This is a genomic window from Ruegeria sp. AD11(2025) (genome assembly GCF_056542405.1).
In genome coordinates this window covers 1-56,306 of record NZ_JBQFZU010000002.1, presented here as the reverse complement: position 1 = coordinate 56,306, position 56,306 = coordinate 1, and the positions used below count along the sequence as shown (strand labels likewise).

The window sequence follows — 56,306 nt, the reverse complement described above, 5'->3', positions numbered from 1 at the left end:
AAACGGCGTTTCGACCAGCGCGCATTTATAGGTCATCAGCGCCGCCAGCGCCTCGACCTCGTCCTGGTTCACCGCCAAGGCGTAGCGAATACCGCCCTTGACCGGCTCCATATGTTCGGAATGAACCGAGCGATAGCCTGTGAAGGTGTGAATTTCGCCCCGCAGTCGTACACCGAACCGCACTGTGTAAGTGGCGTTACAGACCCGGATCTTTTCCTCTAGCCCTGGAGGCAAGTCCATCAGGGACGCCGCCCTGTTGAACATGAGGTCCACACTCTCGCGAAAGCTGGGTTCTTTGATGGCCGTCATTTAATCCTCCGTGCCAGCGAACGACTTACGTTCTGACGTTTTGTCGCACCCAATACGTAAACGATCAATATTTAAGCGAAAATAAAACCGACGAAACCCGAAGATATTTTTTCGAAGCCCCTGAGTCGCCCGACCATGAACACCCATTTGAAATTGTCGCCTATACGACAACAGAAGCGCCTAACACCCTCAAATTATCCCGCTTTTTCCAGCAAACCGGTCAAGACAGCGGCTTTTTCGCCTAAATCCCGCCACGATTCGGCGTTAATTTTTGAAAGTTAATATTTCCTTGGCAGTTTGGATGTCTGCTCAGCGAGGTCATCAATATGGTAATGCGCGTTTTCAGAAGCGGCTCTAAGAAAATTAAGAGCTTCACCACTTCGGCTCGTTGTTTCGCCCGGGACGAAGATGGTGGCGTGTTCACAATACTTGTAGTGTCGGGCTTTCTAATAATCATCTGTTTGACCGGCATGGGCGTCGACATGATGCACTTCGAGCGCGACCGGGCAAATCTTCAGGCCACGCTGGACCGCGCGGTTCTCGCTGCCGCTGACCTTGATCAGGAGCTTCCCCCAGCGGATGTTGTTAAAGAATACTTTGAGAAGTCCGGAGTGCGGGGCAAGCTGACGAAAGAACCCGAAGTTGTCGCTGGTATCGGCTCAAGACGTGTGACGGCAGACGCTGAAGTGACCGTCCACACTGCATTTATGTACCTTGCTGGCATTCCCAAGTTGCATTCTGTGGTAAGCAGCACAGCGGAAGAGTCCGTTGGGTCGATCGAGATTTCGCTGGTTCTGGATATGTCGGGCTCTATGCGTGACCCGTCTGCTGAGGCGGGAAAAACCAAAATCCAGGTTCTGCGTGAAGCGGCCAAGAAGTTCGTTGCGGCAATGTACGCAAAGGAAAACCCGGACAAGATATCAATTTCGATTATTCCTTATGCAACACAGGTGAACGCCGGGGAAAACATCCTGGGGAAATTCGTGAATGCAACATCTGAACACAGCTATTCGCATTGCGTGAACTTCACCACAGCCCAGTTTTCGGAAAAAGGGTTGAGCCCCTCGACCAGCTTGATCAGAGCGGCTCATTTCGACCCCTTCACTGGTCGATCAGGAAGCAACCTCATGACGGTTTGTCCAACAAGGGCCGGAAGTGACATCACCCCGGTCACCAATGTTATTTCGGACCTGAATGATCAGATTGACGCTCTTACTGCATCGGGAAACACGTCCATTGAAATCGGTATGAAATGGGGCGCCGCATTGGTTGACCCTGAAATTCGGCCCATCATCCAACAATTAACCCGACAGAAAGTGGACCCCACTTCGACTGAAGTGAATGCAAAAACGGTTGTACCTAAAACGTTCGACAATCGCCCCATGGACTACGATGCTGATGTTCAGAAAATCATCATCGTCATGACCGATGGTCAGAATACTTCCCAAGCAGTACTAAGATCAGACCTGCGTGATGGACTGTCAGATGTCTGGTACAACCCCGCCACTGAGTGGACGGAAAATTACTATGATAGATGGGGGCGGCCGCGCACCAGAACCGTCACTGGTGACGAATACAGCGTCCTCTCGTCGGAGAGCCCGCAAGAATACTACTGGACACGACAGGAACTGGACGGCAACGATCACCGCTATGGTGACTTGGAGGACGAACCAGGTACAGCGACACGGCTGACCTATCCAGAATTGTTCAACCAGGTGTCGCTTTATTGGAATGCTGTAAACAATTATGAGTGGGACCCCAACCACTATAACGACTGGTACGCAAATGCGTACAGCAACATTTACTCAGGCACAAAAAATACTCGCACAGCCTCTATCTGCTCAAAGATAAAAGAAAGCAAAAAAGTCAAAATCTACGGCATTGCCTTCGAAGCACCGCCAACTGGTCTCGCTACGATCCAAAACTGCGCCAGTGGTCCTGCTTTCGTCTACGTGGTCAACTCAAACGGTAACCTTGGGGAAGAAGACCTGACGCTTGAGCAAGCATTCGAGTCCATCGCTTCGTCGATCAAGCGCCTGAGGCTGACGCAATGACACGAAAAGCACTACAAAAAATAGTTCGTTTCAAACAGGCTGAAGACGGGTCATTAACCGTTGAATTCGTTATCCTTTTCCCCCTGTACATGTTCTTTATCCTGGGGGCCATTGAGTACGCGATGGTCTCGATCCAGCAATCGATGTTGGAACGATCGGTAGATCTAGTGGTGCGCGACATTCGCCTTGGAACCGGCTCAGGGCCTACGCATGACTCGATCAAAGATGCGATCTGCAGCAGATCCAGCATTATCAACAACTGCTCTGCCAATTTGCGGTTGGAGATGGTGGTTCAGGACCCCTACGCTGGCATCAATATCGACCCGACAGTGGATTGTGTTGACAGGGCGGAACCGGCCAAACCGGTACGAGAATTCTCAAATGGCGGATCGAACGAGCTGATGGTTCTACGTGCCTGCGCAAAGGTTAATCCGATTCTCGCCACAACCACCTTTGGGCGAGCGCTAACGACCGATGATGGCCTGGTTACGCTGACGGCGACGACAGCCTTTGTTCAGGAGCCTTGATATGACGCTTATATTTGCACGCATACAGCGATTTATCCGCGACTTTGTACGTCGCGAGGATGGCACTCTGTCCTTAGAAGCTATTGTTTTGTTCCCTATGCTTGTTTGGACCGTCACGGTAACCTTTTCGCTATATGACGCTTTCCGCCAGAGCACTGCTAACCTCAAAGCTTCTTACACAGTGGGCGACCTAGTTTCGCGTGAGACCAATACCATCACGGACCCGTATGTGTCGTCGATGTATGTCATGCTGCGCCAAATGGTTGGTAACCAGGCACCGTTGAAAATGCGCATGACTTTCATAATGTTTAAAGAGGAAGACGATCGCCATTATGTCGACTGGTCATCAGATTGCGGTTTTGGATTCGAGTGGCGAAATGACAACATTCACCTAATTCGCGACAGGCTTCCACCGATGTCTGACCTGGACACACTGATCATCGTCGAAACCACGAACGACTATGATCCTGTGTTCAAACCGCCATTGTTGAACGGTTGGCTGAACGGAAAGCGCAAGTTCGAAAACTTTGTCTTCACGCGCCCGCGTTTCACCGATCTGATCCCTGGGAACGTTTCCGTGCAGGGTTGTCAGCAAAATGACCTGGATGTGCCTGTAGCAACAACGAGCTAAGCACATCCGTCATGAATTTGGTTTCGGCGGCGGCGGTCATTCCGCCGACGCCCACCCGGCGCCCGACACGCCACCATAGCCCGGGCGCCCAGCTATTTTCCCCACTAACGCGTGTTTTCAGCAGAAACCCGTTCGAAGGTTTGAATGCGAATACCCCCCGATCCACGGCCTCGATATCCTCTACTTTGGCGATGAGGTGCCCTGCCCCGGTTCGGAGTTCGGAAGACGTCAACTCGATCCAGTCGTTCGTCGCGTGCCACATGCGATACGCCAGCCAGAACGCCGCGCCGCCAACCGCAAGCAGAAAGACCAGCCACAGGGGCTCGGGCGGTTGCACCAGTGCTACAGACAAAACCAAAGCGCCGACGATGCTCAGCATCCCGACGCCGAGCCAACGTCTGGCGGGTGAAGGCCTAATAGTGGCCAGAATGTCTTGCTGCATGTGAACCCCTGTTGTTACCCCGTGGGTTTACCGACTTCTGGTGGAAAAAAACAGGGGGGCTGCTACTGCCGATTTTCGCACATTCCCCGTTCTTTTCTGCCGATTGACGCTGTCCCAGTCGAAAATACATGGTGACCACAACTGAAGGAGGCCATCATGTCCCTAAGACCCGTTCTGGAAACCCGGAAAGCCATCGCCGCATTGGAAGGTGCAGGCGTCAAACTGCACCGCGCGTTCGGTTTTCAGGACCCGTCCGAGCTTGACCCGTTTCTGCTGTTCGATGATTTCCGAAACGAGCGTCCACAGGATTATCAGGCCGGGTTTCCTTGGCATCCCCATCGCGGGATCGAGACGATCACCTATGTTCTGACCGGTTCGGTTGAACACTCGGACTCGCTGGGCAACAGCGGCACACTTGGCGCTGGAGACGTTCAATGGATGACCGCCGGTTCCGGGATTCTGCATCAGGAGATGCCGGCTGGGAATCCGTTAGGCCAGATGCACGGCTTTCAGCTGTGGGGTAATCTGCCCTCGGCGAAAAAAATGTCCGCGCCGCGTTATCAGGACGTCAAAAGCAAAGACATCCCGGAAATCACCGATGATGATGGCACCAAGGTGCGTGTGATCGTGGGTAAGTTCTGGGGTAAGACCGGCCCGGTCGACGGGATCGCCGCCGATCCGCAATACCTGGATGTCCATGTCCCGGCAGGGGTTAAAAAGACGCTCAAAATCGATACCTACCGCCGCGCCTTTGCCTATGTGTTCGAAGGTAGTGCTGCCTTTGCCGACGCCTCGCAACCTACTGGCATCCTGCTGGAAAAAGAAGTCGCCGGACAAGAGGTCAATATCCGCGACATGTCCGGTGACCGGACGCTGGTCCGGTTTGGTACCGGGGATGAAATCACTGTTCAGGCCGGGCCTGAAGGTGTCCGGTTCCTGCTAATCTCGGGCGCGCCGATTGACGAGCCGGTCGCCTGGCACGGCCCAATCGTCATGAATACGCGGACGGAGTTGGAGCAAGCCTTTCGAGACCTGCGCAACGGCACTTTCATTCGCCCTGCGCATTAGGCCGTTCAAGCCGAAACCGACCGGCGGACCATGTCCCAATAGACTTGTTCGACCTCGTCCAGCGACAAGCGCCCGCCGGCTCGGTACCATGTCATGACACCGTTGAGCATGGCAATCACCGCCAAAGTTGCGATTTTGGTATCGGCGATATCAAACACTCCGGCCGCCTGCCCCGCGCGCAGGATCGCCTCAAGCGCGTCTTCATAGTGGCGGCGTAACGCTTCGATCTCTGCAAAATTCTCGGGTGTCAGGTTGCGCAATTCCATATAGGCAATAAACACCTCGTCCGGGCGCTTTAGGTGAAAGCGGATGTGAAACCCGACGAATTGACGCAAGGCTTCGGACGCATCCGCGGATTGATGCTGATCGTCATAGGCGGACAACAAGTCCTGCATATGTTCGTGCATCAGACGAAACAGCAGGCTTTGCTTGTCGGGCGTGTAGTTATACAGCGCCCCCGCCTGCACCCCGACCTCACCCGCAATCTGACGCATGGATACGGCGGCATAACCGTGGCGGGCGAACAAAGCCAGCGCCGCCTTGCGGATACGTGGGCCGGTGATATCGGAATGTGAACCTTGAGTACGTGCCATTCCCGCACCGTATCTGAACGCATGTTCAGATAGAACCCCGCTTGAACCAATGCCATAAAAGGTGCATCACGTTTGCAATCCACCGTGAAAGGGATCTGAATGAAGCCCCTGTCTATGCTGATCCTGATGCTAATCTGTGCCGGATGCGCAGATTTTCCGGAACTGGAAGGGCGTGAGCAGCCAAGCGTCAAATCAGCCCGGTATCCAGAACTCATTCCCATTCAGGAAAGCCTCGGCCCGCCGGTTGATCCCGCAAACGAGGCCGCAGAGGTCGAAGAGGACCTTGTTGCCCGGCGTGAAGCGCTGGAGAAAAAGGCAGAAGAACTTCAGGCTGCGGAAATCAACTGACCCTTTGCGATTCAGGGTCCGCGCCGGGCCGCGACGCATTGCACCCTAGCGCCGAACCCGCTAAGGCAGCGCTGAACGGGCAACAGGCCTGATACGACGAAGTTTTCGAGCGGAAAGGAACCCACGGGATGACACAGGCGCTGCGGCTGGGAATTGCGGGCTTGGGAACGGTTGGCGTGGGTGTCGTGAGGATCATCCGCCGCCACGCGGACCTGCTGCAAGCGCGTACGGGGCGGCCTGTTGAAATAATCGCTGTATCGGCGCGCGATGCCAACAAAGACCGGGGTGTGAACCTTTCCGATTATGCTTGGGAAACAGACCCGGTTGCGCTGGCAAAACGTGATGACATAGACGTTTTCGTCGAACTGATCGGTGGCGAAAATGGCCCCGCCAAAGCCTCGGTCGAGGCGGCACTTGCCACCGGCAAGGATGTGGTCACCGCGAACAAGGCGCTGTTGGCGATCCACGGTCAGGAACTTGCCGAAAAAGCCGAGGCCGCCGGTCGCGTGATCCGGTTTGAAGCTGCCGTGGCCGGCGGCATCCCGGTCATCAAATCTCTGACCGAAGGGTTGGCCGGAAACGAGATTACCCGCGTCATGGGCGTGATGAACGGCACCTGCAACTACATCCTGACCCGGATGCAATCGCAGGAGTTGGGTTATAATGCCCTGTTCGAGGAATGTGCGGAATTGGGATATCTTGAAGCCGACCCGAACCTGGACGTCGGCGGTATCGATGCGGCGCATAAACTGGCGCTGCTATCCTCGATCGCTTTCGGGACCAAGCCGAATTTCGACGGCATCCAGATCGAAGGCATTCAGCATATCAGCCTGGATGACATCCATCAGGCCGACGACATGGGCTATCGCATCAAGCTGCTAGGCGTTGCGCAGCGCTCAGCGCGTGGTCTGGAACAGCGGATGCAGCCGTGCCTGGTGCCCAGCAGCTCGCCCCTTGGGCAACTGGAAGGTGGCACCAACATGGTGGTGATCCAAGGCGACGCGGTCGAGCAGGTTGTCCTGCGCGGCCCCGGCGCTGGAGAAGGCCCCACGGCCAGTGCCGTAATGGGCGATGTCTGCGATCTGGCGCGCGGGCTGCAGATCCCGACCTTTGGCCGCCCCGCGACCTCTCTACAGGACGCGCAGCCTGCCGTGACCGGTCTCCCCGCCCCATACTATCTGCGTCTGGCCCTGTTCGACAAACCGGGTGCGCTGGCAAAAGTCGCCGCGATCCTGGGCGATGCGGGCGTTTCGATCGACCGGATGCGGCAGTACGGGCATTCGGAAAGCACCGCACCGGTCCTGATCGTGACCCACAAGACCACACGCGCCACGCTGGACGTTGCCCTCGGTGGGCTACGCGAGACCGACGTGGTGGCCGGCGAACCCGTTGCATTGCGGATTGAAGAGGTTTGACCCTTGCGGCCTGCATGAAACGCAGGCTATGCCGGACAAAACGCCTTTATTGACCTGAGGATACAGAACATGAGTGCTGCCAAAGTAGATTTTAACGACCGCCTGCTGTCTCTGGGCCTTGCGCGGGTGGCGGAACAGGCTGCTCTGGCCTCTGCCTCGCTGGTCGGTCGCGGCGACGAAAAAGCCGCCGATCAGGCAGCCGTGAACGCCATGCGCGAACAGCTGAACCTGCTGGACATCGCAGGTGTCGTTGTCATCGGTGAAGGCGAGCGCGACGAAGCGCCGATGCTGTATATCGGCGAAGAGGTCGGCACTGGTGAAGGCCCTGGAGTTGACATCGCGCTGGACCCGCTGGAAGGCACCACGCTGACCGCCAAGGATATGCCCAACGCGCTGACAGTGATCGCCATGGGCCCGCGTGGATCGATGCTGCACGCGCCCGACGTCTACATGGACAAGCTGGCCATCGGTCCTGGCTTCCCCGAGGGTGTCGTCAATCTGGACATGAGCCCCCGGGAGCGTGTCGAAGCTCTGGCCAAGGCCAAGGGTTGCGAGCCTGCCGACATCACCGTCTGCATTCTGGAGCGTCCGCGTCACGAGGCGATGATCGCCGAGGTGCGCGAAACCGGCGCCTCGATCCGCCTGATCACCGATGGTGATGTGGCCGGTGTAATGCATTGCGCCGAAAGCGAAGAGACCGGCATCGATATGTATATGGGCCAGGGTGGCGCGCCCGAGGGTGTTCTGGCCGCAGCTGCGCTGAAATGCATGGGTGGCCAAATCTTTGGCCGCCTGTTGTTCCGCAACGACGACGAACGTGGCCGCGCCGCCAAGGCGGGCATCACCGACCTGGACCGCGTTTATGCCCGTGACGAAATGGTGACGGCGGATGTGATCTTTGCCGCAACCGGAGTAACCGGTGGCTCGCTGCTGCCGCGCATCAAGCGTGAGCCCGGTTGGGTTGAGACCACCACCCTGCTTATGCGGTCGAAAACCGGTTCGGTACGGCGCATGAGCTATCGCACACCGATGTGGCCGCACGACAACGCCTAACCGCTTGCGCCTGAACCGCGCGCGAGGCTATCCATAAAGACAGTGAGGCCGGGTCCGAGAGGGTCCGGCCTTGGCACATCAGGGGCAGGCCATGAGTTTTCTAGGGGTTGAACAGTCATTAACCGGGCGGCGTTGGATCGGGCCAACGCCCGAAGTGGAACGCGCAACCGAGATGCTGGTACAACAGGCCGACCTGCCCCGCGCGGTGTGTCAGGTGCTGGCACGACGCGGCGTTCCCGCGATGGAGGCCGACGGGTTTCTGGAACCCAAGCTAAAGGAGCTGTTGCCCGACCCGCGATCCATGAAAGACATGGAAACGGCAGCAACACGGTTTCTGTCGGCGGTTCGAAGTAAGCAACGGATCGCGGTCTTTGCGGATTATGACGTGGACGGGGCCAGCTCAGCCGCCTTGCTGCTGGTCTGGCTGCGTCAGATGGGCCTGCAAGCAACACTTTATGTGCCCGACCGGATTGACGAAGGCTATGGCCCCAATGTCCCCGCCATGCAGGAACTGGCAACTAACCACGACCTGATCATCTGTGTGGATTGCGGAACGCTCAGCCATGAGCCTATCGCGGCTGCCACGGGCGCGGACGTCATCGTTCTGGACCACCACTTGGGCGGTGAAACCCTGCCAGATTGCGTGGCTGTGGTGAACCCGAACCGGCAGGATGAAAGCGGCGATCTGGGGTATCTCTGCGCGGCTGGCGTTGTGTTTCTGATGCTGGTCGAGGCCGGGCGACAACTGCGCGAGGCCGGGGTCAAAGGCCCCGATCTGATATCACTGCTAGATCTGGTGGCGCTGGCGACGGTTGCGGACGTCGCCCCGCTGATCGGCGCGAACCGGGCATTGGTTCGTCAGGGATTGAAGGTTATGGCCCAACGACTGAGGCCGGGTCTGGTGGCCCTGTCCGACGTGGCACGCATGGACACAGCGCCCAACAGCTATCACCTGGGATTTCTGCTTGGTCCGCGCGTAAATGCGGGTGGGCGAATTGGGCAGGCCGATCTAGGGGCACGGCTGCTCAGCACAGATTCGATGCACGAGGCCGAGGCGCTGTCGCAGCGGCTGGACGAATTGAACACCGAGCGCCGCGATATCGAAAACGCCGTACGCGCGGCTGCGTTGGAACAGGCCGAGGAACGTGGGCTGGACGCGCCCCTGGTCTGGGCGGCGGGAGAGGGCTGGCATCCTGGCGTTGTGGGCATCGTAGCCTCGCGCCTGAAAGAAAACGCCAACCGCCCGGCAATTGTCATTGGCTTTGATGGAGATGAGGGCAAAGGCTCGGGACGCTCAGTGTCAGGTGTTGATTTGGGAGCTTCGATCCAGCGCTTGGCCGCCGAGGGGCTGCTGGTCAAGGGCGGCGGTCACAAGATGGCAGCCGGCCTGACCGTGATGCGCGATCAGCTGGAACCCGCGATGGAGCGGCTATCCGCATTGCTGGCCAAACAGGGCGCGGGCGAAGGCGGACCGGCCGATCTGAAACTGGACGGAACCCTGATGCCGGGCGCGGCGACGACCGACCTGATCGAACAGATCGAAAAGGCGGGCCCGTTCGGCGCCAGCGCGCCTGCCCCTCGATACGCCCTGCCGGACCTGCAGGTGCGGTTTGCCAAGCGAGTCGGCGACTCCCATCTGAAACTGTCCTTGGCCGACGGTGTTGGCGGCGGTCTGGACGCCATCGCGTTTGGGGCTTTTGACGGGACAATGGGCGAAAAGCTGTCCAATCATGGTGGGGCGCGGTTCCATTTCGCCGGGCGGCTCGAGGTTAACACATGGGGCGGTCGGCAGAGCGTGCAACTGAGGCTCGAAGACGCTGCTGAGGCAAATTGAGCCCAGTTTCAGACTCGGGAAAAAACTTTCACATCCCTGCGTTTTTCGGCTTGCGGGGGTCACAGTGAAACCGTAAAAGGCCCTCCACAAGCCAGCGTGGCCCGTTCGTCTATCGGTTAGGACGCCAGGTTTTCAACCTGGAAAGAGGGGTTCGATTCCCCTACGGGCTACCACTTGTGCTTGTGCCATTGACAAATGGCCCGTTCGTCTATCGGTTAGGACGCCAGGTTTTCAACCTGGAAAGAGGGGTTCGATTCCCCTACGGGCTACCATTGTCACATCCAGCGATCCCAAAAAGTGTTCATTCATAAGGGAATAACTGCGTGTCTGACATGTCCTTTCAATTCTGAATAGCTCAACCAAAAAGAACTGCATTCAATAAAGCCATAAAAACACTAAACGTTTCTCATGGGTTTGTACGCTATGGAGAACCGACCACTTACGGAGATTCTTTCCAAGGCCAAGTCTGCAACAAACGGTTTTGGAAAGCCGACTGTTTTCGATGTGGGAGCAAACGTTGGTCAGTCTTTTCTGCTGTTTCGGATATTGCTTCCAGAAGCTGAAATCCACTGCTTCGAGCCGTTTCCACAAACGTTTTCTCGGTTGGAAGAAGTCGTGAGTGGCGACAGGTTGGCTTTTGCCCACCAAATGGGTCTGGCCTCGAAAGTTGGACAGGTACGATTCACTTCCGACCTCAACACGGGAAATCACAAGGTTCCCGAAGGAGAGCAGCTTTCAAAAGATGAGATACAAGTCGAAGTCGTAACTGGCGACTACATCTGCGAGAGCATGGGCATTGAAGCAATCGACTATTTAAAGGTCAACGCTGAAGGCTACGACCTAGATGTTCTTCTTGGTTTTTCTGACATGTTGCGAAAAGGCCGGATTACTTATTTGCAGGTGTAGTGTTCGACGAACCTGGACAACCGGTTTCACGCGCATCTGGAGCGGTTTATTCACTTCTTGCACCCATTCAATTACCGGTTGACCGACATTATAGAACCCGTCCGCAGGGTGAATAAAACCAGGCAGGCTCTAAATGGTATGTGGTATTGCAACGCCGTATTTGCTCGAGAAGTCGAATCCCCAAAACTGCGACGGGACGGGGTAAACTAGCTGCAGAAACGAGAGCAAACTCGAAGCTCGCGGATCCCGAAAACTGCTCTACTTTCACGTACCGAACTTATCTCGGCACAGATCCTGAATCTGTCCCCAGATTGATTTAAATTCCGGTGTGTTTTCCGCCACGTAGTGAAAGTTCTTCATCAGACCGGTGAGTCGCGTGAACACCTGCCGCACCTCGGCCTTATCCCCAAACTCTGCCGTCGATTGGGTCACGTCATAGACCAGCTTGAAGGTCATCTTCTGACGCGCAAGCGGAACGGTTGCGTCCACTTTGTCGAAGGCGTCTTGCTGCAGGTAGACCATGTCCACAAACAGCGCCTTTTGCTGGGTGACAAAGTCCTCGATGGTGACCCCCTCTTCGCCCGTCACCTGCATCATCTGGTCGACCTGCTCACCCCTTTCGATCAGGTCCAGAAGTTCGCGCACTTTGCCGGTCCAGCCCGGCTCGGCGTTTTTATCATACCAGTCCGACAGCTGATCGGTATAGCGCGACCAGCTGAGCATCGGGTCGACCGCAGGGTAGAACCGCTTGTAGGCACGCTCGGAGGACAGGCCAAGAAAGCACTTCACCGTGGATAGCGTCGATTGCGTAACCGGCTCATCAAAGTTTCCGCCCGCAGGTGACACCGTGCCGATCAGGGTCAGGCTTCCCAGATCGCCATCGTTGGTCTTCATGGCACCAGCGCGCTCGTAAAGGCCCTTGATCGAGCTTTCCAGATAGGCGGGGAAGCCTTCCTCACCCGGGATTTCCTCCAACTTGCCAGAGGTTTCGCGCATCGCCTGCGCCCAGCGGCTGGTACTGTCTGCGATCAACAGCACGTCATAGCCCATCTGGCGGTAATACTCGCCAAGGGTGATGCCGGTGAAGATCGATGCTTCGCGCGCAGCAACCGGCATGGAGGACGTGTTACAGATGATGATCGTGCGATCCATCAGGCTGCCACCTGTCGTCGGGTCGGTCATCTTGGGGAATTCGTGAATCGTTTCAACGACCTCGCCCGCGCGCTCACCGCAGGCAACAACGATCACAATATCCACCTTGGCATTTCGCGCGATCAGGTTCTGCAGCACCGTTTTGCCTGCCCCGAACGGCCCCGGAATACAGGCCGTACCGCCACGCGCGATGGGGAAGAACGTGTCGATCAGACGTTGAGACGTCAGAACCGGCTCGGTCGGATAGAGCCTTTCAGACAGCGCGCGTTTCAGGATGCTTTCTGGCAGTGGACGCCTCACCGGCCATTTCTGCGAGAGGGTCAGTGTGTGCTCGCCACCCTGCTCATCTTCAAGGCGTGCAACGATGTCGTGGATTGTGGCAGCACCCTTTTGCACCCAAACCACCTTGTAATCGCCCACCCAGTTGAACGGCAACATGATCTTGTGGTTGAAATGGCCCTCGGGCACGGTCCCAATGCTGTCGCCCGCCGTGACTGTGTCGCCAACCTTGACCGACGGCGTGAACGACCACTTGGCCTGCGTGTCCAGCGAAGCTACATCCGCTCCGCGCGGCAGAAAGGTACCGAATTCGGCGGCCACCTTGGGCAGCGGCGATTGCAAGCCGTCAAAGACCTGCCCCAGCAGACCTGGCCCCAGTTCAACCGACAGTAATTGCCCGGACTGTTCAACCGGATCGCCCACAGCCACCCCGTCAGTGCTTTCGTACACCTGCACGTCCGCTCTGTCGCCGCGCACCCGCAGCACCTCGGCCTTCAGGCGTTCCTGGCGCCCACCCGGACCGGGGCGTGTGGGTAGAATGAACACAACCTCGTTCTTGACCAGTTGCCCGGGTTGCCCCGAAGCATCTTGATTGGCCTGTATCTGCACCAGCCCCTCCTGCACCGAGACGACGCGGGCGGTGGCGGTCTGCGTGGTGGTGGTTGGGGCTGTCATGCGCTTGCTCCATCAAAACCAATATCGGCGATACCGGCCATGGCCTGCTGCGCCAAATGTTCAAATCTCTTGGCCGCGTCCTGCGCATTGCTTTGCGCCCAGCGGTCGAAAATATTCCAGATCAGCACATAGATCGCCACGGCCTCGAAATCGAACAGGTGGCGGGCGGCGTGCTTTTTCAGCTGCTTGTGGCTGACCGACAAGAGCAACCGCTCCAGTCCCAGCGGGTCTTCTGCGTCCAGCAACTGTTTGGCCTCCCTGATCCAGCGCATTGGCCCGTCCAGCTTAAAGGTTGGGTCGGTCCAGTTGGCCGGGATGTGCCGCGCCCAACGCCCCATGCCAAACGTCCCGGAAGACGGGCTGCCCCCTTGCTTGCGCAGGCGCAACGCGGCGACTGTCGTGCGCAGATCCATCCGTTCAAGAAACAATGTGCGCAGCGTTGCCTGCGGGATGTCGCGCAACGCCTCTTTACAGCGCTCGATGGCCTGAGCATCGGTGACGTCCATACCGTAGTCACCCCAGTTCAGCGCATACTCCAACAGCTTCAAAACGCGCGCATCCTCGGGCGTCAGCGCCATCAGACGCCGATCCAGCCGCAGCCGCGACAAAGGTGGCTGTTTGGCAACAAACAACCGTTCCGAGCCCGGAAGGCTGCTGACCAGCGCGATATAGGCGTCGGGGTCCGACATGTTACCGGATCACCCCTTCCAGCACCGCGCGGAAGCGGGGTTGTAGGTGCTCCATCAGCAGCGAGGCCACGGCCTTGTCAGTCAGGTCCAGAACTACACCCTGATCTTCGGCACGCACTCTGATGCCATCCTGCGCGTTGTCCGAGGCGTGCAGTTCGACCTGTTCGCGCAACATGTCAGCGGTCAGGCCCAGAACGTATTTGGTCAGCTTGCCCGACTGAATGTCATCGGCGTTCTGCTTGATATCCTCTTGCGTTGCGACTTTGGCGGGCAGGATGACCTGCACCTTGCCGTCCAGCTTCGCCTCGGTGGCGGCACGTCCCACCACCTCAAGGATCATCTGTTTCAGCAGTTCCGGATCGCCCATTTCCTTGGTGACCAGACGTTCGACATCTTCGCGGAACCGGTCCGTCAGCCCTGCTTTCATAGTCAAGACCGCGTCGCGCATGGCAGTGTTCAGCGCTTCTTCACCCGCTGCACGGTAATTGTCGGATTCGCTGCGCGCCTTCTTCTGATACGCATCCGCCTTGCGTTTGGCGTCAGCCAGAATCTTTGCGGCCTCGGCCTTGGCATCCGCGCGCAGCTTATCTGCATCCGCCTGCCCAGCCGCCACCCCATCATTGCGCAGTTTGTCAATCAGAGCGTCGACACCGTGCGAGATCATCCCATCCTGTGCCATCAGCTGATCCCCGCGCTGATGACCAAGGCAAAGACAAAGGCAAAGACACCAAAACCTTCAATAATCGCGGCGGGAGCCAGCGACAGGCCGAAGATTTCCGGTTTTTCCTTGGTCGCGTTGATCGCCGCCGCACAAGCGCGGCCCTGCCAGATACCGCAATACATCAGCGCGATGCCCGACAGGATGCCGATCCCGAACAGCCCGCCCGCGTTTTCCGGTGTCACGTCACGGTTGAGCGTGAACATGATGACGATGCCATAGATCACCATGGTTGATGGAAAGGCCGAGACACCGACGAACCGGCCATAGCCGCCCTCTGTCTCGGTCATGGCGCCGATACTGGCCATACCCGCAATCGAACAACCAATGGCGCTTGCTGCCGCACCCAAAGCCATGGGAGCGTAAATCCCCAGCCAACCCAATGTCAGAACAAACTCATTCATTCCTGAACCTCCTTGCGGGCAAACGGGCGAAAGACGATGCCTTCATCCGGCAGACCCCATTTAAAGAATTCGATGTAATTGAGACGTAACCCGTGAACGACACCGCTCATCAATGCGAGGGCGAAGTTCAGGATGTGGCCGATGATCAGGATCAACAGACCGAACAGAATGCCCGGCCCTTTCAGCGCGTGGATCACCGACATAGCCAGATCGTTGAAGGTGATCGCCAGTGAAGCCGAGGCCAGACCCAGCGCGAACAGGCGCATATAGCTGAGCACGTCCCCAAACGCCCCCATAGCCCCGGCAAGGCCTTGCACCCCGTCGATCAGGCGCCATGCCCAGTCGGTGGGTTTCTTGATCTCCCGCTCGCTGGAGAACAGCAGGATCGCCAGAGCCCCCACGATCAGGATCACCGCCCCCGGCGTCGGGGAGTTCCCTTTCATGTAGCTGAGCCACAGGACGAACCCGCCGATCAGCGCCGCAATCCAACCCAGATTGGCAATGGCTTTCCTTTGTCCCCATGCCGCCCGCGCGGCCAGTGCATTGGCCAGCACAAGGTTCAGGACCCCAACAACGATCGACACCATCATCATGACCCCGAAATTGTTCATATCCAGCAGTTTGAGTTTGGCCCAGATTGACCCATCCGGCGGCGACACTCCGAAATAGCTTCCGACCAGAATGCCGTACACAATCGTCGCACCCGAGATGATCAGCCCGAAAAGCCGCCACGATCTCTGCCCGACGGTCCCTCCCATCCGCTTCCAAAACAGCAGCAGGCCCAGCAAGATGACGGCTCCGTATCCCGCGTCGGCCACGATCATCGCGAAAAAGAACGCAAACGAGGCAGCGACGATGACGCTCGGGTCCCAATCCTTGTAGCCGGGTACTTGATAAAACAGTGCCAAGTCCACGGCAGCACTGCGTTTTTCCGGTTGTTCCAACAGCGTAGGCGGCGTGTCGTCTGGCCCCGGCTCCTCAATCAAGACGGCGGCATCCTTGGCCTGAGCCATTTCAAGCACGGCCTCAATGCGATCTTCGGGCACCCAGCCTTGCAGGGCGAACATCGCCTCTTCGTCGCGCACTTTCTGTGTGGCATGGGCCAGTTCCGCCGCGCTTTCTGCCACGGACAAGTTCCGCCGCATCAGCGTCAGGTAGCGCGTCTGCGCAACCCGTTCGGCCTCAAGCGCTTCGATGGCGATCTCGGCCTCTTCCAGCTGCGCCTCTAACTCGTGAATGGGCAGCGACCCGGTATGAGTGCGCGCAACCGGCAGGATGTCGTCGGCGGGCTCTTCCGGGGCGATCAGGACGGCGTAGATGAACCGATGATCCTGCTCCAGAATGGCCCAGGGCAGCGTCAGGTCCGACAGCGCATCTCGATGCTTCACCGGCAATTGGAAGAACCACAGCCGATTGCCCGCCAACACATCATCGGGTGGAAAGTCCAGGTCTCCCCATGGTCGCACCTGAGCGATCCGATGGGCCAGAAAGTCCCGCCGATCGGTCATGTCACGTGTGCGCTGCATCAGGTCCAAAACGTCCCTGACGAACTGGTCCATCTCAAAATCGGGGTCACGCTGTATCTGGCGGCGCGGCTCTTGCACGTCTGTCAAATACCTCAAAGCCTTATAGGCGTGTCTTGCACCACGTTCGCTGATCTTTTCGGGCTCGGCCGGTGGCGGAGCCAGCGGCAGGACGTGCATACATCCCAGATCCTGCAACGCCTCCAGTGTCTCGGTCTTCTGCCCTGCGCGTCCGACCAGCGACAGTTTCTTTAGACGCGCAACACTCATGACACGGCCTCCTGCGCGTGTTTGCGTTTGGAGATTTTCGAGCGCACGACGGCCTGCATTTGCTCGTCACTCAGATAGATGCGGATCTTCTTGATATTGGCCTTGGCGCGCGGGATCAGAACCTTTTCGAACAGGTTGACGCGTTGGGTGATCGTGGCGACGGCCTTGTCGAAAATCTTCACCCGCTCCTCGGCCACTTTAACCCGCAGGCGCGCTTCGATCATGTCGTGCAACAACTGCGCAGCGGCATCGACCCAATGGGGTTTCGCCAGCAAAGAATAGGGTCGCACGGCAACCTCAGTCCGGTCGAGCGCAGGCATTTTCACACCGACAACATTGACCTCTTTGACCTGATAGTCCTTGAGTTCAACCAGCCCGTCCAGATCGACACCCTGCTGCGCCAGCATCGGCAGCTTCGCCCCGACCTGTTGCGCCAGTTCCTTGACCTCTTCCTCCAGACGTCGCACATCTTCGCGCGCTTTCGCGCGTTCCGCCATCAACTGCTGGCGCTTCAGGTCCAGCGACGGCAGGAACCGCTCATAGCTTTTCAGCTGCGTCTGCTGGCGGGCCAGCGACGATTTATTCAGCTGCAACCGCGCCATCAGCATCCTTCGGGAAGTACTTGTCGACCAAAACCTGTTTCATCAGCAACTGTTCGGGCTGGAAACACTCGGCCAGCGTTTTCCATCCCAGGTCCAGCGCATCTTCCAGCGGGATCGATACGTTGATGTCCATGAACCGCTTGCGGAACAACGCGCCGAATTTCAGCAGCTGGTGATCGTAATCAGACAGATCAAACGCCATCGCCTGTTTCTGCGCGGCATCACGGCTTTCAGAATAGAACCGGATCATCGTGTTCATGATCTGGCCGTGATCTTCGCGGGTGGTTTTGCCGATCACGTTCTGCTTGAGGCGCGAGAGGCTACCGAACGGGTCAATCACACCCGAGTGCAGATAGATCTGCCCTTCAGTGATGTAGCCGGTGTTGTCCGGAACCGGATGTGTCACGTCATTGCCGGGCATCGTGGTCACGGTCAGCACCGTCACCGATCCGCCCTTGGTGTAATCACAGGCTTTCTCGTACCGACGCGCCAACTGAGAGTATAGATCGCCCATATACCCACGCTGCGAAGGGACCCGTTCCTGACTGATGCCAACCTCTTTCATCGCATCAGCAAAGGCGGTCATGTCGGTCAACAGGACCAAAACGCGCTTACCCTCTTCCACCGCAAATTTCTCGGCCACGGCCAGTGCCATGTCGGGCACCAACAGGCGTTCGACCAGAGGATCCATCGCCTGATTGACGAACATCACCGTGCGCGAGAACACGCCCGCATCCTCGAACGACGTCCGGAATGTGTGGTAGTCATCAAAGATCAAACCCAACCCGCCGAACACCACGATATCGGCATCGGCCTGAATACCGATTCGGCTGAGGAACGCATTGAACGGCTCGCCCGACACTGAAAAAATCGGGATTTTCTGGCTTTCAACCAGCGTGTTGAATACGTCGATCATCGGCACATCCGTGCGGATCATCTTATTCGGGACCGCTCTTTCAGCCGGGTTTACAGTCGGCCCTCCGATATCGATTCGAGGCTCAGCCGACAAGTCCGGCCCGCCATCAATCGCCACCCCTGCCCCGTCAAACACACGACCCAGAATATTGGCTGAATACGGCGTCTGCATCGGGTGGCCAAGGAAGGTTGCGGTTGCTTCGGTCGAGATCCCCTTGGTGCCGGAAAACACCTGCAGCGTCACCACATCGTGGTCGATGAAAATCGCCTGCGCCAAGGTTTTATGCCCATCGACCGTCTCGATCACCGCCAGGTCATTGAACCGAACCGCAGCGTCTGTAGACCCGTCCAACGGCACCCTGACCTTGATCGTATCCCCTACAATTTCCAGTACACGCGTGTATTTCAACAGACTCTGGGACATTGCCTATCCTCATGCGTCCTAGTGATTTTGCCAATCAGCGAAACGTTCGTCAGCGGCATTTTTTGTAATCGCGGGTGCAGCTTACAACGAATTCACAAATTGACAACCGAGGATGCCTTGTCGTTGCGCCACCCTCAAATTCATCAATTACTAAAAATTTAGTTTGACACATACGCAAGAAATCGCTGATGCTGTTCGCCATCCGGTTCGCGCCGGAAACCATAATTTTTGGGAGGAGACAGATGCGGAGACATCTACTTTCCGCAGTGGCGGCGGCTGCCGTCATTGCGGGGCACGGGTCCGCTTGGGCCGACGAAGCCGCAGCACAACGTTGGATCGACGACGAATTCCAGCCATCGACCCTGTCGAAAGACGAACAGATGAGCGAGATGAAGTGGTTCATCGAAGCTGCACAACCCTATGCTGGCATGGAAATCAACGTCCTGTCGGAAGGCATCCCCACCCACTCGTATGAATCCGAGGTTCTGACCAAGGCGTTCGAGGAAATCACCGGAATCAAGGTCAATCACCAGATTCTTGGTGAAGGTGAGGTTGTCCAGGCAGTTCAGACCCAACTGCAAACGAGCCGGAACCTGTATGACGGTTATGTCAATGACAGTGACCTGATCGGCACCCACTCGCGTCTGCAACAGGCTTATCCGCTGACCGATATGATGGCAGGCGACTGGGCGGCGACAACTTCGCCGACGCTGGATCTGGATGACTTCATGGGTATTCAGTTCACGACCGGTCCGGATGGCAAACTGTATCAGCTGCCCGATCAGCAGTTTGCGAACCTCTACTGGTTCCGCAAGGACTGGTTCGATGACGAGGCCAACAAAGCCGCGTTCAAAGAAAAGTACGGCTATGATTTGGGCGTTCCGGTCAACTGGTCGGCCTATGAGGACATCGCCGAGTTCTTCACCAACGACGTGAAAGAGGTCGACGGCGTAGCGATCTACGGCCACATGGACTACGGCAAGCGCGCACCTGACCTTGGTTGGCGTATGACCGATGCTTGGCTGTCAATGGCCGGTGCCGGTGACGTCGGCGAGCCGAACGGCATTCCGGTTGACGAATGGGGCATCCGCATGGAAGCGGGCACCTGTAACCCTGTTGGTGCATCCGTGTCCCGCGGTGGTGCTGCAAACGGCCCGGCTGCGGTCTATGCGATCCGCAAGTGGGACGAATGGCTGCGGGCTTATGCCCCTCCGGGTGCAGCATCCTATGACTTTTATCAGTCGCTGCCGGCGCTCAGCCAGGGCAACGTGGCCCAGCAGATCTTCTGGTACACCGCCTTTACCGCCGACATGGTGAAGCCGAAGTCCGAAGGCAACAACACCGTGGATGACGAGGGCACGCCGCTGTGGCGGATGGCGCCCAGCCCGCACGGCCCCTACTGGGAAGAAGGCCAGAAGGTTGGTTATCAGGACGTGGGTTCCTGGACTTTCCTGAAGTCGACCCCAGCGGATCGTGCTCAAGCTGCCTGGCTCTATGCCCAGTTCGTGACCTCCAAAACTGTCGATGTGAAGAAGTCCCACGTGGGTCTGACCTTCATCCGGGACAGCTCGGTCAATCACGAGTCGTTCACCGAACGCGCACCCAAGCTGGGTGGTCTGGTCGAGTTTTACCGCTCGCCTGACCGTGTGGCATGGTCGCCGACCGGCATCAACGTGCCGGACTATCCGAAGCTGGCCCAGATCTGGTGGCAGCAGATCGGTGACGTGAACTCTGGCGCGTTTACCCCGCAAGAGGCAATGGACCGTCTGGCCGAAGAGATGGACATCACCATGGCCCGTATGCAGGCCGCGGATGAAAGCGCCGGTGTCTACGGTGGCTGTGGTCCCCGTCTGAACGAACCGCAGGACCCGGAGTTCTGGCTGGAAAAAGCCGGTTCGCCGAAGGCCAAGCTTGAGAACGAAAAGCCGCAGGGGCAGACCGTCAACTATGACGAACTGGTTCAACGCTGGCAGTCTCAGTGAACCATTGAAACCTGGGGGTGCCGGTTCAGGCATCCCCACCCCGAAGACCAGTGCGCTGCACTGAAGGACCGGAACCCACGGACATGATCGAATTACAAGACGCCACCAAAAGGGTTGGCAATGTTATCCATATCAAGCCCACGACCCTGAAGCTGCAGACCGGCCATTTCAATGTGCTGCTGGGCGCGACCGGCTCGGGCAAGACTTCTCTGATCAAGATGATGGCCGGGCTGGACCCGATCGCCCAAGGCAAGGTCCTGATGGATGGGCAGGACGTGACAAGGCTGAACACGCAGAAGCGGCAGATCAGCCTCGTGCACCAGTTCTTCGTGAACTACCCTCATATGAGTGTTTTCGATAACATCGCCTCGCCCCTGCGCGTGGCTGGTATGGCGCAATCCGAGATCGAGGGCCGCGTCGAAGAAGCAGCCGACCTGCTACAATTGCGCCCGATGCTGCACCGTCGCCCGCATGAGCTGTCGGGGGGGCAACAACAGCGTACCGCTTTAGCCCGTGCGATTGCCAAGGAGAGCCGCGCGGTGTTTCTGGATGAACCGTTGGCAAACCTCGACTACAAACTGCGCGAGGAACTGCGCGAACAGCTACCTGATCTATTTGCCGGACGCGGGGCCGTGGTGGTCTATGCTACCTCAGAACCAGAAGAAGCCCTTCTGTTGGGCGGTTACACAGCGCTGATGGAAGACGGTCGCGTGACCCAATTCGGCCCGACCGCCGACATCTATCGCAACCCCGAGAACATCGCCGCCGCGCGGGTTTTCTCGGATCCACCGATCAACGTGGCCAGCATCACTGTGTCCGGCGCCCAGGCGCAATTGGCTGGTGGCGGCGGCTGGTCGGTCACAGACATGGCCGACGGAGACTACATGGTCGCCGTGCGCCCGCATCGGGTGACGCCCTTCCGCACGTCTGACGCGGATGTGGAACTGACGGGCCGCGTGATCGTGACCGAACTGTCGGGCTCGGACTCCAGCGCGCATTTCCAGCATGGCGATGAAGCGTGGGTTTCTCTCGCTGCAGGTGTGCACCCCTATCAGGTCGGTGAGGATCACAGTTTTTACATGAACCCGGCCCATTGCCGGTATTTCGGCCAAGACGGCAAAAGGGTGGCCTGACATGGCACAGATCAAGCTTTCAAACCTCCGCCATAGCTACATGCCGTCGCCGAAAGGCCCCGAGGACTATGCGCTGAAGGAAATCGACGTGACCTGGCGCGACGGCGGGGCTTATGCGCTGCTTGGCCCGTCGGGCTGTGGCAAGTCCACGTTGCTCAATATCATCTCGGGCCTGCTGATGCCCTCCGAAGGGCAAATTCTGTTCGACGGTCAGGACGTAACCGCTCTGCCTCCCGATCAGCGCAACATTGCGCAGGTGTTCCAGTTCCCGGTGATCTACGACACGATGACCGTAGGCGAAAACCTTGCCTTTCCGCTGAAGAACCGAGGAGTCGACCCCGCAACGATCAAGCGCCGCGTTGACGAGATTGCAGAGATGCTGGATGTCGCGGACATGCTGAACACCCGCGCCTCGGGTCTGAGCCCGGACAACAAGCAGAAGATCTCGATGGGACGCGGTCTGGTGCGTGACGACGTGAACGCGGTGATGTTCGATGAACCGCTGACTGTGATCGACCCGCATCTGAAATGGAAGCTGCGCTCCAAGCTGAAAGAACTGCACCAGCGCGTCAAAGCCACAATGATCTATGTGACTCACGACCAGACCGAGGCTTTGACCTTCGCTGATGAGGTCGTGGTGATGCAGGAGGGCGAAGTGGTTCAGATCGGCACCCCAGTCGAACTGTTCGAACGCCCTCAGCACACGTTTGTTGGACACTTTATCGGCTCGCCCGGCATGAACGTCCTGCCCTGCGAGACGAAAGGCGACCGCGCTGTGTTCGAAGGGCACGAGGTGAGGCTGGAAGGGCCGACCCATGGTGACGGAGGCCGCACCGATCTGGGTATCCGCCCGGAATATGTCGGCTTTGGCGACACAGGTATTCCCGCGCATGTGACCAAAGTGTCCGACATTGGTCGTCACTATGTGGTCAGCGCGATGGTCGGCAACACCGCCCTCAAGGCCGTTACGGAACACAGCGTGCCTGAGCCGGGTTCCCAAGTGTTCCTGCAATTCAAACCTGAACAATCCCGCGTCTATCGCGACGGCTGGATCGCAACCGAGGAGCGCGGCACATGAGAACAGAAAACCAAAAGGCATGGTTCTTCGTGCTGCCGGTGCTGGCACTGGTGGCGTTCAACGCGCTGGTGCCGATGATGACGGTGGTCAACTACTCGGTGCAGGAAACCTTCGGCAACAACCAGTTCTTCTGGGAAGGTCTGGGTTGGTTCGAGCAGATCCTGCGGTCTGACCGGTTTCAGGCCGCATTGGGTCGACAATTCCTGTTCACCTTCCTGATTCTGCTGATCGAGGTGCCCCTGGGCATTATCGTCGCCCTATCAATGCCCCGCAAAGGCTTCTGGGTGCCAGTCTGTCTGGTTCTGATGGCACTGCCGATGCTGATCCCTTGGAACGTAGTCGGCTCGATGTGGAACATCTTCACCCTGCCCAAGATCGGCCTGATGGGGTACTTCCTGAATGACGTTCTGGGCATTAATTATGACATGACCCAACAGCCGATCTCGGCCTGGATCACGGTCATCGTCATGGATGTCTGGCACTGGACCTCGTTGGTGGTTCTGCTGTGCTATGCGGGTCTCGTTTCGATCCCCGACGCCTATTATCAGGCTGCTAAAATCGACGGAGCCAGCCCGTGGTCGGTGTTCCGCTATATCCAACTGCCAAAGATGAAGACCGTCCTGACCATTGCTGTTCTGCTGCGGTTCATGGACAGTTTCAACATCTATACCGAGCCCTTCGTCCTGACCGGCGGCGGCCCCGGCAACTCAACCACCTTGCTTTCGATCGACCTTGTGAAGATTGCGTTGGGACAGTTCGACCTTGGCCCCGCGGCCGCGATGAGCCTGATCTATTTCGCCATCACGCTGCTGGTCAGCTGGGTCTTCTACACTCTGATGACAAAGGATGACGCGCAATGAAGAAGCGGTCCCTCATCCCGATCCTCTATATCGCGTTCCTGATGCTGCCGATCTATTGGCTGGTGGCGATGTCCTTCAAGACCACGAACGAGATCCTGTCGGGCTTTTCCCTGTTTCCCCAGACCTTTACGCTGGAGAATTACATCACCATCTTCACCGATCCCACATGGTATTGGGGCTACATCAACTCGATCATCTATGTGACGATCAACACAGTGCTTTCGGTCTGTGTGGCCCTACCTGCGGCTTATGCGTTCTCGCGCTATCGCTTTCTGGGGGACAAGCAGTTGTTCTTCTGGCTGCTGACCAACCGGATGGCCCCGGCTGCGGTGTTCGCGCTGCCGTTCTTTCAGCTCTATTCGTCGATCCACCTGTTCGACACCTATCTGGCCGTGGCGCTGGCACATACACTGTTCAACGTGCCGCTTGCGGTGTGGATTTTGGAAGGCTTCATGCGCGGTATCCCGAAAGAGCTGGATGAAACGGCCTATGTCGACGGCTACTCTTTCCCACGCTTCTTCGTGACAATCTTCCTGCCCAACATCAAAGCGGGCGTGGGCGTCGCGGCATTCTTCTGCTTCATGTTCTCGTGGGTCGAGATGCTGCTGGCCAAAACCCTGACGGCGGTCGAGGCCAAGCCCATCGCTGCCGTGATGACCCGGACGGCCTCCAGCGCGGGGTATGAACTCGGTCTTCTGGCGGCTGCGGGAACCCTGACAATCATCCCCGGCGCCATCGTCATCTGGTTTGTCCGCAACTACATCGCGCGTGGTTTCGCGATGGGACGTGTGTGAGGTTCGATATGCGCAAACTACTTCTCACCCTTCCCTTCCTACCCACTACGGCCTTTGCCCAAGCACAGGCCGGATGGGGCAATGTCGGCCAGCAAGAGGAAAAGGGGTTCTCGTGGACCGACCCTCTGTGGCCAGATTTCTGGATGGCCTGGACCCCGGCGACTCTGGCTTTGTTTGTAGGCATTTTCTCGGCAATCGCCCTGATTGGCGTTCTCGAAGGCTTCAAATTCCGCGACGGGATTGAGCGGCGCGGTGTGTTGGGGCTGACGACCACGCTGGGTGATCGGCTGTTCATCACCCTGCTGGGTTCGGCCTATATCTTCCTGGCTTGGCTCGGGCTGGTGGGTCAGCCCGTCTGGATACCCCTTTTCCTGTCGATCGGCTGGGGCATCTTCGTCTTCTGGAAAGTTTAAGCTTTGCGAAACAGCGAAAGGATGCTTGTCTGTCAGGCATACTAAGAAATGCGACACGAAAGACCGATGCGAAAGAAAAAAACAACAAACCTGCTGACCGAAGTGGAACTTGAGTTCATGAACGAGCTCTGGGCGCTGGGTCGGGGCTCGGTCCGTGACGTGCTTGATCGCCTGCCGCCAGAGCGAAACCTGGCTTATACGTCCGGCGCAACCATCCTGAGGATTCTCGACGACAAAGGGTTTGTCGAAAGCCACAAGGACGGAAAAACGCTGATCTATACGCCGCTTCTGGAGAAAGACAGATATCAGGCACGGTCGCTGCAGAACCTGTCGCGGACCCTGTTCGACGACACACCTGCCACGCTGGTCGCGCGTCTGGTTGACGATGCAGGCCTCAGCGAAGCCGATCTGGAGGAAATTCGGGCACTGGTAGAGAGGAGGCTGCAAAATGACAGCGGTTAAACCGGTTCTCGACGCGTATCTGGAATGGAATATTGTCCTCGGCCTCGCCGCAATTCTCTGGCTGGTTGCGCGGTGGCTTCTGTCCCGGACCTCATTCAGTCACGGGTTTGTGGCGCAGTTGCGTGCACTTAAGGCGCTTTGCTTGTGCATCGTCATCAGCCCGTTGCTGGCACTGGGGATATCTGCGCTGGCCACACTCACCCAGGCCAAAGGCACCGTGGCCATTGGCGACATCGCCGTGGCGGCCTATCTGCGCGGTGACATCGCCATGCCCGCCACCCAGTTCGAGGCGCTGCTGAACACGCGCCAACGCTGGGTTGAGGTATTGTTCAGCGGGGACTACCCGGTTGTATCCGCGATCCTTGCGCTGATGGCGCTTGCATCGCTGGCCTATGCCCTGCGCGTGATCCGCGACGGGCTGGCGATCCGCGAAACGGTCAACACCAGCTTTTTGTGGCGCCGTTCGGCGAAGGTGGATATCCGCCTGTCCGACCGCATCTCCGTGCCCTTCGCGGTCCGAGGCCTGCGCCGGCGTCATGTCGTGTTGCCCAGCCACCTGCTGGACACCCCGCGTGAGCTGCGCTTCGCCCTTGCGCATGAGCTTCAGCATGTGCGCGCCGGAGACGTTGAATGGGAGCTTGGGTTCGAACTCCTGCGGCCTCTGCTGTTCTGGAACCCCGCTTATCTGGTGTTGAAGTATCAGTTCGACCGCCTGCGCGAACTGGCCTGCGATCAGTCGGTCGTGGCACGCAATAACATCGATGCACGCGACTATACCAATTGCCTGCTGGACTATTGTGCCCGCACCGTCACGCGCGGCAGCCCGCGCGTTCTGAACGTGGCTCTGGTCACCAGTGGCAAGGCGAAACGCGTTCTGCGACAACGGGTAATTGCGCTGGCGGATTCGCCCGCGATGCAATCGTCGATGCCGTTCACGTTCCTTGGTCTTTCGATCCTGTTCGCGCTTGTCCTTGGGTTGGCCGCTGCGTCGGTCCAACAGACTGAGGATTGGAGCCATGATCGTCTGATGCTGTCGACCGTGGTCAACCTCGAACGGCTGGAAGCGCGTAATCAGGGCAACTGAACTGACTACCAGCCGCGACGCCCGAACAGAGCCTGAAAGCGCGTCTGCTCGGCAAAAGGGTCGACAGGTTGCGGTGCCGCCAGATTCGCAACAACCCGCCGGACCAGAATCCAGCAGATCACGGCGAAGACGACTCCTCCCAACGCCTGCCCCAGCAACACGCCGGGTGCGCCCGCGATATGGGCCCCGGCGACTGCAAAGGGCCATGTGCCCAGTGTGTGCCGCCCCCAATTCACCCAGGTCGAATAAATCGGGTGACCCAGATTGTTGAAGCTGGCATTCGCGACAAAGATCACCCCGTTGAAGAATGAGGCCAAGGCCAGCGGTCCGCAGAACAGATAGATCAGCGCCCGTGTCTGCCCCTGTGCCTGAAACAGATCTGCAATTGGCGCGCGCAGCAGGAACAGAGTGGCCGCCATCAGGCAGACATAAACGGCGGTGAATTTCACACCGGCCAGAAAGGTCGCTTTTACGCGGTCATACTGCCCTGCCCCAAAGTTCTGTCCAACGATTGGTCCGATGGCCCCGGACAGCGCGAACACAACCGAAAACGCCACCGGCATCAGCCGTCCGATCACCGCCATGCCGGCCACAGCTTCCGTTCCGAACTGAGCGATTTCGCGAATGACAATGGCGTTGCCGACAGGCGTGGCGATATTGGTCAGGACGGCGGGCACGGCAATCGCGCGAACAGGTCGGACATCCAACACCAACTGCTGCAGCGATGGTCGAGCGAAACCACGATGCACGCGCACTGCCGGTCTGACCGCCGCAATCAACATGCAGATCCGCGCGATAACCGAGGCGATGGCCGCGCCATCCAGGCCCAGCCCAACGGCAAAGATCAGGATCGGGTCCAGCACTGCGTTGGCCACTCCGCCGTAAATCGTGGCTTGCATCGAGCGTCGCGCATCCCCATAGGCGCGCAACACCGCCATGCCGGTCATGGCAACCGCCATCACCCACATGGTCGGCAGGATGATCGAAATATAGCGGGCGGCCAATCGCAGCACTTCGCCCTCTGCGCCCAGCAGGGACAGGCAAAATGTCAGGTTGAAAAGGACGGTCACTGAGACGATCAACCCGACGAGAGCACCCAGAACCGCAACGCTGGTGCTGAATTGACGCGCTTGTTCATGCCGACCGGCCCCCAACTCCCGCGCCACTAAGGCGCCAGCGGAAATCGACAGGCCGACATTGACTGAATTGGTAAAGAACAAAAGCGTTCCGGCATAGCCGACCGCAGCGGCCAACGCATCGTTACCCAGCATCGAAATGAAAATCATGTCAACGAAATCCACCGCGAAAATCGCCATCAGGCCAATGCTGGTGGTTAACGACATGCGGGTAACATGGCCCATCAGGCTACCCGTCAGAAAGACTGCTCTACCTTCGGATTGTGTTGCCATGTGTAGCTCAGCCCCTGCCCCTCTGGCCAATTTGCCCGCGTTTCCTCCGGTGATGCAACGGCAATCTCGGGGAGAGTTTTCAGCTGAGGTTAACGCATTATTCTAATTGGTCCGCCTGATACCCGCGCAGGAACTGCAGGATAAATCTCGACAACTCTGACCGCACGGCATCAGTGTCCAAAGCGACAAACCGACCTTCAAGCGACAATTTGACGATGCCATGGACCGCCGAGAACACGGTACGCGCACGCAAGGCCAAGGTGGCCTCATCCAGCCCCGGACTTAACCGCGACAACGGAGTCATCACCTCGGCAATCAGTACTGCGTGTTCTTCCAGATGCCACTCCGGCACTGGCACGCCCGGTGGCATCCTGTGATCAAACAGGGCGGCCCAAAGGTTCGGGTTCTCGGTCCCGAATTCAAGATAGGCAAGCGCAAGCGCCAACAGATTTTCCTCGGGTACTTCCTGTGAGGCCGACGCGCTTTGTAAGGTCGTATGCAATCGCGCCAGCGTGCGGGAATTCACCGCCAGAACCAAGAGGTCCAGATCCTCGTATGCGTTATACAGGCTACCCAGCGCGCATCCCGCATCTTTGGTGATATCTCGAGCACGCAAAGCCGCCAACCCGTGCGACTTTATCCTGTCTTCGGCTGCGTTCAGAAGTTTTTCTTTCAAAATTTCTCTTTTGTTTTTCGCCACTTAAGTTCCCTCAACGGTAATGGAATGAACATCGTTCAATTTTTAAGTTGAACAACGTTCAGAATCATTGCATAGTCGCTCCATGAACACTGTTCATAAACGAGGAGCCGAAGATGTTCAAACAGTTTGCCACTTTGTTAAGGGGCCGGGCCTATGAGGCGGCAACCGTTGTGACGGACCGCCATGCCCTACCCATTCTGCGGCAGCAAATCCGGGATTGCGCCCATGCTGTTCAGATGTCGCGCAAGGCCGTGGCCGTGACGATGGCCCAGAACGAGCAAGAGAAGAAGCAGCACGTGAGGTTGACCCAGCAGATTGCCGACCTTGAGGCCCGAACGCTGGATGCACTGCAACAGAACCGCGAGGATCTGGCCCGTGACGCCGCCGACGCCATCGCACATCTCGAGGCCGAACGCGACGTGTCCACCAAAGCTCAAGTCCGGTTCGATACCGAAATTGCCCGGCTGCGCACCGTCCTGCGCGAAGCTGAAACCCGGCTGCGGCAGTTGCAGCGCGGTCAACGCTTGGCCACAGCAACGGACAAAACGCAGCGCCTGCAGCAGGTGGCCCCTGACAGCGGCCTGTCCACATTGCGCGAGGCCGAAGACACCCTGCAACGCCTGCAGGAGCGGCAAAGCGAAATGGATGCCACCGCCCGCGCCATGACAGAGTTGGAGACCACCGGATCTGCTGAGAACATCCGCGACCGTCTGGCCGAAGCCGGCTGTGGCAAGCCCTTGCGCTCTAACGCGGATGAGGTTCTCGAACGCCTGAAAAAGAAGGCCAAAAAAACCGGCAAGTCGAAGTCGACCTGACAGCAGAATCCGAATTCAACGTACTGATAAACTGAAAGGAATAAACCAATGAACACCGAAGAAACCCTGAACCTGCCCCAGTCGAACGCATGGAACATGTTCACCATCGCTTCATTTATTGTCGCAGCTGCGATGATGGCAGGCGGCATCTATTTCCTCGAGGCCAGCTTTGCGGCGAAAGGGTTCTACTCGATGTCCGCGCTGATGCTGGTACATACCACCGTCTCGATCACCAAAACGCTGCGTGACCGCGAAGAATCCCAGCGTCTGCACAATCGGATCGAAGATGCAAAGACCGAGAAACTGCTGAAAGAAGTGGGCGACAATATCGCCGCCTAAACGATCACATCGCTCAGGGAAAGGCGCGCGCGGCTGGGGGTGGCTCTGTTGGCAACCCCCAGCCGCAATGCGTTGAAGAGCACCCGGTCGCCGGGCACATTGAACCGATCCGAAATAGCCGCGCGCGTGACTGGATCATCCGCCAGCGCTGCTGCGGGCCAGCCCACCAACCCTCGGGCCGTAGCCTGCAACCAGGATCGGTAAAACGCCCGTCCAGCGTTGATCATCGACCCATCTTCGGGCCAGTGAAACAAAACGACCGCGCTTGCGGCCCTGCTGCGCGCGGCTTCACCCGAAAGCTGCGGCCCCAGGCCCAGCGTTGACAACAGGTCGTAGACCCCGCTGCCTAGAACCGTCGGCACCAGTCTTGCGGTGAACGCGTCCAAGGCCAGAACGTCCCGGTTTAGGCCGTCGAAATAATATTTCGGGTCATCCTTGCGCAACCGCATCCATTGCAGCAACTCAGCGCGAAAGGGTCTTGGCCGCATGATTCGCGCCGAAGCGTTGTCGATCTGACCAGCCAACCAGTCGATCTGTGCCACCTCCGTTACCAGTGTCATTTCCGCGCTCGCCCATTTGTCGAAGGCGGTGATTGGCGCAGGTGAAAACCCTGCCCGATGTGTCAGGCGCTTGGGCATCTCTGCCGCCAAAGCAGTATCTTCCGGGACCGCGGTGCCTTCAGGCACGACCCGAGCAACGGGCCGCAAATCGTTAACCCTTGCCCCTTCAGACAGAATTACTTTGGCCCCTACCCCACGCGCGGCAAGAGCCAGAACCGTACCTTCAACTGCTGCACCGCATGAGACCTCCAAGTCACGATCCGTCGGATCACCCACAGGAAGGCGTCGGGACAGGTCGGCGAGGACGTCGATGCCGCCATCACGCAACGCCCAGCGCGCTGGCTGTGTATTATGGGCCGAGGGGGCCAGCATCGCCTGCGCCACAACGGCTTCGAATTCCACCCGGTCCATTACGTCAACTCCTTGGAAAACAGGTGCAGCCGATGCAACGGCACCGCCCCGACCTTTTCGGTTTGCCGCAGACTGGCTGTGTTTTCGTCAGCAATCCATGTGCCACCAACCGTTTCATACCCCACAGCGATCATGTCACGTGTCATTTCGCTGAGCATCAGGGGATTGACCGAACGGCCCTGAAACTCTGGCATCACGCCCTGAAAAATCACCACGGCGCGATTCCTGCGGGCCTTGTAACGCAGAAAATGCCACGGGAGGGACAGGCGCATCCGGGAGCCAACCCGGCGTAACAGCGGGTTGAGATCGGGGATCGCTATCACTGCTCCGGCAGGTTTGCCCTGATAGTGCACCACCTTGGATATGCGCGGGTCCATGATCCATTTCATGTCTTTGGCCTGAAAGTGGAACTCTTCGGCTGTGACTGGAACGAACATTGGATTGTCTTTGAAACTGCGGTTCAGGATGGTTCGCGCGTCCTCAAGGCGCTCGGCAATGGTCGCGCGAGTGACGGGGGCAAAGGAAAACCCCTGATCCAGCAAGTGCGCACGCTGAATGTCGTGCAAGACCTGCGGAGCGGACGTCACATTCAGACGGCGCTCAAAAGTTGTCATGGGAAAATGCGGTTTGTAACCGTTCGACTTAAGTAACCCCGGCAGGTGAGGCGGCCCCCAGACTTGGTCTGTGAAAGGTGCCTGATCGAACCCACTGGTCATAACGCCGGCCTGCTGCATTGCTGTCAGGTTGAAATTGCCGGTTAGCCGCGTCATGCCTTTTTCGCGGACCCAGTTTTCCGCAGCCTGCAACAGGGCCGTGGCGGCCTCAGCATCGTCGGCGCAATCAAAGAACCCAAAGCACCCCCGGGCCTCATGATGCAAGTCGTTTGAGGTCCGGTGCAGATGTGCCGTGATCCGGCCAACCGGTTCACCCTGCCGTAGAGCGGTGAAATAGGTAAAGTCCGACACCCCGGAGAACAGCGGGTTTGCAGCCGACAGGAACCGCTTCAAATCCGCCTTCATCGGTGACACGTAAAGGGTATCCGGACCATAGGCATGGAACGGGGCGACAAAGAAACTCGGGAAATCCCGTTCCAGAAGTTCGATCATGCCTGCCCCTCGGCCATCAGAACACCTGCCATCCGCTGCACCGCACGCAGGGCGCCGCCGGTGCTGTCCATCGTCGCGATATCCGGGTTGCTAAGCATTACCACCCTCAACGGTTCAGCCGAAAGCAACGCGGCATGAGTGGCATCAAAGCGGGAGAACAGCCAGTTGACCTGTTCGTCATCCGTAGCACCCACCTGTTGAACAGGCATTTCACTGAACCGGAACCGCAGGTCGTCCAGGTTCATACCAGTCAAATCGGCCTCTTCCACCAGCACCGCGTCCGGGGCCCCGGCAGCGCGGCGCAACAAGGTCATGCCTGCCTGCGGCCCCTGCCCCCTTGCCTCGGCAATCTCGCGCAGGGCAACCAGTTGGCGGTCCTCAATCCGCAGGGCAATCGCGGCCTGCCATATCGCCAACAGGATCAGCGTGGAAACGATCACCACCATGACCTGTATCCCGGCCCGTAGATCCAGCGGGACAAGCCCGGACAGGGTCAGGGTCAACAGTCCGGTCACCAGAAACACGATCCCGAAGCTGCGCAGGATATCCGCGGCCCGCAACCCCGAGCGGTACATCCCAATCGACAGCCAGCACAGCACCAGGACGGCCACACCACCCAGCCTGACCGGAGCATCAACCACTGCCTCGCGCATGTAATCCGTTGCTAGAAAAGGCAGAATCAACAGGAAGGACAGGCTCATTCTGTTGACGGTTCTGTTCTCGGTCGGAGACAGGCTGCACCTGTCGCGCCGCAGCACGAACGCTGCAACGCCACCCAGCCCGATCAGTTGGAACAACAGCAATCCGGTCAGTCGTAAAACCTCAAGGTTGCTAAACTGCAGCAACCCCAGCAGGCCAAGGACGACCGCCCCCCACGCGCAGATCTGTTTCAGGATGGGCGGCGCGTGACGGCGCAGCAAGCCCTCGGCTAGAACCAAAGCGGCCAAGGGCAACAGTGCCGCGCAACAGCTTGCAACAGCAGAGAAAAGCCAGCCCCAGCCACCCCAGTGCCCGATCCGGGACAGCATCAGCGCCACCAGCACCCACAGGCAGAACCGAAACCGTCTGGCAATTTCGGACCTTTGCACGAGATCGTCCAGATGCAGCAATACAACCACTGCGCCCAGCGCAGCGCAGATCGACACCCATGTGTCCGCCAGAAATGCGGCCGTATCGGTCATGAGGCCAACAACCTTTTCATCTGCCGCCGAACCAACGGCCGCACCAGGGTGGCCAGAAAACCCGGCAAAGGACGCTCGACCTTGCCCGTATAGGGGTTCAGGAACCAGCCGCGATAGTCCGCGCCATGCGGGCGCCCCAGTACGGTCTGTAGCGCCTCGCCTGCCATCAGCGCCCCAGCCATGATTACCATTGGCGCAAAGGACATCCGGCTGCGGGTGCCGGCAATGACTTCACCAGCCAGGGCCAGATCCACATGGTGCCGGGACGACGAATGGGTCAGTACATATTCAGCCTCGGCGGCAGCGGCCGCATCGCGCATCTCCGGCGTAAGCGCGCTCCAGAGGGTGCCTTGCGTGGGGTAGTCCAGACGTTCTTCCGGCATCGGGTCACCTGAACCCGTGACGTAAACCGATGGCAAGGGCGAGGCATAGGCGTCGATCACCACCCGCCTACTGATCCGCGCCGTACGATACAGCAGCAGGCTGGCGCTCAGATCATCTGTACCGTTGATAACAACATCAGCGGTTTGCACCAACCGGTCCACGTATTCCGGCCAATCCGCACCCAGCACTTCGATTTCGGCCTCGGGGTTTATTTGCAAACACTGGTCGCGGGTCGCAATCGCCTTGTCTTGGTCGATCGTTCCCAGTGTTGCGAACAATTGCCGGTTCAGGTTCGACACCTCAAAACTGTCCAGATCAGCAAGAATCAAGCGCCCAACCCCCGCACGGATCAGGGTCATGATCGCACTGCCACCCATCCCCCCGGTGCCGCAGACAAAAACGCAAGCGTTGCGCAGTCCATCCTGCTCGGCCTGAGAGACAAAGCCGATATTGCGCGTGGTGAATTCCTGATATGAAAACGTGCTCATTTACCCTGTTCCCTGGCGCGCAAAATGCCGAAATCCCGGTGTGTGTCGGCCCATTGCCACAACGGCATCGCCAGACGCTGCAATACAGCCGCAAAAACGGCCAGCGCGACAGCGGCGAATGAGCCGCGCGGAACCTCGCGCCCGACATAGGACAGCGCGGTTGGCGTATCCATCTGACCCAATTGCAGAACGTCATCACCCCGATCGTAATCCAGCTGATCCCGACAATAGTCATTCACCACCTGATCCCGGTGCTTGGGGGCGTCGGCGAAGGTCTTCTTCAAATGGTCCGAACCACCCGTATAAGCGTTGGAGATCACGAAACAGTCTTCGTCAAAACCGGCCTCGGGGCCGACACCAAAGACATGGCGGTGGTGACGCATGATTTCCCGGGCCAGCAACAGATGCAGAAGGCTGCGTCGGTTTTGCGCCCCGCCCTCCGGCGCCGGAAAAACACGCGCGAACCCGCTACCAACCAGCCCCACGACCGCTGGCACCTGCGTTACATTCGAAATCCAAAGCGGCCGCATCCCATTGCGAAACAGCATCAACACGCAGGTCAGCCCGTACAACACCCAGCTGAGCCCCTGACTGCGCAGACCGGGATCAACCATGACCAACCCCAGATGCAGCACTTCCTCGGACCGGTGCCCCAGGTCGACCTCCATCAGGGCCAGAGCATTGAAGGCCACCGGCGTTTGATCGTCGCGGCGCGATACGAGCGTGATCACCGACTGCCCCAGCCTGTCGCGATCACCGGCAAAGACCCCATAGCTCAACTCTCCGGCGGGCAGCGTTTTCGACGCCACCCGACGCAAGTCTGCAACCAGCTCATCCAATTCGGACGGAGACATCCACAGACCCGGGCGTTCAACTATGCGAACCCGATACCCGCCCGAGGTGTTCAGACGTACATCCATGTAGCGCTGAGATGCGGCGCTGAAAATGGCGCTTAACAATTCCTGTTCCCGTAAATTTCCGCTCTTAGCCAGATACGAATTCTATTATGACAAAACTAAGGTCTGGGACGTGCTATTTCGCGTCGCTGCCCCGTGCCATTCATGAACTCATGAACCGGATTTAAGCCCCACGGCGCAAGTCCTGAATTCCACCAGTTCCTCGTGTTGCTTTGACCGGATAAGCTCTTCTCAGGACAAAGGCATGCGTTATGAAAATCGTCTCTGGCGGGCAAACCGGTGTGGATATGGCGGCATTGGAATTCGCGCGGCAAAACGGCCTGGCTTATGGTGGATGGGTTCCCAATGGCCGCACGAATGAAGCGGGTCGGATTCCGGAGTATTTCACCGGCCTGACCGAGACGGAAACCGAAAAAGTTGTAGAAAGAACCCTCGCCAATGTCGTTTCAAGCGATGCCACGCTGATCTTTGTCGATGAGTCGCCAAGCCCGGGAACGCAGCAAACTATCGCGTTCGCCGAAGAGGCCGGGAAACCTCATCTGGTAGTCAATATCAGGGATGGAACGTCAGCCTGCACGCGGCAAGTACGAGAATGGCTGCAATCCACCCAATCGTCGGTTCTGAACATCGCGGGTCCCCGAGCGTCCGAGGCACCGCAGATCGGAGCGCAGGTCCGCGCGATACTGGATCAAAGTCTGGATCTGCTCGAGCGTGAACCTTAACCGCATCTACTGGTTCGTCTAAGGCGCAGTCCTGTCCGCACCGCCAAACCTAAGAAGCACGTTGCGCGTGACCTGTTCAACCTGCCAGTCCCGCCGGGTCAAACCCATCACCCATTCGCAAGTACCTGCGGTAAAGACCTCGCCCTCTCCTCGGTGCCAATGCACGATCGCGCCGTTGCCGCGACTACTGCGATCCATTGTCTCGGGTGTGATCTCTCCGAACAGGGCGCGGGCTTTGAAAATCGCGTCCGCGTCCGCGATATAAGCGGTCTCACCCCAAACCCCATGCGTAGGTTCAATACTGGTCGCCAAACCCATCGCCACAATCTCAAGCGTTGGGTCAGCCCCATCCGATCCGGTGGCAATGGGAAGGCCGTCTTCCATCCGATAATCCACCCCATCGACTTCGTACCCGAATATGCGGGACGCGGCCCCCAGCTGATCGCCATACCCCAACTGAGTACCCACCAGCGCCCAATGGCCGGGCCGATACACCGAAAAGCCCCCGCTGCCCTGCCCGACACAGCGCCCCAAACCGGCATAAACCCCTTTCAGCCCGTTGACTCCAAAGGTCTGCGCGCCCGGACGGTTTGCCGGGGCGACTTCCCATGCGGTGGTTACCAGATGCTCTTGATCCGAACCGACAAGCGGGTCCTGATCAGCCGTGTACTTGTAACAAACCTGGGTGCGCCCCTCATCCTCGATGCGGGTTTGCCAGAGGAAATTGCCCCCAAACCGTGCCACGCAGCCGCCCCCGGCGGTGTATCGATCAACCGCGTCGCGCATGTTTGTTGACCAGTACTCGTCGTGCCCTACGAAGACAGCGCATCTGTGGCGTTTCAAAAGTTCGGGATCAGCCTCCAGATCATGCTGTGTGGCGAAATCGAACTCGAACCCTTGTTCTTCAACCCAAGCTGCAAAGTGACGTTCGTAACTTGCCCATCCGGCCGAGGCGTACTTCTTGGAATACCCATAGGCATAGGCCCACTCCATATAGGGATACCGAACCATGGTGCCCGATTGGTGCGGCATGTCGGGCACCGCGCGTGGTACTCCTCCGGGAAGCTTGCAGAACCCCCGCGTCCACGGGCGCTGTGTTGAAACCACCGGAGAAAACGCATTGCTGTCCGGGCCGGTTATCCCTTCGTAGTGGTTGGACCCGCCCCAGCAATTATAGGCCAGCCAGGTTCCCGTGGCGCAGATCAATACATAGGGTGCAGGCGGCTTGCTGACCGCGCGGCGCAGCATAAAGAGATGGTGTTCCTCGACGCGGTCCCCGTCGCGTTCAGCGGTCAGGGTCACCAGATATCCACCTGCGCGCCAGTCATCGGGGATCGTGAACTCGTAAGCGACATCCCACCCGCAGCCCGCAACCGAACAATCCTCGGGTGTGGTCTGATGCACCCCTGCGATATCCGTCTCCGAGAACAACGGCTCGTAACGCGCACCATCACGGCCAATCTCAAGGTTCCAGAGTTCTGCCGTGGTGGACACCCGCAATGCCAGCAGGTCACCCGGGGCATAGGTCATGCGATCCGTATACCCCCAGATCTCAAGAACCGAAGCGTTTCGAGCAGGTCCGATATAGTAATTATCCAGAATATGTCGTGCCTTTGGACGCGTTCTTGGTGTTGTTTCAGGTTGGGGTAATTCCGATCGTGTCATGAATCACAGCACTACCACACAGCAGATGATTTCAAGACTTGTGTTTTGGCGTCCTTGAACGAAAAGCTGGCCATGTCGGTATTCAGACAGGGTCCCTACCCGCATCAGGTTCCGTTTTTCTGGCCCGACCAAAAACCGATTTCGTCTCCGTCGATAATGATCGCGAGATCCCAGAACTTTCTGATTTCCGCTTCGGCGGCCAGCGCCGCGGCCGGTTCGTCGGGGACGCGCTCGACACGAAACCCAAACTGTTCGAACCCGCTGTACTCGACACGGCTTAGTATGACCGGAAAGACCTCTCGTTCCAGTGCCGCAGCGGCCAGAAGCCTCGCGACATTATGTGCGGATTCAAGAGGTTTCAGAACCCGAATACCAATATACGTGGGGCCGGCCTTGTCATGCTCCCAAAGGGCAATGGATGGTGTCAGGTCCATCTCGGGGAACACAACTTTCCCGTACGGCTTGGATTTGCGATTGTCCGTGATCAAAGCATCCAGTTGAACCGGCCGCTTTGGCGATGTCCTGCCAAGAATTTCGAACCAAGAGATGTCTGTCATTTTTCGCGCCTAACCTCTGCTAGGATTTCAGCTGCCCTCGACGCCCCCGCCTCAGGTAGTTGAATCCCATTCAACGCAGACCGATAGCGTTCCACCTCATCGTGATCCAGACATTCCGAGACTGTCCTTTCCAGCTTCATGAGGTCTGTTTCGGTGATGATCGCACAAAGGTCGCGATCAGCCAAAGCTCTGGCGCGTCGCTCCTGATTGTCCAAATAGGGGGCCGATTGCGGGATCAGGATCGCGGGGATTTGGTGGTAAAGAATTTCGAGAACGGAATTGTACCCCGCCGCTGAAATTACCAGGTCCGCGGCCAGACACAGGGATGTTGCCTCAAACGTCTGGACCACGCGTGTATTTGTCCAGCCGAACGTGGCAGGCTGAACCTTGCTGCCCGGCCACGTCACGACAAGATGCAGGCAGTCCGTCCGATCCTCCAGCATCCCGGATATCGCTTGCAGCTGAGCCGATCTATCAGACGCCACACCGCCACCCAGCATGCTGACAACTAACTGTTTGAACTCTCGCCCGAACCGCTCTGCCAGCCGCTCCCTAAGCCGGTCACGCTCGTTTTCGGACTGAACCACCTTGCGAAAAATCGGACCGACGTAGTGGACGTGGTCGCCATAGCTGTAGGCATCGTTCAGTTCGTCGAAGGCTTCGGAGGGTACGATGACACGATCGAACACACCCTCTCGTCGGAGCATCTTTTGTCGGGGTCGCCCGTCGGGCCACAGGCCCCGTCTAATCCAAACTGCCGACAGGTTTCGCTCGAGAATTACGCGGTAGACGGAATCGAAGACATGGCCGCCGTCAAAGATCAGGCTGTCGTTGTCCTGCAACGCGGCACCAAGTCGACGATATGTCAGGATATCGTTGCCGTCAGGATTATCCGACATATCGATCCGCGAAACCAACGGAATGCAATCAATGCCTTCGCGGCGGATAAGTGGCACGCAACTGGGAAAGGCCGCAAATACCGACGGCATGTTGTCCGGCAATGCATTCGCGATCACGGCGCACCGCTGAGCGTGCCCCAATCCCACGCCATTTGTCGGAAAGAACAAAGTTCTCTGTGCGGTCCGAACAGGTTCGCGTGTTTTGGGTGTAAGACCTGCAGCGCTTTCCAGACGGGAAATGTCCACAGTATGAAGCCACTGAGATTTTCTGGCCTGTTCCGCGATTTGCGACGTGTTGCCAAGTATTTTACCTGTCAGATACCCATCCAGAGAAAATGGCGTCTTGGGCCCAAGCAACGCGGGCGCGCCGGAGGACACCAGAGCCTCGTCATCCGTGCAATCTATCGCAACGCCCCCAGTAGCCATCAATTCGACTGCAAACGCCGCCATACGAACGCCGGCGATGCCGTGACCGAACATCACAAGAATGTCCGTCGAATTTGCCAGCGTAAGCGATGAAAGATCGGTATACAGGTTAGTCGGCAAATCATGGAACGGCGACGCATTGATCGCCTCGTTCTGCGCCCCGCTTACGACCAGTCGCAGATTGTATCCCCCCCGGTTACTCATTCGGGAAAAGCAGGACAGAGTCTCGGGATTGTCCAGTTCCATGGAGCCTAAAACAACCGTCACATTCGGCATCCCACGTGCGGGCCGGGGCGTTGGCCGAACGTCCGCAACCAGAGGGCTGATCGCCGAAGGCATCACCGAACGCGACTGAAAATCCGTAAGGTCGATCACCGTTGCCTCGCGCCCAAGCGCATAGGCCAGACGCGCTTTTGCACCGATGTAGCTTTGCTGGCTCAGGAAACGACCCGTAGCAATCACCGGCACGTCGGTATCAAGCTGCTTTTGTCGAAGGGATGCAAGAAGCAGATCATCGATATCCTCGGCACCAAGCACAAAGACGGATTCAGCCTCGTGCTCTACCGGATCGACAAGAAATCTGGCCGCCTCATAAACTCTACCGCGTCCTGCGTTTCCCGGCAGATACTCGGCATCGATACAGCAGGTGAAACCGCGCGCGGCAAGTTGCTCGGCAAAGATCAACTGCGCATCGAAGGATCGTAAGGAACGCGAACCGGCCTCAACAAAAATCATTTCAGGACCCCGCTATCAGCGGGAATGACATTGGACAGTTGCGCCCTGAAGTTGTCGGCGGAGTAGCGCGCCAGCGCTGATTGCGATTTGGATACCTGTTCGTGATACCTATGCGGCTGCGCGATAAGACCGGTAATAATCCCGTCTACGTCCTTTGGGCGACAACTGAGCACTGCGTCGCCAAACGTGACCCCTATCTCCGAATTGGTAAGAACTACTTTGCCAGCGGTCAGAGCTTCGGCAATGACACGGCCAAAGCTTTCCTGCCAAGTCGGTGCGGTGAAGTAGACGAAAAAGTCAATCATTTCAAAAAACTCGTCCACCCGAATGGCGTTGAAAGGAAGCAAGGTCCAATGCGGGCGGGGGACAGTGGCATCCAGTAATGCGTCCGCACCCAGGATAACATTGCTCTGCGCATGTTCGGGAAAACACCTGTCGAGATCGGCCAGAGTCGGAAACTTCTCAAACCCGGGGCGTGAATGCCTGCCGCGGCGGTCTTCGGGCACGTCGCACGGGGGCTCAATCTCGGTTTCGCAGATGTTGAACCAGTCCGCACCCAGAACCTCCCATTGCCTGGCCACACGGGACCCGACCAACCAATCGGTTACGGTTTTCCGATTATACGGCGAAATCGGTGCAAGCGTTTTTCTGAGCGCAAGAGCCGCCGCCTCAATCTGGTTCAGGCAGGATGAAACGTCGAACCCTTCTTCTCCGCCCGGACGCAAAAAATTCTCGTGCGTTACCACGATCAGGTCCCGCGCAAAAATTCTTGTACTCAAAGCATCCTGAAACTTCAGAAATGCCGGATTGTGCAAGATCACAAAATCTGCACTAACCCGAGGAGCATCCCAAATCAGCGGAATGCGCAGCTCGTCAAGTACACGACGCAGCACCGGCGCTATGTACTGGTCTTCTCCGAACGTCCTTGAGGTTACCGCGTGAACCTCCAACTCTCCGAACTCAATGGCCACTCGAAGTTCGGCAGCGACAGCCGCCGACGTACCGCCGGAAAACCGTGGTTCAATGATGTAGGCGATTTTCGGGCGCGAAGGACAGCTGATGGTGTCAAACACGGACATGGGGCCTAGTGCTGCAGCGAACTTGCGCGCGAGGTTGTCCCAGTCGGGGCGTCAAACGGATTGTCCGGCGCATTGGCGGGATAGCCGAAATCCAAACTGCCGGCGGACGCGGCGCCATAAAAATCGCGCAATTCCCGGGATAGCTCATCATCGCCCGTCAGCAACTCCGGGTTCCTCTCAAGATAGGATCGCAGCGCCCTCGTGTCGTTGGTTGACAACAGCTGATCGATAGCGATCAGGTGCTCAAGCGTGATCTCAGCACGCGCACCCCCTGTCGTCGCTAAAATAAGTAGCGCAGTTACAATGCCGACGAGTCTGCTATCAGTCATTTAAAAGAACCTTATCAATACTTGTTAACTACACTCACCATCTGTTTCAGTCTTTCGCACTCATGAACAAGAATAGCGATTTTAGTTCGATGTTGCCCGAAGTTTTTTCAGAACCTGGCTTCTGAGCTGGTTGATCGGGTTGTTTGCCGTAGCGCTTTGACTGCTTCGTTTGGTTGTTCGCTTGATCGGAGAACTGCTATAGCCGTTCCCGGCCAGATATAACTCCACCACTCCGCTGGTAGTTTTGGTTTTCGAATTGGTGAAGTCGCGCAATAACGCGCCGGCATCTTCTGCTAGGGCCGCGGCTTTGGCGGCATCCTGCCTGTGATAGAATCGAACGTTGGACTGGGACACCTTGTACCCAACGCGCGCCGTCCCATTCAACTCATGACCTGTCGTTGTTAGATCGGTAATAACCGAATCTACTGCATCCTGCGGCAGTTTGTTGGGTGCATACAGTCTGAACGCCGCGCCCGTTGCGCCGGAGCTCGCTTCTGGTGCCTCGACATCAGCGCCAGGCAGCGCCGCAAGTTGCACTGAACCAGAGGGCTCAGCTCGCGGCGTCTGAATGGGTGTTTGCAGCGCTTCCGGGCCAACTCCGGGTTCTTCAATCTGCGCCGTTGGGTCCAATGCCACGGTCGTCAATGCGTTTTCAATCGGATCGACCGATATGGGCAAATCCGGCTGGATGGCCCAAATCTGTTCCGACAGAGACCCAGGCTCTGCCGCGGGCGGCAGAAGCGCAGGTTGTCTGAACAAGACGGGCTGAATCGCAAGTTCAGGCGATCGCACCGGTGGAGTAAACGCATCTGCTGCTATTTCCATGGGATCAACAAATCCTTCTGCAGCTACAGCAGCCAGCGCGACCACCGGGTTAAAAATCTCAGGTACGTTTTCATAGGGCAGGAAACTTGGGTTCGCCTCTCGTGTTGGCAGATAACCGGGTCCACTCACGGGCAAAAACGGCTGCTCAAGCGCGGGAACATACGCCAGAACGCTTGGAGCGACATTTGGTGTTTTCAGTTCGGGAGGCTCTGCCGCCTCGGTCAAACCCGAAACAGGGGGTGTCAGCAATGCAATACTGTTCAGATCCTCTCCCTCTGCCAAACTGCTATCGGGCGAAGCCGATCGGGCCGAAGTGTTGACCACATCGGTTGAAATGACGATTTCACTTTGCGCGGACGTCGACAAATCAGGCTGCAACGGAGCGACGCCCTCATCTTGCAACGGAGAGCTAATCTCGACACCCGCAGCTTCTGATCCAGTTGCCACTCGTGGGTCTGGTCCAGAAAGAACCCAAAACACCGAAGAAGAGGCAACCGCACCAATGGCGCAGCCGAGGGCGATTAAACCCAATCTAACCTTTCGGCGCGCGCGTTGTTGAATTTCCAGTTTTTGAAGGATCTTCTTGGATAGGCGAAAGTCAATCTCTTCATTGGAAAGCCTTAAACTCAGTCCTGCATCTGTCTGATCGGCGTCGGCCGAGCTGTTATCGCCTCTCCGGGATTTGAAAGTTCCTCCGGCTTTTTCAACAGATTTGGTCTTACGGTCACCATTAGGCACACCGGACTCGAGTTCTTCCGACTCACCCCTGCGCCCGGCAAACGCCGCATTTCTTTTCTTTCTGGCTTCTTCAAGCTGAGTTGACCACGCTTTCTGCCCGACCGGAGATGGCTCACCTGTGGTTGATTGAGCATCGTTACGTTGACCCGGTTTGGGGGCTTGCGTCTCCTTGCTTTTCTGACCGCGCGCCGAAATGTTCTTCTCTCGCTCTATCCGAGCTTTTTCAAGTACCTTCTGCCATTCAGGGGATTGAACGAAGTCATAGTTACCCGGCGCCTGAGCAGCGCGTTTCTTGGCAACTTCTGGTCGAGTCTTTTGGCCGCTCGCCTTCGTCATGAATTACCCCCGACTGGCCGGCGAAATAAGCTCTAAGCTGTTGTAGCCTGGCAATCCCGAGCACAGGCCGGCGCGTCAAAAATACTAAAAAATATAGTGTAGAGTATAAAAAACTGACCGCTCGCTGACAAGTCAACCGGTTCCGCCAGACAGAATGTGAACACCCCCAGTCAAGGTCAGGATTGCTGAGCTTACCCCGCCAGACCCCAATTTCAGCGTAGTTTTTTGGTCTCACGACAATTTCAAGCTTGGCTAAGGTGAAGGGTAAGAGCCACATGAACGCTGTTGCGCCGTTCCTGGAGTTGTTTGGGTAACCAATTTTCAAAACACTTGGGTATGAATGGACCCAATTCGGAACGAACTGGATGCACTTACTCTAATCGTCACTCCGATTCCGTTCATGCCAAAGTGGTCGTGGTGGATAGGGTGCTGTGGAACGCGTGCAGCTTTTGCCCCGAGTCTTTGCCTGACGGCTCGGTCAGACGGCAAAAGACCAAGGACGTTTGCATTTTTTCACTGGATGAAACGTCACTATGTGGATGAGCGGGACGAGACTGTCTGGATCCGGTTCACGGGCGGCGAACCCACAATGCATTTCCGCAACATCGTCCTGTTGCGCAGGCGTCAGCAATTGATTTCAAAGTCAGCCTGATCAGCAATGCGTCGCGGACATCCCGGTTTTGGGAAAAGATAGGCGAGTGTCTGAACAGCTTAATCCTAACCTATCACGCAGAGTTCGTGGAGCTGACCCACTTCATCCGCTTAGCGAAAATGATGGTGGTCCATATCAACGTCACGATGCACCCGGACCGCTTTGACCAAACCCTTGAAGACGCCCGGGTGCTGCGCGCGGCGCTGCCGACGGCGTCGATCTCGTTAAAGCCGTTGCGGCAGGAACTCGGTGCAAAGATATACGACTACGCCGATGACCAGATGCGGGTACTTTCGGAAGGACTGCCCTCGAAATACGCTCCGTTTGACGAAAAGCCGCACTCTCTGATGCGCGCGACCATACGGTCCGGGCAGTGCAAGACGTTGCCCCCAAATGAGTTCCTTCTCAGGGGCATGAACCGCTGACGCGTTTACAGCTGCAGTGTCGGGCTGGACCCCCTTCGGGTCAGAGGGAATGGCGATATCTACCGAGGTGTCTGCGGTGTGCAAAGGACTCCTGTTCATTTCTGGCCGACGTCCTGATCCGAAAAGAGTATTGAACCGGCGTCCCCTAAACGAGACAACCGATCAAATGGAGTTCAGGCTGCCCAGGTCGACACCGCTCCAGGCCATGCGCGGGTCGGCCAGCACCTCAAGTAGGTCTTCATGTTCAGGATGGTCGGATGAACACACATCCTGGGTTTTAAATTCCTGCGGTGTGACATGCCCCCAATTGCGCAGCCTCAGAAAGTAGACACCATCAGCGTTCATTTCATGAGCAAGATCGACGAAGGCAGGCATTTCTCTGTAATTTGCGGTCTGCACGACAAAGTCCAAACGCAACGTATCAATATCACCACGCGCGTTCAGGTCACCGAGGAAGCGCAGGTTCCTTCTCAGTATCGAGAAATTGCCTCCACGGCGCAGCACGCTGTACGTGTCGGCCTGCGCCGCGTCGATGGACACCCAGACAGACGAGACCTTGTCCCATAGCGCTAGATCGTTCCATGCCCTTTCATTGGCCAGCAACCCGTTGGTGTGCAGTTGAATGCGCCGCCCGGGCGGGCCTGACTGAGACAGCCGCCCCAGGAGATGGCGAAAGTGCCTGCTGCCAAATGGATCACCCGACCCGGTGACCTTGATTTTCGTGGCCTTGCTGACCAGCGGCAGAAGGTGGTCTTCAAAGACATGATTCAAACGTTCCGTGTCTTTGTGCGGCAGGTTGATCAACTGCGTTCGGCAACTGGGACAAGAGATGTTGCAGGACCGGTCATGAGACAGGATGACCCGATCGGGACCTTGCTCCAGCTCCAGTTTCAAGTTTTGCGTTTCCGGGGTGCGGGCCTGGAGTCTGCGACCGGCAATCTGTGGACAATGCCACCGGCTGCAATGGGAAAAATCACCGTCACGGACGGATCGCCTGATTTCACGTGCCCTGTCGGAATTCCAGAATCCGCCCTCGTCCGCCGTTTCTAGGCGACCGATCGGAACCGGTTGCCATGCCGAACAGCAAAAATGCACTTCACCGTTAGTCCGCGTTTCCATTTCTCGAAAAGGCGCCGGGCAGGTGCGCGTCCGAAGCCAGCGGTCGGTTTCGGTTTCCAGATCCGTCGACGTCTCGCGGGCAGCATCAATGAGCCGCTGCGCCATTAGGTCATGGTGATCGCGGCTTACGACCTCGCGCCCAAGTGTTTCGGTTGCCTGCCATTTCCCCTTCTGAAGCTCGAGCCACCCGGCGACCAACAGAGTCAAAATCTCGTGCTCTGTCGCGTTGTTCAATACCTGTGAGACAAACCGATTCAACAAACCCTGATCGTTGTTTTTCTTTATGGTTTCTGCACATTCGATCACCAAGTCTTTTGCATGAGCACCGGGCCCATCAAGAAGTCTACGCCGCCTGAGATAGGTCGCGTTTTTCTCACAAAGCGACTCGATGATTTCTGCACAGTCGACATCGCCTGTGTCGTAAAGCAATTTGGTGTTGTTGCGCGTTATAGGCATTGCGGCTGACATAGTGACAGACCGCGACATCAAATCAAGTATGCGCTTGGACGACAAAAATATCGGCAAGGAAATGAAAAAAGTGAACCGGGACTCTGGGCTAGGTTTGCATCAAAAACACAGCCCAAACAGCCTCTGCCGTCACGGCGCCCACGTGGTCTAAGGTATTTCATTAACAACCGGTCAGAACCCGACCTCATCCGAGCAGACCGCAACTAACCTGCTGCGCGCACTGTCCAAACAATTCATGCTCAGGCGGTGCACCACCAGCCCCTCTTATTGCAGAGTGTCCCATGCCCCCAACCATCATATGGGGGAACCGACATTCCGACGCCAAGGCAATACTGGCCAGACCCAATTTTCTGGCCGGAAAGACGAATGACCTCGGGACGGCCTCTAAGTACGTGAAGGCGATTGATTATTCCTGGGCGCGAGCTTCACAAACCCTTTGTTCACCTCATGACGAGCCCTTCCAAAAAAAGACGATCACGAACCAAAAGGATATTCTATCGGCTTACTTCGCCAGCGAAGCTTATTCTGGAAGGTTCAACAATGCAGTTGTCAACGCGACGGCCCGCCTTTGATTTGGTCACCCAAAACACAAGTGGCGTGAAATGTGCCGACAGCCTGCTGATCAGTTCGAGCGAGCTGTTCAACTACACCGTTCAAGGTTTCCGCCACCAACAGTGCGAATTGAAACATGGTCGGTGCTTCAAGGACCGATGGCGAGCGTTCTTCCGGTACCTCCCTTCGTTCTCCCATCAAGTTGATCGTGGCCTGAGTTGTTGTCAGAGTACCGGCCGCCAACAAGATTATGGCCCGGACACCTTCTACCGTTCAGTTAAACACTCTGTTGAAGGTAGAAATGTTGTCGACACCCGCATTCGTCCCTGTGTGTCGGACATAAAAACCAGCCCGCAGTTCAACCGCACACCCAATGCGTAGGTCATAGAAGACTCCGTTGCTGCTGTACGACCTTCTATTGTACCGTCAATTGCTCGCCCGTTGCCCGAATTCTGCTTCCTACAACCGGGCAGCCTGCGCATAGTCCAGACCAGTTGCGGCAGCAACATACCAATCATCAGGTCAAAATCCGTTCGAAACGTCGAAACCGGCCCAGCCCACCCCATACTGGTGTACCTCTGCCCAGGCATGAACCGCATCCTGCGTCTCGGCTTCGCTCATCATCAGGTAGCCCGGGACATAGCGCGTTGGCAGGGCAATCTTGCGAGCATATGTGATGAAGATATGGGCGTGGTCCTGGCACATGCCGCTGCCCGCCTAAATGGTATCTTCCGCGCTCCGGTCTGGGCGCGAGCTTCTGACCACAGTATCGTAAATGTGGAATTTACTACTTCATTCTGAAATGTTCATCAGTTCTGCCTGTTCTGAGATTAAGAAACATCCTTGGAATAGGGAGCTTGTGATCCATCAGAACGACGAAGGAGTGCACGCGCTAATAACTTTGCAAGGCGTGTCTCCTGCATTTCGAAACCTGTGCGGCAGTATACTCGAGAAATAGTATGCGTCTCCGGGGCCCAGCACCCTGGACTGCCCATCTACGGTCACTTCAAGGCGACCTTCTATCACAACCGCGCATTCCTCTCCTTCGTGCGACAGTTCAGCCCGACCCGAGTCAGCACCGACATCGTACTCCTCTATCAGCATCTGCAACTTCCGATTTCGGCGTTCACCCGCAACAAGAAGATACGAAACACCTGTTGATCCAAGATCGCGCATGCTGCTGTGGGGAAAATAAAAGCTGTCCTCGTTCTTGAGTTCGAAGCTGAAAAAGAACCCCAGATTGACATCAACGCCCGCGAGGATCTTCTTGAGCAGTGCCACGGAAGGCTGAGTTGACCCGCTTTCGATCTGGGAAATCGTCCCGCTACCTACTCCTGCGCGCTTGGCCATCTCGCGCTGGCTGAGGCCCTTTGAAGTTCGAATCAATCGTAGCCGCCGGGCTGTTTCCAGATCAGATGTCGAAGAGTCAGCCATCGTGATTTCCTGCTTTTGATCGAAAGCACTTTAGGAGGGGTGGGTCTGTTTTTCAATGACTTACAGAAACCCACAAAGCCGGGTGTGCGGAACGCCGTAACTCTGCAAGGATTTGGCACCAAATGAAAATCTGCTTCACGAGGAATGGACGTGCTCGATCAACCCAACACAATGTCATCGTTTTGGATGCCGTTTTCGGCCAATCGTGATTTCCTTCGCGAGCCCCGCATGATTCAGTCAGCCGAGGGGATGTATTACACCAGTTCTGATGGTCGCAAGGTCATGGACGGGACGGCCGGACTGTGGTGCGTTAACGCAGGTCACCGTGATCCGCTGATCGTTGATGCGGTGCAGAAGCAGGTGCACGAGCTGGATTACGCACCGAATTTCCAGTTCTCCCACCCTCAGGCGTTTGAGTTGTCGGCAAAACTGACAGCGATGATGCCTGAGGGATTGAACCACGCCTTCTTCACCAACTCCGGCTCCGAGTCCGTTGATACGGCGCTCAAGATCGCGCTGCACTACCACCGGATGCGCGGCGATGGCGCGCGCACGCGTTTGATAGGGCGTGAGCGGGGTTACCACGGCACTGGTTTCGGCGGCATATCGGTTGGCGGCATCGTCAAGAACCGCATGCACTTCGGAACGCTTCTGACTGGAGTTGACCATCTGCGTCATACGCATGACCTGGAGAAAAATGCCTTCTCACGCGGCTGCCCGGAACATGGCGCTGAGTTGGCGGATGACCTGGAAAGATTGGTCGCGCTTCACGATGCCTCGACCATTGCAGCGGTGATCGTTGAACCGATGGCCGGGTCCACCGGTGTGCTTCTGCCGCCGAAGGGATACCTGAAGCAGCTGCGGGATATCTGTGACCGTCACGGTATCCTGTTGATCTTCGACGAAGTCATTACTGCTTTTGGTCGTTTGGGTGCAGCGACCGCATCAGAGTATTTTGATGTAAAGCCCGACATCATCACGACCGCCAAAGGCCTGACCAATGGCGTTATTCCGATGGGCGCGGTCATAGTGTCCGACAAGATCTATGACTCGGCCATGGAAAACGCCGATGCGCCAATCGAGCTGTTCCATGGCTATACCTATTCCGCCAATCCGGTTTCTTGTGCCGCAGCGCTGGCGACTCTGGAAAGCTACAAACAGAATGATTTGTTCCGACGCGCCGCCCTGCTGTCTCAGCCTTGGGAAGATCAACTTCATAGCCTCAAAGGCCTGCCGAATGTCATTGATATTCGCAATCTGGGCCTTGTCGGAGCAATCGAACTCGCGCCGCGTGACGGCACTCCGGGTGCGCGAGGCTATGACGCCATGAAGCGTGCCTGGGAAGCTGGAATCATGATCCGAGTTACTGGTGACATCATCGCCCTGTCACCGCCACTGATCATCTCCGAGCCTGAAATAATGACCCTTTGCCAAACACTTGGTGAGGTATTGGCTGATCTGCCATAACCCCTGACTGCTAATCCAAAAGGACTGACATCATGAAAGATGCATCCCCGATCGCTTTGATCGGCCACTACATTAATGGCCAAATCACTGTTCCTTCCGGCGAAAACACTCAGCCCGTGTTCAACCCCGCAACCGGTGCTCAAACCGGTGAAGTCTCACTGGCGAGTGTCCAAACGGTGGACGATGCAGTGGCCGCCGCCAAAGCGGCATTCCCAAAATGGTCGAACACACCACCGATCCGCCGCGCCCGCCTGATGAACAATTTCCTGGCCCTGGTGCGTGAGCATAAGGACGAATTGGCACGCGCCATCACGGTCGAGCACGGCAAGGTGTTCACCGACGCTCAGGGCGAGGTTGAGCGCGGTATTGATATCATCGAGTTTGCCTGCGGCATTCCGCAACTCCTCAAGGGCGATTACACAGAGCAAGTCTCCACTGGCATGGACAACTGGACCACGCGTCAGGCGTTGGGTGTTGTCGCCGGGATTACTCCCTTCAACTTCCCGGTCATGGTGCCGATGTGGATGTTCCCGATCGCCGTCGCCGCAGGCAATACGTTCATCTTGAAGCCGTCACCAACCGATCCGTCCGCATCCCTGTTTTATGCGGACCTGATGCAGAGGGCTGGTTTCCCCGACGGTGTGTTCAACGTCGTTCAGGGTGACAAGGTCGCCGTTGATGCTTTGCTGAAAAATGGCGACGTCAAGGCTGTGTCCTTCGTCGGTTCGACACCGATTGCCAACTATATCTACGAGGTCGGTGCGCGTCACGGCAAGCGCGTTCAGGCGCTGGGTGGCGCAAAGAACCACATGCTGGTGATGCCGGACGCTGACATGAACAAAGCCGCCGACGCACTGATCGGCGCGGCCTATGGCTCGGCCGGAGAGCGCTGCATGGCGATCTCGGTTGCCCTGCTGGTTGGCGATGCCGCCGACAAGTTGATGCCGGTCCTGAAAGAACGCGCCGAAACCTTGAAGGTCAAAAACGGTCTTGAGCTAGACGCCGAGATGGGCCCGATTGTCACCGCCGCCGCGCGGGACCGGATTAAAGGGTACATAGACTATGGCGTCGAAGAAGGTGCGGATCTGCTGGTCGATGGCCGCGACTATACCGTCGAAGGGCACGAGGAAGGCTATTTCCTTGGCGGCACCCTGTTCGACAACGTTACGCCGGACATGAAGATCTACAAGGAAGAGATTTTTGGCCCGGTTCTGTCCTGCGTCCGCGTCTCGAGTTTCGCGGAAGGCCTGCAACTGATCAACGACCACGAGTTTGGCAACGGCGTGTCACTGTTCACCCGTGACGGCAATGTAGCGCGTGAGTTCGGTAAGCAGGTTCAGGTCGGCATGGTCGGCGTCAATGTTCCGATCCCGGTTCCGATGGCCTGGCATGGTTTTGGCGGCTGGAAGAAGAGCCTGTTCGGCGACATGCACGCATATGGCGAAGAAGGCGTTCGTTTCTACACCAAGCAGAAATCCATCATGCAGCGTTGGCCCGAAAGCATCTCGGACGGTGCCGAGTTCGTCATGCCAACCGCAAAATGATCATTCGGTCAGAGGAGTGAAGAACATGTTCATTGGCGTTCCGAAGGAAATCAAGAACCACGAATACCGTGTTGGCTTGACCCCCGAGAGTGTCGCGGAATTGGTTTCGCATGGTCATAACGTCATTGTCGAAACCAATGCCGGGGCTGGTATTGGTGCGGATGACGAGGCGTATCGCGCCGCTGGTGCGGAGATCGCCGCAACCGCAGGCGACGTCTTTGCCAATGCTGAGATGATTGTGAAGGTGAAGGAACCTCAGGCGGTAGAGCGCGCCATGCTGCGTGAAGGTCAGATTTTATATACCTACCTGCACCTAGCACCCGACCCGGAGCAGACTAAGGATCTGGTCAATTCGGGCGCGGTCTGCATTGCTTATGAAACCGTCACAGACGACAATGGCGGGCTGCCATTGCTGAAACCGATGAGCCAGGTTGCCGGTCGCATGTCGATCCAGGCCGGTGCAAGTGCTTTGGAAAAGGCAAAGGGCGGTCTGGGTGTCTTGCTGGGTGGGGTGCCCGGCGTGAAGCCCGGCAAGGTCGTGGTTATCGGCGGTGGTGTCGTTGGCTTCAACGCGGCCCAGATGGCCGTCGGCCTGCACGCGGACGTCACCATTCTGGACCGCAACCCTGCGGTTCTGGAAAAGCTGGAGAACCATTTCGAGGCGTCGGCCAAAGTTGTCTATTCGACCAAGGCTGCACTGGAAGAAGAGGTCACCAACGCAGATCTGGTTGTGGGTGCGGTTCTGATCCCGGGTGCTGCTGCACCCAAGCTGGTCACACGTGAGTTGATTTCGAAAATGAAACCCGGTGCGGTCGTCGTGGACGTGGCGATCGACCAGGGCGGCTGCTTTGAAACGTCCAAAGCCACCACTCATGCCGAGCCCACCTATGTTGTCGACGATGTTGTTCATTACTGCGTCGCCAACATGCCGGGCGCAGTCGCCCGAACGTCAACCTACGCACTGAACAACGTAACGCTCCCGCACGCTCTGGCCATCGCCAACAATGGCTGGAAGCAGGCGCTTGCAGACAATCGTCACCTGATGAACGGCCTGAACGTGGCCCATGGCAAGGTGACCTACAAGGCTGTGGCCGATGACCTCGGATACGAGTTCGTCGCCCCGGAACTTTGCTGACATCAGCAAATCAACGCCCGCTCCAGCACGCCGCTGGGCGGGCGTTACTCGTCAACCAGGAGGAGATAACCGATGAGTTTTAATAAGTTTACCACAGGTATGGCAGCAGGAGCACTGAGCGCCCTAATGTCGACTGCTTCATTCGCGGAAGACATGACTCTGCGTTTTGCCGGCGTATTCCCGATCGATCATCAGGGCACGAAGATGATGGAACAGGTCGCAGCGGATGTTGCAGCTGCGAATGTCGGCCTGAAGGTCGAGGTTTTCCCGGCAAACCAGTTGGGCTCCGGTGAGGCGCTGTTCGAAGATGTTGCACGTGGCAATATCGATCTGGCCTCGGCGTTTATCTATGCCGACACGGATCCGCGTCTTGAGTTTCTATCCATGCCGTTCCTGCTTGGGGGTTGGGATGACATGGAGAATACCCTGCTCAACATGGATTCCGAATTCAACACCATCCTGCAAGAGATCACCGACGAATACGGTGTCCGCGTGATGGCGCAGAACCCTGAAGGCTTCATTGGGATTGTCTCGTCGCAAGAGCCCGAGAACTGGAACACGTTTGACGACAAGGGCATGAACATTCGTGTCTGGTCGTCCAGCGTCGTGAAGTCGATGGTTGAAGAATTGGGTTACCAGGCAACAACCATGGCATGGGGCGACATCTTTCCCGCACTTCAGGCCGGTATCGTCGATGGGGCGATCTGCTGCACCAAGACCGCGACCTACTCAATCTTCGCCAAGTCGGATGTTGGCACCCATTTTGTCGAATACAACTCGATCTCAGAGCTGACTACATTCTACGCGTCGCAGCGGACACTCGACAAACTGAACGACGAACAGCGTGCCGCGCTGCAAGTTGCGATGACCAAAGCCTCGGAAGACTTCTTTGCATACAACCGTGAGAATGACGAAGTCTTCGGTCAGAAATTGCTCGACAAAGGCTACACCATCCTGCGCCTGAGCGACGAAGAACAGGCTGCGATGGCCGCTCATGTTCAGGAAACGGTCTGGCCCGCGATGGCACAAAACGTCGGTCAGGACATCATCGACCGCCTGCTGGCAGCTAAAGAACAGCAATAAACCTAAAGAAAAGGGCCAGCAAATCAGTTGGCCCTTTTTTGGTCTTTAGCTCAACAAAGGGAGGGAGAAAGATGTCTAGTACAGAAGCTGAACGTCCATTGGTCGTCGAAAGCGCAGAAAAGAAAAGCTCTCAAAAAATCACTGACGAGCTGCCGGTCGTAATTGGGTATCCATTGAAAGCAGTGGCGTTCGTCATGAGACAGATCGTTATGTTTTCAGGTTTCCTGATGGCATTCACGTTTGGGGCCGTTGTTGTCATCCGGTATGGATTTGGTGGCGATCTTTTTGCCTATGAAGAATGGCTTCTGGGCATCAGCATCATCGGCTTTTTTGCAGGTGCTGTTCTGGCTTCTGCCCGCAACCTGCATATCAACGCGGACATTCTTGGCATTGTGATCCAAAACCCCCGATTGATCTGGTGGCGCGGCTTTGTCGTTCTGACAGTCGAGGTGCTGGTAATTCTGTTTCTTATGTATGCGTGTTACGTCTCGCTCATCGATGACTTCTCTTTCCCTCGACTGCGCGCAACCCCGGTGCTGCGTATTCCGTTTGTGACCTGGCGGATTGGAATCATGATTGCCTTTGGCTTCATGGCAACGTTCACGGCTGCATACTTGTACGTGCATATCCGTAAGGGGCTTGGCCTTCCCTTGAGATCGGAAATGCAAAAAGGAGAAACCCAATGATCATCGGAGGAAGTCTTCTTATTGTCTGTTTCATGCTGCTATTGGGCGTCAGCGTATATGTAGCATTCGGATCGGTTTTGATTTTCATCGCCATTGTCGGAGATCAATCCATCACCGGTTATTTGCCGACCGGCTCCACAGGCATCCGCTCACTGGTACTTCTGGCGATCCCGCTCTTCATGATTGCAGGTGGCATCATGGAAAAAGGTAAAATTGCCGCCCCGCTCGTCTCACTGGCTGAAATGTTCATTGGCCATATCAAAGGCGGTCTGAGCGCCGCGGGGGTATTGGCCTGTGGGGTTTTCGGCTCCATCTCTGGTAGTGCAAATGCGACGCTGACCTGTATTGGCGGCATCATGATGCCCCACCTGAAAAAGGCCAACTATCCCGGTGGGCAATCGGCTGCGCTGATCGTGGCGGCCAGTCCGTTGGGCCTGTTGATCCCGCCCAGCTCGTCGCACATCCTGTATGGCTGGGTTGCGCAACAGCACGTACTGAAATGCTTCTTGTCCACAGTCATTCCCGCCATCATCCTGATCACGCTTCTGATTGTGGTCAATCAGTTCATGCTGCGGAAATACGACGCCATCAATCTGACGGAACGCCCCAAGCCGTTTCTGCCGACATTCGGGGTACAGGCGCGCTTGGCCGGACCAGCGCTTATGATGCCACTCATCATTCTTGGTGGGATCTACGGTGGTATCATGACGCCGACCGAGGCCGCCGGTATCGCCGTGGTCTACTCGATCCCGATCGCGATTTACTTCTACCGTGGCCTGACCTGGAAAACGCTGGCTCAGACTATCCAGAACTCAGGTGTTACGATTGGCGTGGTCATGGTCATGATCTTCATGGTTCTGATCGTGTCGGACAACCTGATCTCCCAGGGCGCGCCTCAGCTGGCCAAGGACCTGGTCTATTCCGTGTCGGACAACCCGGTCGTCATACTTCTGATGATCAACGTCGTGATGATCCTAATCGGGATGCTGATGGATGACATTTCGGGTCTTCTTCTGGCGACACCGATCTTGCTGCCCATTGCGCAGAGCACTGGAATGGACCCGATCCATTTCGCGGCTGTGATTGGTGTGAACCTGGGTATGGCGAACATTACACCCCCCACAGCACCCCTGCTCTATCTTGGTGCTCAGGTTTGTGATGAGCCGGTTTCCCGCATGTTGTGGCCGACATTAATCTTCATTGTCTTTGCCTGGCTTCCAACCTTGATGCTGACAACCTTCGTACCAGAGTTGGCTCTCTTCTTGCCGGACCTGCTGCTCAGTAGGTAGCCGCGGGAAAACCAACAAACGCAAGACAACCAAAAAAGCGCGCACCCCGTTCTTACGGTTGGGGTGTGTGAGAGCTCTCTCAAAATGGAAGTGCGGAGAGACTTGCTTGTGGACGAAAACCGAAAACCTTCAACAAGGGGTTAGAAATGTACAATAACATCTTGGTAGCGCTGTCTCTTGAGCATGGCATCAGTGATCACGCACTTTCGGCGGCACACGCCCTTGTATCCGAAGGTGGAAAGATCATAGCGGCACATATTCACGAACCACCAAACAGACAGATAATGTACTATATGGATGACGGGATCGCCGAAAAATCTCTCCAAAAAGCAAAGGCGCGCTTAGCTGAACGCCTGAAGGACGAAACCGAGGTTTCTTCAGTTCTTCTTGAGAGTCAATCCGCCGGTCGGGCAATCACCGAGTACGCGAACAAGCATGGTATCGACTGTATTGTCCTTGCGTCGCATAAACCCGGGATGAAGGAGTTCTTTCTGGGATCAACTGCAGCCCTCGTCGTTCGCCACGCTCGGTGTTCGGTGCATGTGCTCCGCCCATAAAGCTTACGGTTGTACCCGATCGCTCAACGCAAGCAATTGTGCCTAACTCCTCCGGCTTCTGTAGCTTGTCGTCTCAAACCGTCGTAGAGACCACTTGTCATGCTCGCACCTCAATCACCATCAAACGATGAAAAGCAGTCTGGGAAGCTACGGAAGCACGAGTCGCAGCTTTGACAATAACGGCACCTTTGATGATCCTGACCGGATTTGCACTGACGTAGGCGACGGCGCCCCGGATAACTCCTGCCGTTTCCAGCCGCCTGATACCCCGCCAGGTCGCGGGCAGCGACTTGTTCAAAGATCACACCGGCGATCCCCTACCTATGCCCAATATTATGTTGGGTAAATCCGGGCCTTTGGCGATTCCACTTTGAGAACGCATCTACTTGACCGCAATCGCGAAGGTTCAGTGCATCTCGAACAACTCATAGCAGGGTTTCACAAGCGCCTCGCGGAACTCTATGAACGCGAAGTGGCAAATATGCCTGCGAGGTTTGGCGCCTCATCGTCGTTCTCCATGGAACGCAACAAGAGCTTCAACTCCACTAGGGTCAGGACTCATAGCCAATAGATGACGAGTGCTGCGAGGGCGATGGCTGACAGGAAGACCTTCGGGCACCTGTCGTAGCGGGTCGCC

The 56,306-nt window shown here is 57.2% G+C and carries 55 protein-coding genes and 2 tRNA genes (1 of these 57 running past the window's edge); 31 read left to right on the top strand and 26 right to left on the bottom strand.

What is annotated here, in order from left to right:
• Positions 1–309, bottom strand: the beginning of a protein-coding gene (locus ACR1XY_RS02105; RefSeq protein ID WP_480589551.1) for a Glu/Leu/Phe/Val family dehydrogenase. It extends 1,122 nt beyond the left edge of the window; only the first 309 of its 1,431 coding nucleotides appear in the window; the start codon lies at positions 307–309; the stop codon falls past the left edge of the window.
• A 326-nt stretch (positions 310–635) separates the two neighbouring features.
• Between ACR1XY_RS02105 and ACR1XY_RS02100 the strand changes: the two genes are divergently transcribed.
• From ACR1XY_RS02100 to ACR1XY_RS02090, 3 genes are read left to right on the top strand one after another with little or no spacing between them, the layout of a single operon-like run.
• Entirely contained in the window at positions 636–2,363 is a 1,728-nt protein-coding gene (locus tag ACR1XY_RS02100) for a Tad domain-containing protein (protein WP_480589550.1), read from the top strand.
• Positions 2,360–2,890 (top strand): TadE/TadG family type IV pilus assembly protein, encoded by a 531-nt coding sequence (locus ACR1XY_RS02095; RefSeq protein WP_480589549.1) that lies wholly within the window; start codon positions 2,360–2,362, stop codon positions 2,888–2,890. The genes ACR1XY_RS02100 and ACR1XY_RS02095 overlap by 4 nt, the downstream gene beginning before the upstream one ends.
• A gap of 1 nt (position 2,891) precedes the next feature.
• Positions 2,892–3,521 (top strand): TadE/TadG family type IV pilus assembly protein, encoded by a 630-nt coding sequence (locus ACR1XY_RS02090; protein WP_480589548.1) that lies wholly within the window; start codon positions 2,892–2,894, stop codon positions 3,519–3,521.
• On the opposite strand, the gene ACR1XY_RS02085 is transcribed toward ACR1XY_RS02090, so the two are convergent.
• Positions 3,439–3,963 carry a hypothetical protein gene (locus ACR1XY_RS02085; RefSeq protein ID WP_480589547.1) on the bottom strand — a complete coding sequence of 175 codons (525 nt, stop codon included), beginning with the start codon at positions 3,961–3,963 and terminating at the stop codon, positions 3,439–3,441. The two genes, ACR1XY_RS02090 and ACR1XY_RS02085, sit on opposite strands and share 83 nt — an antisense overlap.
• Before the next feature lie 156 nt (positions 3,964–4,119).
• Between ACR1XY_RS02085 and ACR1XY_RS02080 the strand changes: the two genes are divergently transcribed.
• Positions 4,120–5,031, top strand: a complete 912-nt coding sequence (locus ACR1XY_RS02080; protein WP_480589546.1) for a pirin family protein — start codon at positions 4,120–4,122, stop codon at positions 5,029–5,031.
• Positions 5,032–5,036: 5 nt separating this feature from the next.
• Here the strand turns inward: ACR1XY_RS02080 and ACR1XY_RS02075 are convergent, their stop codons facing one another.
• Complete coding sequence (locus ACR1XY_RS02075; protein WP_480589545.1) at positions 5,037–5,624, bottom strand: TetR/AcrR family transcriptional regulator; 588 nt, start codon at positions 5,622–5,624, stop codon at positions 5,037–5,039.
• A 99-nt stretch (positions 5,625–5,723) separates the two neighbouring features.
• On the opposite strand from ACR1XY_RS02075, the gene ACR1XY_RS02070 reads away from it, so the two are divergent.
• The 7 genes from ACR1XY_RS02070 (at position 5,724) to ACR1XY_RS02040 (ending at position 11,180) form a co-directional block, all read left to right on the top strand.
• A complete protein-coding gene (locus tag ACR1XY_RS02070) occupies positions 5,724–5,972 on the top strand; it encodes a hypothetical protein (protein ID WP_480589544.1) in 249 nt (82 codons plus the stop codon).
• A gap of 128 nt (positions 5,973–6,100) precedes the next feature.
• The gene (locus tag ACR1XY_RS02065; protein WP_480589543.1) at positions 6,101–7,387 is read left to right on the top strand and encodes a homoserine dehydrogenase; all 1,287 of its coding nucleotides are present in this window, start codon (positions 6,101–6,103) and stop codon (positions 7,385–7,387) included.
• Between the two features lie 69 nt (positions 7,388–7,456).
• Complete coding sequence (gene glpX, locus ACR1XY_RS02060) at positions 7,457–8,440, top strand: class II fructose-bisphosphatase (RefSeq protein ID WP_480589542.1); 984 nt, start codon at positions 7,457–7,459, stop codon at positions 8,438–8,440.
• Positions 8,441–8,531: 91 nt separating this feature from the next.
• Complete coding sequence (gene recJ, locus ACR1XY_RS02055; RefSeq protein ID WP_480589541.1) at positions 8,532–10,274, top strand: single-stranded-DNA-specific exonuclease RecJ; 1,743 nt, start codon at positions 8,532–8,534, stop codon at positions 10,272–10,274.
• 98 nt (positions 10,275–10,372) lie between these two features.
• Positions 10,373–10,447: transfer RNA gene (locus ACR1XY_RS02050), tRNA-Glu, on the top strand.
• A gap of 24 nt (positions 10,448–10,471) precedes the next feature.
• A tRNA-Glu gene (locus ACR1XY_RS02045) sits at positions 10,472–10,546 on the top strand.
• A gap of 151 nt (positions 10,547–10,697) precedes the next feature.
• The gene (locus tag ACR1XY_RS02040; protein WP_480589540.1) at positions 10,698–11,180 is read left to right on the top strand and encodes an FkbM family methyltransferase; all 483 of its coding nucleotides are present in this window, start codon (positions 10,698–10,700) and stop codon (positions 11,178–11,180) included.
• Between the two features lie 264 nt (positions 11,181–11,444).
• Here the strand turns inward: ACR1XY_RS02040 and ACR1XY_RS02035 are convergent, their stop codons facing one another.
• Genes ACR1XY_RS02035 through ACR1XY_RS02005 form a run of 7 tightly spaced genes read right to left on the bottom strand, consistent with a single transcriptional unit; the run spans position 11,445 to position 18,831 of the window.
• Positions 11,445–13,286, bottom strand: coding sequence for a V-type ATP synthase subunit A (locus ACR1XY_RS02035; RefSeq protein ID WP_480589539.1), 1,842 nt, complete (start codon positions 13,284–13,286; stop codon positions 11,445–11,447).
• Positions 13,283–13,975 carry a hypothetical protein gene (locus ACR1XY_RS02030; RefSeq protein WP_480589538.1) on the bottom strand — a complete coding sequence of 231 codons (693 nt, stop codon included), beginning with the start codon at positions 13,973–13,975 and terminating at the stop codon, positions 13,283–13,285. Before ACR1XY_RS02030 ends, ACR1XY_RS02035 begins: the two co-directional genes overlap by 4 nt.
• 1 nt (position 13,976) lies before the next feature.
• Positions 13,977–14,654, bottom strand: coding sequence for a hypothetical protein (locus ACR1XY_RS02025; RefSeq protein WP_480589537.1), 678 nt, complete (start codon positions 14,652–14,654; stop codon positions 13,977–13,979).
• Positions 14,654–15,097 carry an ATP synthase subunit C gene (locus ACR1XY_RS02020; protein WP_480589536.1) on the bottom strand — a complete coding sequence of 148 codons (444 nt, stop codon included), beginning with the start codon at positions 15,095–15,097 and terminating at the stop codon, positions 14,654–14,656. Before ACR1XY_RS02020 ends, ACR1XY_RS02025 begins: the two co-directional genes overlap by 1 nt.
• On the bottom strand, positions 15,094–16,890 hold the full coding sequence (locus tag ACR1XY_RS02015; RefSeq protein ID WP_480589535.1) for a V-type ATP synthase subunit I: 1,797 nt from the start codon (positions 16,888–16,890) through the stop codon (positions 15,094–15,096). Before ACR1XY_RS02015 ends, ACR1XY_RS02020 begins: the two co-directional genes overlap by 4 nt.
• Complete coding sequence (locus ACR1XY_RS02010; RefSeq protein WP_480589534.1) at positions 16,887–17,492, bottom strand: V-type ATP synthase subunit D; 606 nt, start codon at positions 17,490–17,492, stop codon at positions 16,887–16,889. Before ACR1XY_RS02010 ends, ACR1XY_RS02015 begins: the two co-directional genes overlap by 4 nt.
• Positions 17,470–18,831 (bottom strand): V-type ATP synthase subunit B, encoded by a 1,362-nt coding sequence (locus ACR1XY_RS02005; RefSeq protein ID WP_480589533.1) that lies wholly within the window; start codon positions 18,829–18,831, stop codon positions 17,470–17,472. Before ACR1XY_RS02005 ends, ACR1XY_RS02010 begins: the two co-directional genes overlap by 23 nt.
• A 242-nt stretch (positions 18,832–19,073) precedes the next feature.
• On the opposite strand from ACR1XY_RS02005, the gene ACR1XY_RS02000 reads away from it, so the two are divergent.
• From ACR1XY_RS02000 to ACR1XY_RS01965, 8 genes are all read left to right on the top strand, one after another.
• Positions 19,074–20,813 carry an ABC transporter substrate-binding protein gene (locus tag ACR1XY_RS02000; protein ID WP_480589532.1) on the top strand — a complete coding sequence of 580 codons (1,740 nt, stop codon included), beginning with the start codon at positions 19,074–19,076 and terminating at the stop codon, positions 20,811–20,813.
• A gap of 83 nt (positions 20,814–20,896) precedes the next feature.
• Positions 20,897–21,946 (top strand): ABC transporter ATP-binding protein, encoded by a 1,050-nt coding sequence (locus ACR1XY_RS01995; protein ID WP_480589531.1) that lies wholly within the window; start codon positions 20,897–20,899, stop codon positions 21,944–21,946.
• A gap of 1 nt (position 21,947) precedes the next feature.
• Positions 21,948–23,024: an ABC transporter ATP-binding protein gene (locus tag ACR1XY_RS01990; RefSeq protein ID WP_480589530.1), complete on the top strand. Its 1,077-nt coding sequence runs from the start codon at positions 21,948–21,950 to the stop codon at positions 23,022–23,024.
• Positions 23,021–23,884 (top strand): carbohydrate ABC transporter permease, encoded by an 864-nt coding sequence (locus ACR1XY_RS01985; RefSeq protein WP_480589529.1) that lies wholly within the window; start codon positions 23,021–23,023, stop codon positions 23,882–23,884. Before ACR1XY_RS01990 ends, ACR1XY_RS01985 begins: the two co-directional genes overlap by 4 nt.
• The gene (locus ACR1XY_RS01980; protein WP_058280831.1) at positions 23,881–24,678 is read left to right on the top strand and encodes a carbohydrate ABC transporter permease; all 798 of its coding nucleotides are present in this window, start codon (positions 23,881–23,883) and stop codon (positions 24,676–24,678) included. The genes ACR1XY_RS01985 and ACR1XY_RS01980 overlap by 4 nt, the downstream gene beginning before the upstream one ends.
• Before the next feature lie 143 nt (positions 24,679–24,821).
• Positions 24,822–25,091, top strand: coding sequence for a DUF2160 domain-containing protein (locus tag ACR1XY_RS01975; protein ID WP_480589862.1), 270 nt, complete (start codon positions 24,822–24,824; stop codon positions 25,089–25,091).
• A gap of 66 nt (positions 25,092–25,157) precedes the next feature.
• Positions 25,158–25,553 carry a BlaI/MecI/CopY family transcriptional regulator gene (locus ACR1XY_RS01970; protein WP_170324448.1) on the top strand — a complete coding sequence of 132 codons (396 nt, stop codon included), beginning with the start codon at positions 25,158–25,160 and terminating at the stop codon, positions 25,551–25,553.
• Positions 25,540–26,637 (top strand): M56 family metallopeptidase, encoded by a 1,098-nt coding sequence (locus tag ACR1XY_RS01965; RefSeq protein ID WP_480589528.1) that lies wholly within the window; start codon positions 25,540–25,542, stop codon positions 26,635–26,637. Before ACR1XY_RS01970 ends, ACR1XY_RS01965 begins: the two co-directional genes overlap by 14 nt.
• Positions 26,638–26,642: 5 nt before the next feature.
• Here ACR1XY_RS01965 and ACR1XY_RS01960 read toward each other — a convergent pair whose 3' ends face one another.
• Both ACR1XY_RS01960 and ACR1XY_RS01955 read right to left on the bottom strand, forming a co-directional pair.
• Positions 26,643–28,046, bottom strand: a complete 1,404-nt coding sequence (locus tag ACR1XY_RS01960) for an MATE family efflux transporter (RefSeq protein WP_480589527.1) — start codon at positions 28,044–28,046, stop codon at positions 26,643–26,645.
• Positions 28,047–28,143: 97 nt separating this feature from the next.
• Positions 28,144–28,722 (bottom strand): TetR/AcrR family transcriptional regulator, encoded by a 579-nt coding sequence (locus ACR1XY_RS01955; RefSeq protein WP_480589526.1) that lies wholly within the window; start codon positions 28,720–28,722, stop codon positions 28,144–28,146.
• 137 nt (positions 28,723–28,859) lie between these two features.
• Here ACR1XY_RS01955 and ACR1XY_RS01950 point away from each other — a divergent pair, with 137 nt between their 5' ends.
• Together ACR1XY_RS01950 and ACR1XY_RS01945 are read left to right on the top strand one after the other, a co-directional pair.
• Positions 28,860–29,561, top strand: a complete 702-nt coding sequence (locus ACR1XY_RS01950; protein WP_480589525.1) for a PspA/IM30 family protein — start codon at positions 28,860–28,862, stop codon at positions 29,559–29,561.
• A gap of 48 nt (positions 29,562–29,609) precedes the next feature.
• The gene (locus tag ACR1XY_RS01945; RefSeq protein ID WP_475159424.1) at positions 29,610–29,900 is read left to right on the top strand and encodes a YiaA/YiaB family inner membrane protein; all 291 of its coding nucleotides are present in this window, start codon (positions 29,610–29,612) and stop codon (positions 29,898–29,900) included.
• Here ACR1XY_RS01945 and ACR1XY_RS01940 read toward each other — a convergent pair.
• From ACR1XY_RS01940 to ACR1XY_RS01920, 5 genes are read right to left on the bottom strand one after another with little or no spacing between them, the layout of a single operon-like run.
• Positions 29,897–30,871, bottom strand: a complete 975-nt coding sequence (locus tag ACR1XY_RS01940) for a hypothetical protein (RefSeq protein WP_480589524.1) — start codon at positions 30,869–30,871, stop codon at positions 29,897–29,899. The two genes, ACR1XY_RS01945 and ACR1XY_RS01940, sit on opposite strands and share 4 nt — an antisense overlap.
• Positions 30,871–31,977, bottom strand: a complete 1,107-nt coding sequence (locus ACR1XY_RS01935) for a hypothetical protein (protein WP_480589523.1) — start codon at positions 31,975–31,977, stop codon at positions 30,871–30,873. Before ACR1XY_RS01935 ends, ACR1XY_RS01940 begins: the two co-directional genes overlap by 1 nt.
• Complete coding sequence (locus ACR1XY_RS01930) at positions 31,974–33,158, bottom strand: hypothetical protein (RefSeq protein ID WP_480589522.1); 1,185 nt, start codon at positions 33,156–33,158, stop codon at positions 31,974–31,976. Before ACR1XY_RS01930 ends, ACR1XY_RS01935 begins: the two co-directional genes overlap by 4 nt.
• On the bottom strand, positions 33,155–34,030 hold the full coding sequence (locus ACR1XY_RS01925) for a HesA/MoeB/ThiF family protein (RefSeq protein WP_480589521.1): 876 nt from the start codon (positions 34,028–34,030) through the stop codon (positions 33,155–33,157). The genes ACR1XY_RS01930 and ACR1XY_RS01925 overlap by 4 nt, the downstream gene beginning before the upstream one ends.
• Entirely contained in the window at positions 34,027–34,989 is a 963-nt protein-coding gene (locus tag ACR1XY_RS01920; RefSeq protein ID WP_480589520.1) for a hypothetical protein, read from the bottom strand. Before ACR1XY_RS01920 ends, ACR1XY_RS01925 begins: the two co-directional genes overlap by 4 nt.
• Before the next feature lie 209 nt (positions 34,990–35,198).
• Between ACR1XY_RS01920 and ACR1XY_RS01915 the strand changes: the two genes are divergently transcribed.
• Positions 35,199–35,669, top strand: coding sequence for a putative molybdenum carrier protein (locus ACR1XY_RS01915; RefSeq protein WP_480589519.1), 471 nt, complete (start codon positions 35,199–35,201; stop codon positions 35,667–35,669).
• An 18-nt stretch (positions 35,670–35,687) separates the two neighbouring features.
• On the opposite strand, the gene ACR1XY_RS01910 is transcribed toward ACR1XY_RS01915, so the two are convergent.
• From ACR1XY_RS01910 to ACR1XY_RS01885, 6 genes are all read right to left on the bottom strand, one after another.
• Positions 35,688–37,199, bottom strand: a complete 1,512-nt coding sequence (locus tag ACR1XY_RS01910) for a N,N-dimethylformamidase beta subunit family domain-containing protein (protein WP_480589518.1) — start codon at positions 37,197–37,199, stop codon at positions 35,688–35,690.
• 239 nt (positions 37,200–37,438) lie between these two features.
• Positions 37,439–37,891, bottom strand: a complete 453-nt coding sequence (locus ACR1XY_RS01905; RefSeq protein ID WP_480589517.1) for a hypothetical protein — start codon at positions 37,889–37,891, stop codon at positions 37,439–37,441.
• Entirely contained in the window at positions 37,888–39,951 is a 2,064-nt protein-coding gene (locus ACR1XY_RS01900) for a glycosyltransferase (RefSeq protein ID WP_480589516.1), read from the bottom strand. Before ACR1XY_RS01900 ends, ACR1XY_RS01905 begins: the two co-directional genes overlap by 4 nt.
• Positions 39,948–41,030, bottom strand: coding sequence for a glycosyltransferase (locus tag ACR1XY_RS01895; protein ID WP_480589515.1), 1,083 nt, complete (start codon positions 41,028–41,030; stop codon positions 39,948–39,950). Before ACR1XY_RS01895 ends, ACR1XY_RS01900 begins: the two co-directional genes overlap by 4 nt.
• Before the next feature lie 5 nt (positions 41,031–41,035).
• Positions 41,036–41,359, bottom strand: coding sequence for a hypothetical protein (locus tag ACR1XY_RS01890; RefSeq protein WP_480589514.1), 324 nt, complete (start codon positions 41,357–41,359; stop codon positions 41,036–41,038).
• Between the two features lie 81 nt (positions 41,360–41,440).
• Complete coding sequence (locus ACR1XY_RS01885; protein ID WP_480589513.1) at positions 41,441–43,258, bottom strand: hypothetical protein; 1,818 nt, start codon at positions 43,256–43,258, stop codon at positions 41,441–41,443.
• Between the two features lie 738 nt (positions 43,259–43,996).
• Between ACR1XY_RS01885 and ACR1XY_RS01880 the strand changes: the two genes are divergently transcribed.
• Positions 43,997–44,335, top strand: coding sequence for a hypothetical protein (locus tag ACR1XY_RS01880; protein ID WP_480589512.1), 339 nt, complete (start codon positions 43,997–43,999; stop codon positions 44,333–44,335).
• Between the two features lie 162 nt (positions 44,336–44,497).
• On the opposite strand, the gene ACR1XY_RS01875 is transcribed toward ACR1XY_RS01880, so the two are convergent.
• Positions 44,498–45,910, bottom strand: a complete 1,413-nt coding sequence (locus ACR1XY_RS01875) for a radical SAM/SPASM domain-containing protein (protein ID WP_480589511.1) — start codon at positions 45,908–45,910, stop codon at positions 44,498–44,500.
• Between the two features lie 293 nt (positions 45,911–46,203).
• Between ACR1XY_RS01875 and ACR1XY_RS01870 the strand changes: the two genes are divergently transcribed.
• The gene (locus ACR1XY_RS01870) at positions 46,204–46,494 is read left to right on the top strand and encodes a hypothetical protein (RefSeq protein ID WP_480589510.1); all 291 of its coding nucleotides are present in this window, start codon (positions 46,204–46,206) and stop codon (positions 46,492–46,494) included.
• Between the two features lie 502 nt (positions 46,495–46,996).
• Here the strand turns inward: ACR1XY_RS01870 and ACR1XY_RS01865 are convergent.
• Both ACR1XY_RS01865 and ACR1XY_RS01860 read right to left on the bottom strand, forming a co-directional pair.
• Entirely contained in the window at positions 46,997–47,179 is a 183-nt protein-coding gene (locus ACR1XY_RS01865) for a transglutaminase-like domain-containing protein (RefSeq protein WP_480589509.1), read from the bottom strand.
• A 162-nt stretch (positions 47,180–47,341) separates the two neighbouring features.
• Positions 47,342–47,908, bottom strand: coding sequence for a cupin domain-containing protein (locus tag ACR1XY_RS01860; RefSeq protein WP_480589508.1), 567 nt, complete (start codon positions 47,906–47,908; stop codon positions 47,342–47,344).
• Positions 47,909–48,052: 144 nt separating this feature from the next.
• Between ACR1XY_RS01860 and aptA the strand changes: the two genes are divergently transcribed.
• The 7 genes from aptA (at position 48,053) to ACR1XY_RS01825 (ending at position 55,669) form a co-directional block, all read left to right on the top strand.
• Complete coding sequence (gene aptA / locus ACR1XY_RS01855) at positions 48,053–49,375, top strand: omega-aminotransferase AptA (protein WP_480589507.1); 1,323 nt, start codon at positions 48,053–48,055, stop codon at positions 49,373–49,375.
• Between the two features lie 32 nt (positions 49,376–49,407).
• On the top strand, positions 49,408–50,919 hold the full coding sequence (locus tag ACR1XY_RS01850; protein WP_480589506.1) for a CoA-acylating methylmalonate-semialdehyde dehydrogenase: 1,512 nt from the start codon (positions 49,408–49,410) through the stop codon (positions 50,917–50,919).
• A gap of 25 nt (positions 50,920–50,944) precedes the next feature.
• Positions 50,945–52,054, top strand: coding sequence for an alanine dehydrogenase (ald, locus tag ACR1XY_RS01845; RefSeq protein ID WP_480589505.1), 1,110 nt, complete (start codon positions 50,945–50,947; stop codon positions 52,052–52,054).
• A gap of 72 nt (positions 52,055–52,126) precedes the next feature.
• Positions 52,127–53,137: a TRAP transporter substrate-binding protein DctP gene (gene dctP, locus ACR1XY_RS01840; RefSeq protein WP_480589504.1), complete on the top strand. Its 1,011-nt coding sequence runs from the start codon at positions 52,127–52,129 to the stop codon at positions 53,135–53,137.
• Positions 53,138–53,208: 71 nt separating this feature from the next.
• Positions 53,209–53,823 carry a TRAP transporter small permease gene (locus tag ACR1XY_RS01835; RefSeq protein WP_480589503.1) on the top strand — a complete coding sequence of 205 codons (615 nt, stop codon included), beginning with the start codon at positions 53,209–53,211 and terminating at the stop codon, positions 53,821–53,823.
• Positions 53,820–55,112, top strand: coding sequence for a TRAP transporter large permease (locus tag ACR1XY_RS01830; protein WP_480589502.1), 1,293 nt, complete (start codon positions 53,820–53,822; stop codon positions 55,110–55,112). Before ACR1XY_RS01835 ends, ACR1XY_RS01830 begins: the two co-directional genes overlap by 4 nt.
• A gap of 146 nt (positions 55,113–55,258) precedes the next feature.
• A complete protein-coding gene (locus ACR1XY_RS01825) occupies positions 55,259–55,669 on the top strand; it encodes a universal stress protein (protein WP_480589501.1) in 411 nt (136 codons plus the stop codon).
• The last annotated feature ends 637 nt before the right edge of the window (positions 55,670–56,306 follow it).

Excerpts from the sequence above, each read along its gene's own strand:
- ACR1XY_RS02100 (WP_480589550.1), top strand. The coding sequence starts at position 636 with ATGGTAATGCGCGTTTTCAGAAGCGGCTCTAAGAAAATTAAGAGCTTC.
- ACR1XY_RS02095 (WP_480589549.1), top strand. The coding sequence starts at position 2,360 with ATGACACGAAAAGCACTACAAAAAATAGTTCGTTTCAAACAGGCTGAA.
- ACR1XY_RS02090 (WP_480589548.1), top strand. The coding sequence starts at position 2,892 with ATGACGCTTATATTTGCACGCATACAGCGATTTATCCGCGACTTTGTA.
- ACR1XY_RS02085 (WP_480589547.1), bottom strand. The coding sequence starts at position 3,963 with ATGCAGCAAGACATTCTGGCCACTATTAGGCCTTCACCCGCCAGACGT.
- ACR1XY_RS02080 (WP_480589546.1), top strand. The coding sequence starts at position 4,120 with ATGTCCCTAAGACCCGTTCTGGAAACCCGGAAAGCCATCGCCGCATTG.
- ACR1XY_RS02075 (WP_480589545.1), bottom strand. The coding sequence starts at position 5,624 with ATGGCACGTACTCAAGGTTCACATTCCGATATCACCGGCCCACGTATC.
- ACR1XY_RS02070 (WP_480589544.1), top strand. The coding sequence starts at position 5,724 with ATGAAGCCCCTGTCTATGCTGATCCTGATGCTAATCTGTGCCGGATGC.
- ACR1XY_RS02065 (WP_480589543.1), top strand. The coding sequence starts at position 6,101 with ATGACACAGGCGCTGCGGCTGGGAATTGCGGGCTTGGGAACGGTTGGC.
- glpX (WP_480589542.1), top strand. The coding sequence starts at position 7,457 with ATGAGTGCTGCCAAAGTAGATTTTAACGACCGCCTGCTGTCTCTGGGC.
- recJ (WP_480589541.1), top strand. The coding sequence starts at position 8,532 with ATGAGTTTTCTAGGGGTTGAACAGTCATTAACCGGGCGGCGTTGGATC.
- ACR1XY_RS02040 (WP_480589540.1), top strand. The coding sequence starts at position 10,698 with ATGGAGAACCGACCACTTACGGAGATTCTTTCCAAGGCCAAGTCTGCA.
- ACR1XY_RS02035 (WP_480589539.1), bottom strand. The coding sequence starts at position 13,286 with ATGACAGCCCCAACCACCACCACGCAGACCGCCACCGCCCGCGTCGTC.
- ACR1XY_RS02030 (WP_480589538.1), bottom strand. The coding sequence starts at position 13,975 with ATGTCGGACCCCGACGCCTATATCGCGCTGGTCAGCAGCCTTCCGGGC.
- ACR1XY_RS02025 (WP_480589537.1), bottom strand. The coding sequence starts at position 14,654 with ATGGCACAGGATGGGATGATCTCGCACGGTGTCGACGCTCTGATTGAC.
- ACR1XY_RS02020 (WP_480589536.1), bottom strand. The coding sequence starts at position 15,097 with ATGAATGAGTTTGTTCTGACATTGGGTTGGCTGGGGATTTACGCTCCC.
- ACR1XY_RS02015 (WP_480589535.1), bottom strand. The coding sequence starts at position 16,890 with ATGAGTGTTGCGCGTCTAAAGAAACTGTCGCTGGTCGGACGCGCAGGG.
- ACR1XY_RS02010 (WP_480589534.1), bottom strand. The coding sequence starts at position 17,492 with ATGGCGCGGTTGCAGCTGAATAAATCGTCGCTGGCCCGCCAGCAGACG.
- ACR1XY_RS02005 (WP_480589533.1), bottom strand. The coding sequence starts at position 18,831 with ATGTCCCAGAGTCTGTTGAAATACACGCGTGTACTGGAAATTGTAGGG.
- ACR1XY_RS02000 (WP_480589532.1), top strand. The coding sequence starts at position 19,074 with ATGCGGAGACATCTACTTTCCGCAGTGGCGGCGGCTGCCGTCATTGCG.
- ACR1XY_RS01995 (WP_480589531.1), top strand. The coding sequence starts at position 20,897 with ATGATCGAATTACAAGACGCCACCAAAAGGGTTGGCAATGTTATCCAT.
- ACR1XY_RS01990 (WP_480589530.1), top strand. The coding sequence starts at position 21,948 with ATGGCACAGATCAAGCTTTCAAACCTCCGCCATAGCTACATGCCGTCG.
- ACR1XY_RS01985 (WP_480589529.1), top strand. The coding sequence starts at position 23,021 with ATGAGAACAGAAAACCAAAAGGCATGGTTCTTCGTGCTGCCGGTGCTG.
- ACR1XY_RS01980 (WP_058280831.1), top strand. The coding sequence starts at position 23,881 with ATGAAGAAGCGGTCCCTCATCCCGATCCTCTATATCGCGTTCCTGATG.
- ACR1XY_RS01975 (WP_480589862.1), top strand. The coding sequence starts at position 24,822 with ATGGCCTGGACCCCGGCGACTCTGGCTTTGTTTGTAGGCATTTTCTCG.
- ACR1XY_RS01970 (WP_170324448.1), top strand. The coding sequence starts at position 25,158 with ATGCGAAAGAAAAAAACAACAAACCTGCTGACCGAAGTGGAACTTGAG.
- ACR1XY_RS01965 (WP_480589528.1), top strand. The coding sequence starts at position 25,540 with ATGACAGCGGTTAAACCGGTTCTCGACGCGTATCTGGAATGGAATATT.
- ACR1XY_RS01960 (WP_480589527.1), bottom strand. The coding sequence starts at position 28,046 with ATGGCAACACAATCCGAAGGTAGAGCAGTCTTTCTGACGGGTAGCCTG.
- ACR1XY_RS01950 (WP_480589525.1), top strand. The coding sequence starts at position 28,860 with ATGTTCAAACAGTTTGCCACTTTGTTAAGGGGCCGGGCCTATGAGGCG.
- ACR1XY_RS01945 (WP_475159424.1), top strand. The coding sequence starts at position 29,610 with ATGAACACCGAAGAAACCCTGAACCTGCCCCAGTCGAACGCATGGAAC.
- ACR1XY_RS01940 (WP_480589524.1), bottom strand. The coding sequence starts at position 30,871 with ATGGACCGGGTGGAATTCGAAGCCGTTGTGGCGCAGGCGATGCTGGCC.
- ACR1XY_RS01935 (WP_480589523.1), bottom strand. The coding sequence starts at position 31,977 with ATGATCGAACTTCTGGAACGGGATTTCCCGAGTTTCTTTGTCGCCCCG.
- ACR1XY_RS01930 (WP_480589522.1), bottom strand. The coding sequence starts at position 33,158 with ATGACCGATACGGCCGCATTTCTGGCGGACACATGGGTGTCGATCTGC.
- ACR1XY_RS01925 (WP_480589521.1), bottom strand. The coding sequence starts at position 34,030 with ATGAGCACGTTTTCATATCAGGAATTCACCACGCGCAATATCGGCTTT.
- ACR1XY_RS01915 (WP_480589519.1), top strand. The coding sequence starts at position 35,199 with ATGAAAATCGTCTCTGGCGGGCAAACCGGTGTGGATATGGCGGCATTG.
- ACR1XY_RS01910 (WP_480589518.1), bottom strand. The coding sequence starts at position 37,199 with ATGACCTATGCCCCGGGTGACCTGCTGGCATTGCGGGTGTCCACCACG.
- ACR1XY_RS01905 (WP_480589517.1), bottom strand. The coding sequence starts at position 37,891 with ATGACAGACATCTCTTGGTTCGAAATTCTTGGCAGGACATCGCCAAAG.
- ACR1XY_RS01900 (WP_480589516.1), bottom strand. The coding sequence starts at position 39,951 with ATGATTTTTGTTGAGGCCGGTTCGCGTTCCTTACGATCCTTCGATGCG.
- ACR1XY_RS01895 (WP_480589515.1), bottom strand. The coding sequence starts at position 41,030 with ATGTCCGTGTTTGACACCATCAGCTGTCCTTCGCGCCCGAAAATCGCC.
- ACR1XY_RS01890 (WP_480589514.1), bottom strand. The coding sequence starts at position 41,359 with ATGACTGATAGCAGACTCGTCGGCATTGTAACTGCGCTACTTATTTTA.
- ACR1XY_RS01885 (WP_480589513.1), bottom strand. The coding sequence starts at position 43,258 with ATGACGAAGGCGAGCGGCCAAAAGACTCGACCAGAAGTTGCCAAGAAA.
- ACR1XY_RS01875 (WP_480589511.1), bottom strand. The coding sequence starts at position 45,910 with ATGCCTATAACGCGCAACAACACCAAATTGCTTTACGACACAGGCGAT.
- ACR1XY_RS01870 (WP_480589510.1), top strand. The coding sequence starts at position 46,204 with ATGCCCCCAACCATCATATGGGGGAACCGACATTCCGACGCCAAGGCA.
- ACR1XY_RS01865 (WP_480589509.1), bottom strand. The coding sequence starts at position 47,179 with ATGTGCCAGGACCACGCCCATATCTTCATCACATATGCTCGCAAGATT.
- ACR1XY_RS01860 (WP_480589508.1), bottom strand. The coding sequence starts at position 47,908 with ATGGCTGACTCTTCGACATCTGATCTGGAAACAGCCCGGCGGCTACGA.
- aptA (WP_480589507.1), top strand. The coding sequence starts at position 48,053 with ATGGACGTGCTCGATCAACCCAACACAATGTCATCGTTTTGGATGCCG.
- ACR1XY_RS01850 (WP_480589506.1), top strand. The coding sequence starts at position 49,408 with ATGAAAGATGCATCCCCGATCGCTTTGATCGGCCACTACATTAATGGC.
- ald (WP_480589505.1), top strand. The coding sequence starts at position 50,945 with ATGTTCATTGGCGTTCCGAAGGAAATCAAGAACCACGAATACCGTGTT.
- dctP (WP_480589504.1), top strand. The coding sequence starts at position 52,127 with ATGAGTTTTAATAAGTTTACCACAGGTATGGCAGCAGGAGCACTGAGC.
- ACR1XY_RS01835 (WP_480589503.1), top strand. The coding sequence starts at position 53,209 with ATGTCTAGTACAGAAGCTGAACGTCCATTGGTCGTCGAAAGCGCAGAA.
- ACR1XY_RS01830 (WP_480589502.1), top strand. The coding sequence starts at position 53,820 with ATGATCATCGGAGGAAGTCTTCTTATTGTCTGTTTCATGCTGCTATTG.
- ACR1XY_RS01825 (WP_480589501.1), top strand. The coding sequence starts at position 55,259 with ATGTACAATAACATCTTGGTAGCGCTGTCTCTTGAGCATGGCATCAGT.